General features: G+C 39.7%; 55 protein-coding genes, 1 other RNA gene and 2 pseudogenes (1 of these 58 cut by a window edge). 3 read left to right on the top strand and 55 right to left on the bottom strand.

Translation table 11 applies throughout. The features are described 5' to 3' along the window. A protein-coding gene (locus HMPREF3182_RS04415) for an HD-GYP domain-containing protein (RefSeq protein WP_007391914.1) crosses the window boundary here: on the top strand, nt 1–14 show its final stretch. 592 nt of this gene lie to the left of the window's left edge; the window shows 14 of its 606 coding nt (coding positions 593–606); its start codon lies beyond the left edge, outside the window; the stop codon is at nt 12–14. Between the two features lie 86 nt (nt 15–100). Here HMPREF3182_RS04415 and HMPREF3182_RS04410 read toward each other — a convergent pair whose 3' ends face one another. The 28 genes from HMPREF3182_RS04410 to HMPREF3182_RS04275 form a co-directional block, all read right to left on the bottom strand. Further along, complete coding sequence (locus tag HMPREF3182_RS04410; protein ID WP_235808649.1) at nt 101–760, bottom strand: ComF family protein; 660 nt, start codon at nt 758–760, stop codon at nt 101–103. Continuing rightward, nucleotides 754–2,898: an SF1B family DNA helicase RecD2 gene (gene recD2, locus HMPREF3182_RS04405; RefSeq protein WP_062485684.1), complete on the bottom strand. Its 2,145-nt coding sequence runs from the start codon at nt 2,896–2,898 to the stop codon at nt 754–756. Before recD2 ends, HMPREF3182_RS04410 begins: the two co-directional genes overlap by 7 nt. Before the next feature lie 14 nt (nt 2,899–2,912). Further along, complete coding sequence (locus HMPREF3182_RS04400; protein WP_007391896.1) at nt 2,913–3,167, bottom strand: chorismate mutase; 255 nt, start codon at nt 3,165–3,167, stop codon at nt 2,913–2,915. Between the two features lie 111 nt (nt 3,168–3,278). Further along, nucleotides 3,279–4,007, bottom strand: coding sequence for a YebC/PmpR family DNA-binding transcriptional regulator (locus HMPREF3182_RS04395; RefSeq protein WP_062485682.1), 729 nt, complete (start codon nt 4,005–4,007; stop codon nt 3,279–3,281). Between the two features lie 15 nt (nt 4,008–4,022). Further along, complete coding sequence (locus HMPREF3182_RS04390; RefSeq protein ID WP_062485680.1) at nt 4,023–4,595, bottom strand: RNA methyltransferase; 573 nt, start codon at nt 4,593–4,595, stop codon at nt 4,023–4,025. Beyond that, nucleotides 4,595–5,329 (bottom strand): tRNA (guanosine(37)-N1)-methyltransferase TrmD, encoded by a 735-nt coding sequence (trmD, locus tag HMPREF3182_RS04385; RefSeq protein WP_062485678.1) that lies wholly within the window; start codon nt 5,327–5,329, stop codon nt 4,595–4,597. Before trmD ends, HMPREF3182_RS04390 begins: the two co-directional genes overlap by 1 nt. Next, nucleotides 5,326–5,829 carry a ribosome maturation factor RimM gene (gene rimM / locus HMPREF3182_RS04380; protein ID WP_007391925.1) on the bottom strand — a complete coding sequence of 168 codons (504 nt, stop codon included), beginning with the start codon at nt 5,827–5,829 and terminating at the stop codon, nt 5,326–5,328. The genes trmD and rimM overlap by 4 nt, the downstream gene beginning before the upstream one ends. A 6-nt stretch (nt 5,830–5,835) precedes the next feature. Next, entirely contained in the window at nt 5,836–6,243 is a 408-nt protein-coding gene (locus HMPREF3182_RS04375; protein WP_062485676.1) for a YlqD family protein, read from the bottom strand. 8 nt (nt 6,244–6,251) lie between these two features. Next, nucleotides 6,252–6,479 carry a KH domain-containing protein gene (locus tag HMPREF3182_RS04370; protein ID WP_007391943.1) on the bottom strand — a complete coding sequence of 76 codons (228 nt, stop codon included), beginning with the start codon at nt 6,477–6,479 and terminating at the stop codon, nt 6,252–6,254. 13 nt (nt 6,480–6,492) lie between these two features. Further along, nucleotides 6,493–6,762 carry a 30S ribosomal protein S16 gene (rpsP, locus tag HMPREF3182_RS04365; protein WP_007391911.1) on the bottom strand — a complete coding sequence of 90 codons (270 nt, stop codon included), beginning with the start codon at nt 6,760–6,762 and terminating at the stop codon, nt 6,493–6,495. A gap of 33 nt (nt 6,763–6,795) precedes the next feature. Then, on the bottom strand, nt 6,796–8,151 hold the full coding sequence (gene ffh / locus HMPREF3182_RS04360; protein WP_007391928.1) for a signal recognition particle protein: 1,356 nt from the start codon (nt 8,149–8,151) through the stop codon (nt 6,796–6,798). A gap of 10 nt (nt 8,152–8,161) precedes the next feature. Beyond that, nucleotides 8,162–8,488 (bottom strand): YlxM family DNA-binding protein, encoded by a 327-nt coding sequence (ylxM, locus tag HMPREF3182_RS04355; RefSeq protein ID WP_007391903.1) that lies wholly within the window; start codon nt 8,486–8,488, stop codon nt 8,162–8,164. A 74-nt stretch (nt 8,489–8,562) separates the two neighbouring features. Continuing rightward, on the bottom strand, nt 8,563–9,198 hold the full coding sequence (locus HMPREF3182_RS04350; RefSeq protein WP_007391891.1) for a precorrin-8X methylmutase: 636 nt from the start codon (nt 9,196–9,198) through the stop codon (nt 8,563–8,565). A 3-nt stretch (nt 9,199–9,201) separates the two neighbouring features. Continuing rightward, nucleotides 9,202–10,581 carry a cobyrinic acid a,c-diamide synthase CobB gene (locus HMPREF3182_RS04345; RefSeq protein WP_062485674.1) on the bottom strand — a complete coding sequence of 460 codons (1,380 nt, stop codon included), beginning with the start codon at nt 10,579–10,581 and terminating at the stop codon, nt 9,202–9,204. After that, entirely contained in the window at nt 10,568–11,788 is a 1,221-nt protein-coding gene (locus HMPREF3182_RS04340) for a bifunctional cobalt-precorrin-7 (C(5))-methyltransferase/cobalt-precorrin-6B (C(15))-methyltransferase (RefSeq protein WP_062485672.1), read from the bottom strand. The genes HMPREF3182_RS04345 and HMPREF3182_RS04340 overlap by 14 nt, the downstream gene beginning before the upstream one ends. Beyond that, on the bottom strand, nt 11,785–12,549 hold the full coding sequence (gene cobK / locus HMPREF3182_RS04335; protein WP_062485670.1) for a precorrin-6A reductase: 765 nt from the start codon (nt 12,547–12,549) through the stop codon (nt 11,785–11,787). Before cobK ends, HMPREF3182_RS04340 begins: the two co-directional genes overlap by 4 nt. Nucleotides 12,550–12,559: 10 nt before the next feature. Further along, nucleotides 12,560–13,291, bottom strand: coding sequence for a precorrin-3B C(17)-methyltransferase (cobJ, locus tag HMPREF3182_RS04330; protein WP_062485668.1), 732 nt, complete (start codon nt 13,289–13,291; stop codon nt 12,560–12,562). Beyond that, a complete protein-coding gene (locus tag HMPREF3182_RS04325; RefSeq protein WP_062485666.1) occupies nt 13,279–14,346 on the bottom strand; it encodes a cobalt-precorrin 5A hydrolase in 1,068 nt (355 codons plus the stop codon). The genes cobJ and HMPREF3182_RS04325 overlap by 13 nt, the downstream gene beginning before the upstream one ends. Further along, entirely contained in the window at nt 14,339–15,139 is an 801-nt protein-coding gene (gene cobM, locus HMPREF3182_RS04320; RefSeq protein ID WP_062485664.1) for a precorrin-4 C(11)-methyltransferase, read from the bottom strand. Before cobM ends, HMPREF3182_RS04325 begins: the two co-directional genes overlap by 8 nt. Further along, a complete protein-coding gene (gene cbiD / locus HMPREF3182_RS04315) occupies nt 15,132–16,268 on the bottom strand; it encodes a cobalt-precorrin-5B (C(1))-methyltransferase CbiD (RefSeq protein WP_062485662.1) in 1,137 nt (378 codons plus the stop codon). The genes cobM and cbiD overlap by 8 nt, the downstream gene beginning before the upstream one ends. Before the next feature lie 9 nt (nt 16,269–16,277). Continuing rightward, nucleotides 16,278–17,060 (bottom strand): ABC transporter ATP-binding protein, encoded by a 783-nt coding sequence (locus HMPREF3182_RS04310; RefSeq protein ID WP_062485660.1) that lies wholly within the window; start codon nt 17,058–17,060, stop codon nt 16,278–16,280. Next, nucleotides 17,061–18,071, bottom strand: a complete 1,011-nt coding sequence (locus tag HMPREF3182_RS04305) for a FecCD family ABC transporter permease (protein WP_062485658.1) — start codon at nt 18,069–18,071, stop codon at nt 17,061–17,063. After that, nucleotides 18,055–19,032, bottom strand: a complete 978-nt coding sequence (locus HMPREF3182_RS04300) for an ABC transporter substrate-binding protein (protein ID WP_007391954.1) — start codon at nt 19,030–19,032, stop codon at nt 18,055–18,057. Before HMPREF3182_RS04300 ends, HMPREF3182_RS04305 begins: the two co-directional genes overlap by 17 nt. A gap of 16 nt (nt 19,033–19,048) precedes the next feature. Further along, on the bottom strand, nt 19,049–20,938 hold the full coding sequence (locus tag HMPREF3182_RS07810; RefSeq protein WP_062485656.1) for a TonB-dependent receptor plug domain-containing protein: 1,890 nt from the start codon (nt 20,936–20,938) through the stop codon (nt 19,049–19,051). Nucleotides 20,939–20,957: 19 nt separating this feature from the next. Further along, complete coding sequence (locus tag HMPREF3182_RS04290) at nt 20,958–21,617, bottom strand: energy transducer TonB (RefSeq protein WP_062485654.1); 660 nt, start codon at nt 21,615–21,617, stop codon at nt 20,958–20,960. Continuing rightward, nucleotides 21,614–22,009, bottom strand: a complete 396-nt coding sequence (locus HMPREF3182_RS04285) for an ExbD/TolR family protein (RefSeq protein ID WP_062485652.1) — start codon at nt 22,007–22,009, stop codon at nt 21,614–21,616. The genes HMPREF3182_RS04290 and HMPREF3182_RS04285 overlap by 4 nt, the downstream gene beginning before the upstream one ends. Nucleotides 22,010–22,013: 4 nt before the next feature. After that, entirely contained in the window at nt 22,014–22,622 is a 609-nt protein-coding gene (locus tag HMPREF3182_RS04280) for a MotA/TolQ/ExbB proton channel family protein (protein WP_062485650.1), read from the bottom strand. Between the two features lie 12 nt (nt 22,623–22,634). After that, nucleotides 22,635–23,390, bottom strand: coding sequence for a HesA/MoeB/ThiF family protein (locus HMPREF3182_RS04275; protein WP_062485648.1), 756 nt, complete (start codon nt 23,388–23,390; stop codon nt 22,635–22,637). A 314-nt stretch (nt 23,391–23,704) separates the two neighbouring features. On the opposite strand from HMPREF3182_RS04275, the gene HMPREF3182_RS04270 reads away from it, so the two are divergent. After that, a complete protein-coding gene (locus HMPREF3182_RS04270) occupies nt 23,705–29,194 on the top strand; it encodes a TonB-dependent receptor plug domain-containing protein (protein WP_062485645.1) in 5,490 nt (1,829 codons plus the stop codon). 44 nt (nt 29,195–29,238) lie between these two features. Here HMPREF3182_RS04270 and rnpB read toward each other — a convergent pair. The 5 genes from rnpB to hpf form a co-directional block, all read right to left on the bottom strand. Further along, nucleotides 29,239–29,585, bottom strand: an RNA gene (gene rnpB, locus HMPREF3182_RS04265) — RNase P RNA component class A. 22 nt (nt 29,586–29,607) lie between these two features. Beyond that, the gene (thiE, locus tag HMPREF3182_RS04260) at nt 29,608–30,270 is read right to left on the bottom strand and encodes a thiamine phosphate synthase (protein WP_328587211.1); all 663 of its coding nucleotides are present in this window, start codon (nt 30,268–30,270) and stop codon (nt 29,608–29,610) included. Between the two features lie 12 nt (nt 30,271–30,282). Then, nucleotides 30,283–31,401: a Nif3-like dinuclear metal center hexameric protein gene (locus HMPREF3182_RS04255; protein ID WP_007392155.1), complete on the bottom strand. Its 1,119-nt coding sequence runs from the start codon at nt 31,399–31,401 to the stop codon at nt 30,283–30,285. After that, nucleotides 31,386–32,072, bottom strand: a complete 687-nt coding sequence (locus tag HMPREF3182_RS04250; RefSeq protein ID WP_007392214.1) for a tRNA (adenine(22)-N(1))-methyltransferase — start codon at nt 32,070–32,072, stop codon at nt 31,386–31,388. Before HMPREF3182_RS04250 ends, HMPREF3182_RS04255 begins: the two co-directional genes overlap by 16 nt. Before the next feature lie 73 nt (nt 32,073–32,145). Beyond that, nucleotides 32,146–32,670: a ribosome hibernation-promoting factor, HPF/YfiA family gene (gene hpf / locus HMPREF3182_RS04245; RefSeq protein WP_007392166.1), complete on the bottom strand. Its 525-nt coding sequence runs from the start codon at nt 32,668–32,670 to the stop codon at nt 32,146–32,148. A gap of 800 nt (nt 32,671–33,470) precedes the next feature. Here hpf and HMPREF3182_RS04240 point away from each other — a divergent pair. Next, nucleotides 33,471–34,064: a hypothetical protein gene (locus tag HMPREF3182_RS04240; RefSeq protein ID WP_062485644.1), complete on the top strand. Its 594-nt coding sequence runs from the start codon at nt 33,471–33,473 to the stop codon at nt 34,062–34,064. A gap of 103 nt (nt 34,065–34,167) precedes the next feature. Here the strand turns inward: HMPREF3182_RS04240 and HMPREF3182_RS04235 are convergent, their stop codons facing one another. The 22 genes and pseudogenes from HMPREF3182_RS04235 to HMPREF3182_RS07465 all read right to left on the bottom strand — a co-directional run. After that, a complete protein-coding gene (locus HMPREF3182_RS04235; protein ID WP_062485642.1) occupies nt 34,168–35,355 on the bottom strand; it encodes an MFS transporter in 1,188 nt (395 codons plus the stop codon). Between the two features lie 111 nt (nt 35,356–35,466). Beyond that, a complete protein-coding gene (locus HMPREF3182_RS04230; protein WP_235808648.1) occupies nt 35,467–36,381 on the bottom strand; it encodes a LysR family transcriptional regulator in 915 nt (304 codons plus the stop codon). 112 nt (nt 36,382–36,493) lie between these two features. Beyond that, on the bottom strand, nt 36,494–36,811 hold the full coding sequence (locus tag HMPREF3182_RS04225) for a DUF1292 domain-containing protein (protein ID WP_036257295.1): 318 nt from the start codon (nt 36,809–36,811) through the stop codon (nt 36,494–36,496). Between the two features lie 142 nt (nt 36,812–36,953). Continuing rightward, on the bottom strand, nt 36,954–37,367 hold the full coding sequence (gene ruvX, locus HMPREF3182_RS04220; RefSeq protein WP_062485638.1) for a Holliday junction resolvase RuvX: 414 nt from the start codon (nt 37,365–37,367) through the stop codon (nt 36,954–36,956). A gap of 3 nt (nt 37,368–37,370) precedes the next feature. Beyond that, complete coding sequence (locus HMPREF3182_RS04215) at nt 37,371–37,631, bottom strand: IreB family regulatory phosphoprotein (protein WP_007392239.1); 261 nt, start codon at nt 37,629–37,631, stop codon at nt 37,371–37,373. Between the two features lie 24 nt (nt 37,632–37,655). Then, the gene (alaS, locus tag HMPREF3182_RS04210; RefSeq protein ID WP_235808655.1) at nt 37,656–40,256 is read right to left on the bottom strand and encodes an alanine--tRNA ligase; all 2,601 of its coding nucleotides are present in this window, start codon (nt 40,254–40,256) and stop codon (nt 37,656–37,658) included. 64 nt (nt 40,257–40,320) lie between these two features. After that, complete coding sequence (locus HMPREF3182_RS04205; RefSeq protein ID WP_007392238.1) at nt 40,321–41,145, bottom strand: C40 family peptidase; 825 nt, start codon at nt 41,143–41,145, stop codon at nt 40,321–40,323. 133 nt (nt 41,146–41,278) lie between these two features. After that, complete coding sequence (locus tag HMPREF3182_RS04200; RefSeq protein ID WP_007392156.1) at nt 41,279–42,235, bottom strand: glycosyltransferase family 2 protein; 957 nt, start codon at nt 42,233–42,235, stop codon at nt 41,279–41,281. 143 nt (nt 42,236–42,378) lie between these two features. Continuing rightward, on the bottom strand, nt 42,379–42,993 hold the full coding sequence (yihA, locus tag HMPREF3182_RS04195) for a ribosome biogenesis GTP-binding protein YihA/YsxC (RefSeq protein ID WP_007392157.1): 615 nt from the start codon (nt 42,991–42,993) through the stop codon (nt 42,379–42,381). Between the two features lie 8 nt (nt 42,994–43,001). After that, the gene (gene lon / locus HMPREF3182_RS04190) at nt 43,002–45,311 is read right to left on the bottom strand and encodes an endopeptidase La (protein WP_007392141.1); all 2,310 of its coding nucleotides are present in this window, start codon (nt 45,309–45,311) and stop codon (nt 43,002–43,004) included. A 71-nt stretch (nt 45,312–45,382) separates the two neighbouring features. Further along, nucleotides 45,383–46,615, bottom strand: coding sequence for an ATP-dependent Clp protease ATP-binding subunit ClpX (clpX, locus tag HMPREF3182_RS04185; RefSeq protein ID WP_007392223.1), 1,233 nt, complete (start codon nt 46,613–46,615; stop codon nt 45,383–45,385). Nucleotides 46,616–46,634: 19 nt separating this feature from the next. Then, on the bottom strand, nt 46,635–47,231 hold the full coding sequence (clpP, locus tag HMPREF3182_RS04180) for an ATP-dependent Clp endopeptidase proteolytic subunit ClpP (RefSeq protein ID WP_062485634.1): 597 nt from the start codon (nt 47,229–47,231) through the stop codon (nt 46,635–46,637). 18 nt (nt 47,232–47,249) lie between these two features. After that, nucleotides 47,250–48,584, bottom strand: coding sequence for a trigger factor (gene tig, locus HMPREF3182_RS04175; protein ID WP_062485633.1), 1,335 nt, complete (start codon nt 48,582–48,584; stop codon nt 47,250–47,252). 231 nt (nt 48,585–48,815) lie between these two features. Further along, nucleotides 48,816–50,645: a glutamine--fructose-6-phosphate transaminase (isomerizing) gene (gene glmS, locus HMPREF3182_RS04170; RefSeq protein WP_062485630.1), complete on the bottom strand. Its 1,830-nt coding sequence runs from the start codon at nt 50,643–50,645 to the stop codon at nt 48,816–48,818. Between the two features lie 280 nt (nt 50,646–50,925). Further along, entirely contained in the window at nt 50,926–52,281 is a 1,356-nt protein-coding gene (gene glmM, locus HMPREF3182_RS04165) for a phosphoglucosamine mutase (protein WP_007392140.1), read from the bottom strand. Beyond that, nucleotides 52,282–53,883: an NAD(P)/FAD-dependent oxidoreductase gene (locus tag HMPREF3182_RS04160; RefSeq protein ID WP_062485628.1), complete on the bottom strand. Its 1,602-nt coding sequence runs from the start codon at nt 53,881–53,883 to the stop codon at nt 52,282–52,284. A 13-nt stretch (nt 53,884–53,896) separates the two neighbouring features. Continuing rightward, entirely contained in the window at nt 53,897–54,811 is a 915-nt protein-coding gene (locus HMPREF3182_RS04155) for a CdaR family protein (RefSeq protein WP_062485627.1), read from the bottom strand. After that, complete coding sequence (gene cdaA / locus HMPREF3182_RS04150) at nt 54,811–55,629, bottom strand: diadenylate cyclase CdaA (RefSeq protein ID WP_036257327.1); 819 nt, start codon at nt 55,627–55,629, stop codon at nt 54,811–54,813. Before cdaA ends, HMPREF3182_RS04155 begins: the two co-directional genes overlap by 1 nt. A gap of 395 nt (nt 55,630–56,024) precedes the next feature. Then, nucleotides 56,025–56,323 (bottom strand): annotated as a pseudogene (locus HMPREF3182_RS07470) (replication initiator protein A); the annotation flags it as partial. Between the two features lie 315 nt (nt 56,324–56,638). Beyond that, nucleotides 56,639–56,854: a glyceraldehyde 3-phosphate dehydrogenase NAD-binding domain-containing protein gene (locus HMPREF3182_RS04145; RefSeq protein ID WP_007392185.1), complete on the bottom strand. Its 216-nt coding sequence runs from the start codon at nt 56,852–56,854 to the stop codon at nt 56,639–56,641. A 179-nt stretch (nt 56,855–57,033) separates the two neighbouring features. Then, nucleotides 57,034–57,441 carry a cupin domain-containing protein gene (locus HMPREF3182_RS04140; protein ID WP_007392181.1) on the bottom strand — a complete coding sequence of 136 codons (408 nt, stop codon included), beginning with the start codon at nt 57,439–57,441 and terminating at the stop codon, nt 57,034–57,036. 30 nt (nt 57,442–57,471) lie between these two features. Next, a pseudogene (locus HMPREF3182_RS07465) lies at nt 57,472–57,671 on the bottom strand (SNF2-related protein); the annotation flags it as partial.

Genomic DNA, 57,671 nt, shown 5'->3' with positions numbered 1-57,671 from the left:
TATTAGGAACTTAATTACTGTTATATATACTTATTTTCAATCCCCCACATATATTTAAAAAATATATGTGGGGGATTTTTTCCTACCCATAGTCTCTTTATCACGGGGCATTACTCGCAACGACTAAACCAGTCACTGTCGAAGCCCCATGTTTTTTTAATACACTAGCACAGGCCTCCATCGTCGCGCCAGTTGTATAAATATCATCCACTAAAATAATTTTTTTCCCGTATATAGCCTTTATGAAAGAACCCTTCATAGCAAATGCACTTTTTAAATTCTCCTGACGTGCCTTTCGCTTAAGGCCATATTGTTCTTGTGTTTTACGAATACGCTGTAACCCATCTAACCAACAAATTCCCTGTCGTTTTGCCCAAGGACGAAATAACCATTCACTTTGATTAAATCCTCTCTCCGCTTGTCGTTGCCATACTAAAGGAATTGGCATAACAAAAGAATATAAACACAATCTATCAATAAAGGGAAATGAATCTAATAATTCCTGCCATGCTTTTTGATTACCTAAATGCCGCCGATATTTTAACCGTCTTAACCCTCGCCCCACTGGACCACGATAAGAGGCTACACAATAAACACTATCAACATGTGGAATAGCACTTGTTCGTTGAATTCTTCTCCCCATCCCCCATTGCCGACGACATGCATTACACCATGTTTCTCCCCATAATAACGAAGCGCCACAACCTGGACAAAGGGACGGATATAACATCGTCATAATATAAGATCGCCAATTTACCATAATTCTTTCCCACGTAAACGTTCTGCTAACAAAGTATACCTCTGATTATTTCTCACGTTAGTAACTGCTCGTTGTATTGCTGCTTCCATGCCTACTAAAATGACTCTTTTTTTTGCTCGTGTTACAGCCGTATAAAATAAGTTGCGTTGCAACATAATATACTGGCTATTTACAAATGCTAAAATCACGGTTCCATATTCACTCCCTTGACTCTTATGAACAGTCGTAGCATAAGCCGGTGTTATTTGCGAAATATCTTTACTCGTATACGACACATCCCGTTCAGCAAACCGAACAAAAACACGCTCCGCTTGAACTGAAAAAACAGTGCCCATATCGCCATTAAAGATACCTTCATCATAATTATTTTGTCGCTGCATTACTTTATCACCTACACGAAACGTCCACTTTTCTGTACAATATTCACTCTTATTCGGCTGCGAAGGATTATATTTTTCTTGAATCAACGCATTTAAATTGTCAACACCACAAGGATTTTTATACATAGGCGATAATACTTGCACGCTAAACAAATCATCCTCTTTTTTCATGATTTCGCCATATAAAGCAGTAATCTGTGCTGCCCCTTCTTCTTCTGAATCAACTTCAATCCAAGTAAACTCAGAATCTTCGTTACAAATAGGAAATTGACCTTGATTAATTAAATGTGCATTTGTCACAATACGTCCACCATTTTTCTGCCGAAAAATCGTTTTTAATCGCACTACGGGAATTTGTTCTGACCGAATCAAATCATGTAATACACGCCCTACACCAACTGAGGGTAATTGATCGGCATCTCCCACAAAAATACATCGGCATCCTTCAGGTAGAGCTTGAAATAAATGATAACACATATTCATATCAAGCATAGATACTTCATCGACAATAACTAAATCTACCGAAAGCAAATTATCTTCATCATATTCAAAAGATTTACCATTGGCACCTAATAAGCGATGTACAGTTTCCGCCTTATGCGATGTTGCCTCATGTAAACGCTTCGCTGCACGACCAGTCGGTGCACATAAAGCAATGCGTTCCTGTCGTTGTTCTGCTAATTTAATAACCGCTTGAATAATTGTCGTTTTCCCTGTACCAGGCCCCCCCGTAATGACCAATATAGGAGAACGAACAGATGCTTTTACAGCTTGTTGCTGTTCTTTTGCCAAGGTAAAATCAGATTCTTTTTGCCACGTTTTCAAGAATAATTCAACACCACACATATTCTTATCCCGGATCTTACTCATTTCACGAATACGCCGTGCTACGGCTACCTCTTCGCAATATTTTTCTATTAGATATACATATACCTGATGTTGATATTCTTCTGTTTTTAAAAACTGACCTTCCACTAGTGACGTTAATGTATCCGCCACTACCGCTTCTTCTACATGTAACAACTTCACCGTTTCTTGTATCAATAATTCTTGCGGTACACATACATTTCCATTGTAAGTTTCTCCTTCCAACACATAATACAACGCTGCACAAATTCTTTTTTTATGATGTGTATCCATTCCATAAGCCAAGGCAATTTTATCAGCCACAATAAAACCAATACCTTGAATATCTTGTATCAAACGATAGGCATCTGTCTTTAATACCTCTAATACATGTGACTCATATGCATTAATCAAGTGGATAGCGTACTTACCTGAAATACCATGTTGTTCTAAGTCCAGTGCTAGTTGATAATCCCATTCTTTATCCGCTAAAGCTTTTCGTATACTTTCCAGTTTTTGTTTACCCATACCTTCGATTTGGAGTAACCGTTCCGGCTCATTCTGCAAAATATCCATAGCCTTATTGCCAAAAGTATCAACAATACGTTGTGCCAATACCGGACCCATACCTGGTATATACGATGAGGCAAGAAAACGCTTCGTTCCTTCAAGTGTATCAGATACTAAAATTTGCCACGCTTGAGCAGCTATTTGTCGCCCATATTTGCGATGTTGTACCCACTTACCATGAACGCGTATACGTTCACCTACCGTTACAGCACGCCCCGATCCCTTCACAGTAACTTTTTTGGGTCCACCGTCTTGTGACATAACAAAAATATAAAAATCTTTTTCTTTAGATATAAACAGTATCCGTTCTACAATTCCAACCCACTCATTTAGTTCACTCATATATCCTCCTGAAATTAATACTCCCACGCCCTACTTTCAGCAAGAATTTGCTCATATATATGTTGAATAGACTGAACCAACTGGCGATTCTGAACTACCATTGCTATCCCTTCCAATACCGCTTGCTCTCGCTTCAGATCCTGCACACCTAAATCCGCTTTTTGCTTATACTTTCCTACCTGTTCAACCACGGCAAACCGCTGTTCTAACAACGCTATAATTTGTTTATCCAACGCATCTATCTCATTTCGATATGTTAATAAATTCATATGCCTCCCCTTTTATACTTATATTATATGCTAAAACCTTTTCATTGCCTATTTTCTACAAACATAAAAATAGGTGAGGTACATACCTGCACCCTCACCTATTTCATTTTTTTATTCTTCTGGAAAATCCCCATTGTGATACACATCTTGTACATCATCTAAATCTTCTAATGCATCAATGAGTGTCTCCATTTTTTCTGCATCTTGCTCATTTAATGTAATCATAGTATCGGGAACCATCGTAATTTGTGCGTGTTCTGTTTCAATCTGATGTTCTACTAATGCCTGTTCTACCGCATCAAACACATCTGGAGCCGTAACAATTTCAAATTCATTATCTCCTGTTTTAACATCATCTGCACCTGCATCTAACGCCACTTCCATAACCGTATCTTCGTCCGCTTGTGTTTTCGATACGATAAATATGCCTTTGCTATGAAACATCCAGCCAACACATCCTGTTTCACCCATACCGCTACCATATTTTGAAAAAACGTGACGCACTTCAGCCGCGGCACGATTCCGATTATCTGTCAATACATTTACCGTAACAGCTACACCAGCTGGACCATAGCCTTCATACACGATATCTTCATATTTTTGTCCTTCTGTCGCACCTGCACCTTTTTGTATAGCCCGTTTAATATTATCTTTGGGAATATTATTTTCTTTTGCTTTTTGCAATGCTAATTTAAGGCGCATATTACCAACGGGATCGGATCCTCCCATCCGTACAGCAATAGTAATTTCACGACTTATTTTTGTCGTAATCTTTGCACGAATCGCATCATTCTTACCTTTTTTACGTTTAATATTAGCCCACTTTGAATGTCCGGACATATATACTTTCCTCCTTTATTCCCACCACGAAGAACCAGCTAAGCGGTCTAAAATAATAGCTGCAGCTGAACGAACAGATAAATGGTTATATGTTCCTGTTCCGTGAATAGGTTCTAATATAAAATCAAATTCTTCCATCACTTCTTTTGTCATACCATATCCCGTTCCCAGTAACACCAAGATGGGACGTCCATCCGTTTCCCGTCTCTTCCGTAATTCTTTATACGAAATAGACTGAGCATATGTACGTGCATCCGTAGTAACCACGTACGGTCGTACACCTTCTTCACACGTAATCATATCTACAGTTTCTTGTATCGTTGCTTTAATATCAACGATATCAAAAGCCTGTGTCCGATATCCATTATACTTTCTACCTACGGGACTTTCCCAAAAGTTCATAATCTTATGAATCATATCCACCTGTCCTTGAACATAATGAATAATAATATATTTTTTTACGCCATACGTCTTCGCTGATCGGGAAATATCATGCAAATCATAATTCGTTATAGCGGTTGTAATCACATCAAAATTTTTATCATACACCGGATAATGTACTAACCCAACATACAAAGGTGACAACATTACTCTATCTCCTCTTTCTCAGAACTGAGCCATAGACGTTCTTGTGGCGTCAATGAAGCGTGAATCAATAAATCTGGTCGCAACATAGCCGTTCGCTGTAACGAAGCTTGGCGCCGCCAACTAGCTATTTTTTTATGATCACCATTACATAAAACATCTGGAACAGCCCATTGTCTAAATATAGATGGTTTGGTATATTGTGGACATTCTAACAATGATGTATAAAATGAATCATCTGTAGCACTAGCATGCGTTCCTAAAACACCTGGAATCATACGTACTACCGCATCAGTAACTACCATCGCTGGAATTTCACCACCCGTGAGAACGTAATCACCAATTGAAATAACTTCATCAACTAATTCTGTTTCCACACGATAATCCACACCTTCATAATGACCACATACCAAAATCAACTGATCATATGTAGCTAATTCCCTAGCCTTTTGCTGTGTAAAAGGGCATCCCGTTGGTCCCATAAAAATAATGCGTCGTTTCTCCACACTACGCCGTACCACTTCAACTGCCGTAAATAAAGGTGCCGCTTTCATCAACATGCCCTGACCGCCACCATAAATGGTATCATCTACCATGCGATGTCGATCATAGGTAAATTGCCGTGGATTAGTCACATCTAAATCTATCACCCCAGATGCCACTGCACGTCCAATAATACTATGCTGATAAAAGGCTTGAATAAAATCAGGAAATAAAGAAATAATATCTATTTTCATGCTTCCACCCATTCTGGAGGATCTAATACCACTTTTTTATGTTCTATATCAATCTCTTTGACAACCGATGGAATAGCCGCAAATAATTGCTCTTGCCCGTCATCGTCTGTCACCACATACACATCATTGCTACCTGTTTTTAATACCTCTGTAAGTACTCCTAAATAAGCATTTTGTGTATCATATACACTTGCACCAATAATATCAAATATATAATACGTACCTTTAGGCAACGGCATAAGCTCTTCACGTGGGACTTGTAATGCTTGCTGTACTAACAATTCTGCACTATTTCTATCATCAACCCCGGCAAATTTCATTAGCACAACGCGTTTATGAAAACGAGCGGCCATTACCTTATAGCGCCGTCCGCCAATATATCCATACTTCATTTTTAAAAACCGCTCGGGAAAATCCGTATCTGGATATATACGAACATCACCCCGCACACCGTGCGGGGCAACAATTTGACCAATGGTAAATAAATCTAAAGAAGCCATCGTATACTATTGACGAATAGCAATGACTTTTCCATCTTCCAATAAAACTTCTACCCTTGTCATTGCATCTAAATCATCGCCCACTTTTACTTCTACCATTTGTTCTGTCGTACCTTGTACAATTTCTGAACCAATTGTCAGCTGTTGAGCTGCATCGCGATCATTTTCACCTTTAGCACGTGCTGTTAACAAACGTTGTTTTTGTTCTTCCACTTGAGAGCGTAAAGAAATAAGCCCTTGTGCATCAATTTTCGCTTGTTCTGCCATCATGCGTTTTGCTTGTTCTTCTAAATTTTGCATTTCACGATCGATATCAGCTAATGTCTGATCAACATTGTGCAAAATTTTTTCTTTTAAAGATTGTGTCACCTTTGCTTTGACCGTAACAGGCACACGTAATGTGATTCGATCCATTCTTCCTCCTATACGATATCTAAGGATACCCTTTTATTCGCCTTCACCGCTGCCGCTTTGACAACAAGGCGAAATGCTCTCGCAATTCTACCTTGCTTGCCAATAACTTTTCCCATATCACCGGGAGCGACATGAAGCTCATATACTTCGAGGCCTTGTTTTTGAATTTTAGTAACTGTAACTGCATCTGGTTGTGTAACCAATGCTTTAGCAATACCTGCAATTAACTCTTCCATAAGTCTGCCTCACTTATTTTTTAGATGCTTCAAATTGAGCCATAATACCTGCTTTTTTAAACAAAGAACGAATCGTATCCGTTGGTTGTGCACCTTTACCGAGCCATGCCAAAGCTGATTCAGCATCAATGGTTAAACGAGTTGCTGCATCTTTAGCAGGATCATACGTGCCAATAGTAGCTACAGGACGCCCATTATTACGAGCATTGCGTGAATCTGCTACAACCACACGATATACGGGTTTCTTTTTAGCACCTAAACGGGCTAAACGAATTTTAATCATATTTTACTCACCTCCTCTATAAAATAATTATATTCAAAAAGGAAACTTCGGCAAAAATCCAGGTCTTTTTTTACCACCTTGCATTTTTTTTGCTTGTTTCATCATTTTTTGCATTTCCACAAACTGCTTTAATAATCTATTTACATCTTGTACGCGTGTACCGCTACCTTTTGCAATACGTCGCTTTCGACTATCTTTTATCAATAGTTTAGGATTCGGACTCGTCCGTTCTTCTATCGTCATTGAAGTAATAATCGCTTCAAGATGTTTAAATTCGCTACCATCCATATTAACTTTTTCTAACTCTTTTTTATATTTGCCAATACCTGGGATGAGTCCCAATAAAGTGCTCATATTTCCCATTTTTTTCAACGTTTGCAAATGACCCAAAAAATCTTCAAATGTATAGGATCCACTGCGTAACGTTTTTTTCATCGTTGCCAATGATTCTTCATCAAATGCTGCTTGCGCCTTTTCAATAATAGTTTCTACATCACCTAAATCCAAAATTCGCGAAGCATATCGATTGGGATGGAATTCTTCTAGCCCATCTAATTTTTCAGAAACCCCAATGAATTTAATAGGCTTCCCTGTAACGGCTTTAATAGATAACGCCGCTCCACCACGAGCATCACCATCCAACTTTGTCATAATCATACCGTCAATCCCTAATGCTTCATCAAACGCTGATGCTGCCGTTACTGCATCTTGTCCGGTCATTGCATCAACAACCAATAAAATTTCATGCGGATGTACGGACTCCCGAATATGCTTTAATTCATCCATCAACATTTCATTTATATGCAGCCGCCCAGCTGTATCAATAATAACGGTATCACGTAAATGAGATGTAGCATACGAAATAGCACGAGAAGAAATACCCACCGGATCTTGACAATCCTCTTCTGTATAAACAGGCATATCTAATTCCTGCCCTAATACTTGTAACTGCGTAATAGCTGCGGGTCTATATACGTCAGCTGCCACTAATAAAGGCGTCTTTCCCTTACGTTGTAATTGCTTCGCCAATTTAGCGGCCGTCGTAGTTTTCCCCGCCCCTTGCAAACCAACGAGCATAATAATCGTCGGGGGCTTAGAAGCAACCATAATTCGACTCTGTGTGCCCCCTAATAATTCTGTTAATTCATCTCGTACAATTTTAATAACCGTTTGAGAAGCATTTAAACTGCCAAAAACTTCTTCCCCTACGGCTTTTTCTTTAATTCGATTAATAAAATCTTTCGTAACGGTAAAATTAACATCGGCTTCTAACAATGCTCTACGCATTGCCTTTAATACTTCTTGAACATCTTCTTCCTGTAATTTACCCTTGCCACGTAATTTTTTAAATGCTTCTTGAAACCGCTCCGATAAATTCTCAAAAGCCATATGCTCTCCTTTATAAGTCTACCGCTTCTAATAGCTGACAGACTTTCTTGATATCTGGTTTTTCTTGTCGTAACAAAGCAAGGCTCTCTTCCCTTACTCGCTTTATCTTATCTTGCTTATCTAGAAAACCTAAATGCAATTCATAATTCTCCAATATCTGCACAGATCGTTTCACTAAATCATATACCCCTTGACGAGATATTGCTAACGCTTCACTAATTTCACTTAAAGACCAATCTTGCTCATAATACAAACACATACATTTTTGTTGTTTTGCTGTTAATAACATACCATACAGATCTAATAATCTACCTCTGCGGATCACATCTTCTACCATATACTCACCGCCCTAGTTTTGATTGCTCATTAAGTGTAGCAAAAAAAGAAAATGGTGTCAAGTATTTTTACTTGTCACTTTGTTTTTCTTGTCAGCATATAAATTAAAGCATTACAAATAGCCGCTGCAATCGGACTGCCTCCCTTGCGCCCTCTCGCCACAATAAAAGGAACGCCGCATTGCATAATTCTTTCTTTAGCCGCCACTACATTCACAAAGCCAACGGGTACCCCGATGATCAGTGCTGGTTTTATACGACCGCACTTGATATGCTCTTCTAAGCGCAATAAAGCGGTCGGTGCATTGCCAATAGCAAAAATAAGCGGAGTCGTTATGTGACACGCTTTATCAATAGCTGCCATCGCCCGTGTCGTCCCCTTTTCTTTCGCCTTTTTCGCTACCTCTGCATCGGCCATAAAACAATATTTTTGACATCCCAACTGCTGTACCCCAGCCGAATTAATTCCCATCAGCCCCATATTTGTATCGGTAACAATCGTCGCTCCCTGTTGCAATGCTTGTAAAGCCGATGACACCGCATCTTCACTAAAACATAACGTACGTGCATATTCAAAATCTGCACTCGTATGAATAACCCGTTTAACAATAGGAGCTACTTTCTCTGGTAATATAATCTCCCCTAATTCAGCTTCAATAATTTCCATACTCCGTGCTTCAATATCTTGAGGCAATACATATTCAATATCCATACTTTACAACCTCCCCTGTTGATACCGCCAACAGTTATGAATAAACCGAGCTGCTCCTACTGGATTTCCCCATAAATGCAAATGTGCATAACTTGCAAACAGTGTTTTTGTTCCGTGTCCTAACAACCAATGGGTTGAACGTGCAGCTTTGATAGCTAAACAAGCCGCACCATTATTTGTCGTATCGGAATAATGAAATTCATGTGCTGGCCAACACATCCCTTTTTTTCCTAACGCGGTATCCTTTAAAAAATGAAGCGTTTGATAACCAAAACGTACTAACCGAGATTTCATTTCACCCGTTCCCTCGATTAAACCACTCCACGTATATGATTTTTCTTGCGACTGCCATGTCGATAACAAATATAAAAAGCCACCGCATTCAGCAAAACAAGGCATTCCCGACAAAAGTGCTACTCGAATACGACGTTTCATACTTATATTATCTGCTAATTGTTCCGCATATAATTCTGGATAACCCCCACCTAAATATATACCATCACAATCGGGCAAATGTAAATCACGCAGAGGACTAAAAGGTACTAATGTCGCCCCTAATTGTTGCAATAATGCTAAACTATCGGCATAGTAAAAACAAAAAGCCTCATCTTGTGCCACCCCAATACGTACAGCAGCACTAGTGGTATACGTAAAAGAAGGATAACGTAACGTTCTCGCTGTGCGTGCCAGACCAACTAAATCGTCTAAGGCCAATGTCTGCTCCGCTTGCCGGCGTAATCGCTGTATCTTTTCCTGCAATTGAAACATATCATAAGGTGTGACTAGACCTAAATGTCTACTTTCTATACGACATTCTTCTATATCAGGCAAATACCCTAAAGCCCGTATACCCGTACAAGATTCCCACTGTTCTTTAAAATACATATAAACCATAGGCTTACACCGATTTACGATAAAACCTACAATATGACTCTTATTCGGACCTTGCAAAAATCCCTGAATTACCGCTCCTAACGAAGCAGATGCATGCTTTCCATCTACCACTAAAATCGTCGGTAACTGCAACGTATCTGCCACTTCATACGAAGAAGCTTCACGCGATGTTCCTACTCCATCAAAAAAACCCATAGCCCCTTCACAGATAGCAATATCTGCTTGCTGAGCATGTGTCGCAAATAAATACATTGCTCGTTGTCTACCAATGATACCTCGTCCTAACAAAAATAGATCTAAATTATAAGACGGCACATGTAATACCGTCTTATGAAATAAGGGATCAATATAATCAGGTCCGCTCTTATATGCAACTACACTATGACCACGTGCTTTTAAAGCAGCTAATAACGCACACATAACCGTAGTTTTACCACAGCCACTATGTGTCCCCGTTACCATCAAGCGAGGCACATTACAAGTCACCATGACTGACCTCCTTATATATTGCCCGCATAATGTATACAGGATTGTGTCCAATCATCATATGAGCTTTTGCAATTAACCTAGAACGCGAAGCTTGTATTTGCGTAATATCTACACTATATTCATTTCTTTCTTCATAATACGACAACACATGCTGTACCGTTTCTAATGTAATCGCCGTAATAACTACCTGACACTGCTTATTTTTTTCATATATACTATCTAAAATATCTCGCATATACCCCTTTGTTCCACCAATAAAAATATAATCTGGTATAGCCTGTATAGATGAAAAAGCAAACGGAGCCATCCCTTCTACAACAGTCACATTAGTTAAACCAAATCGCATTATATTTTCACGAGTCAACGCCTGTGCTTCCGGATCACTTTCTATCGCATAAACATGTCCTGCCAACGCTTGCCTTGCTAATTCCACCGTACAAGCTCCTGTTCCCGAGCCAATATCAAATACGGTCGCTCCCATCGTAACTCCCAACTTAGCCAAAGCAACGGCCCGAACCTCCTGTTTCGTCATCGGCACATGACTTCGTAAAAAAAGAGAATCATCTAATCCATATCGAGGAAATGAGGGTATACATGTCGGCGTATAAGAAATTAGTAACACCGAAGGATCACCAAAGGGACAACTGCATAATTCCTCTGCCTGTCCTTCCATTAATCGTTCCGTTTTATAGGATAAATTTTCACCTGCATATACCTTCAATGCACCTAATCCATGTCTACATAACTCTTGACAAATAGAGGATACGGTCTGCGATCCACCAGTCAAGCAAAAAACCTTTGGATGTGCCATAACAGCAGATATAATATCCGCTTGACGCCCATGCCTACTTACAGTAAACACATCTTGCCAAGGAATTTGCAATAATGACGCAAAATAAACCAAACTGCTAATACCACAAATACGACGTACCGCATGCTTTGGAAACTTGGTCAACAAAGAAGCTAAACTGTAAAAGCCTACATCCCCCGATACCAAAATAACTACCACTTCGTCTACGAGTGTTTTTACATAATCATAAATATCACTCGCTCGTGTCGAGATATAAACTTTTTTCTCTGTCGTATCGACCATACGAACTAATCGTTCCGCTCCAATAACAATCGTGCTTTGTTTAATTATTGACACTGCTTCTTGTGTCAATAATTCAGGATTTCCCATACCCATACCAACAATAAAAATACTCATATTGGTCCTCCTATATTGGGAAAATAACGTTGAACTTTGTCTACGATCTCCCTATATAAAATGCCGTCTTCTTCCGTTCGTTTTAATACCATCAGCAAACTTCCTACTTCCTTTGCAGCTCTTACCTTTTCAGGAAAACCGCCAGTAATACCTGAATCTTTAGTGACAACATACATAGCTTTGCACTCCTGAAACATCAACTGATTTAACGCTTGAGAAAACGGTCCTTGCATGCAAATAATTCGACTAGGAGGAAACCCTAAAGTCAACGCCTTGTCCAATGATAGACGTGACGGTAAAATGCGTAAAAAAATCCGTTTCTGATAATCAGGCAAACGTGCAAAAAACTCCAGGTCTTTACTACCGGTAGTCAAAAATATATTTCCCTGCGTATGACTTAATACTTCTACCGCTTCTGTTGCAGAATCCACCGTAAGCCAATCCCCCGTTTTACTTTTAGGTCGAACCACACGGATATAATCATATCCTCCTCTTTTGCATGCTTGCTGTACATTAATCGTCACTTCACGGGCATATGGATGTGTTGCATCAATCACCAAAACTGGCTGATATTGTACTAAAAAAGCATCCATTTCAGCTACCGCTAAGCGACCAACAACCACCGTAAGATACGATAATGAAGGTAAAACGGCAGCACCATAACCCGTTGCTACTGTAAGTATCACGGGAATATGTTGCTCCGCTAACCAACAAGCGATCTTTCTACCTTCCGTTGTCCCCCCTACAACCCATACTGCCATCTTATACCTCCTACAAAGAATATCCACGAGGTGTTACCATCTTACCCTCGATAACTTTAGTTTGACTATTACCAATAAAAATAGTCGTAAACATATCTACTGCCAGTGTTTCCATCGCTTTTAATGTCGCTATCCATGCTTTTTCCCCTATGCGTCCTACTTGCTGCACTATTCCTATAGGTGTTGTCTGTTGCCTATAAGGAGCAATGAGGTGATAAGCCCGTTGAACATAATCCGGTCTACGTTTACTTGCCGGATTATACAATACAATAACAAAATCACCCATTGCCGCATACTTCAGCCTCTTTTCAATGATTTCCCATGATGTTAAGGCATCACTTAAAGAGATAAAACACGTGTCATGAACTAACGGTGCTCCTAACAACGCCGCTCCTGATAAAGCAACAGTCACCCCTGGCACACCTTGAATGGTGACATGAGGATAATCCACGCCTAATTCACGGATAATCCCCGCCATGCCATAAACCCCGGCATCACCACTTGAAATAAGAGCAACTTTATGTCCCAATTCAGCTAAACGAAGTGCCTCTCGACAACGCTCTTTTTCTTTTCTCATTCCCATCGTAACAAAAGTAGCTTGCGGAAAAAGCGAACGAATTAATGCTACATATGTCGTATACCCTACAATATACTCACACTGTGTTAATATATCCCAAGCCTCTCTTGTCATCATCCTGGAATCACCAGGTCCAATGCCCACTACATATACTATTTTCTGCATATACTCTCCTCTTTTGACCATAATACCATATAATCTTCTTGTACAATAGCAATGGTAACGCCTTCATGTTTTTGCTTTTCCACAATAAGTTTTCCCTCTATACCACATAATGCTGCTCTTTCACAAACATTATCTACGCCTACTGTTTGCGTGACAAAAGAAGACGATGACTTGCTCCCTTTAACTTTTTTTAACATCTCTGCACTATGATAATAAATTGGCCAATGCCAAGAACTAGCAAACTCGGACAAACCTACTTCGTCCTTCTTAATATCAATCGTATGAAGTGCTTTAACGGAACCTGTCGATAAATGAAATTTATCAACAACCGCAAAAAAAGCACTATCAATCTGTTGCTTCGATATACCAGCACGACACCCGATTCCTACATGTAATACCTGCGGATGAACCAACAAATTTTTCTTAAACGGTCGATAATTCATACGTGCCGTAACTACCATGCCAATGTCCTCTGCTTCCCACGACAATCCTTGTGGCAATGGTTTTTCTACAGGAAATTCACTATTTATGCCCACACACCCTTTTTCTAATAAAGTAGCAGAAAACCGTTTTATCATGGCTAATGGTTCTAATAAACAATGTTGTTGTACACTCCACTCATCAATAGCAAATTCATGATTGATATCCGTTGCCGTCGTAATAATCGCTTTTCCCTTAATTAAGCGTGCCACTTGTCTAGCTAAACTATTCGCCCCGCCTAAATGACCCGAAATAACAGGAATGACAAACGCTCCTTTTTCATCCATACATAACACTGCTGGATCAACATCTTTACCTTTTAAGTAAGGTGCAATACTACGCACAACAATTCCCATAGCACAGCAAAAAATGATCGCCTTCGCCTGATAAAAAATCGACTTAACAAAGGTACTCACGTCGCCCTTAATTTCTGCCACGCCCTCAATCTTATATGCCGCTAATGTATACAAGCGTATATCCTGATGCTTCCCTTGTAAAGCCTGTGCTAATTGAATACTCGTGTCTCGTCCCCGGGAAGAAACCGAAATTAAAAAAATAGCATCTCCTTTAGTCATAATCTTTTTCGCCCTTTTTTCCCTTTCTAAAATGATGACTAAAATTCGGATGATACAATAAACTACGCTCATATCCATCCAATAACACCCTACCAATAACAATCAATGCCGTATGATGAATTTCTTCTTTTTCTCCTGTATCCGCTAGGGTCTGCACGGTACACGACAACACTTTTTCCTCTGGCCAAGATGCCTTATACACAATCATCGCAGGCATATCAGCAGCCATTCCACTTTTCAATAACACGGATTGTAATTCCCGTAACATATGACTACTCAAAAAAATAACTAATGTAGCTCCATGTTCCACATAATCCTGTATCTGCTGTTTATCTGGCACAGGCGTACGACCTTGCATCCGTGTAATAATAACAGACTGACTTACACCCGGAAGTGTATATTCAAGCTGTGCCGCCGCAGCAGCTGCACAAAAAGAACTTACCCCTGGTACAATAGAAAAAGGAATACCAGCCTGTCTCAACGCATCCATTTGTTCACGAATAGCTCCATATACAGACGGGTCACCTGTATGCAAACGAATAACTCGACTTCCCTTTTTATACTCTCTACACATAACCACCAGTACTTCTTCTAATGTCATTATAGCACTATTATATATACGACAAACGGAAGGAACATATGATAATATTTCTGGATTTACCAAAGAGCCTGCATAAATGACACAATCCGCCTTTTCGAGCAAATTTTTTCCACGCACCGTAATTAAATCAACTGCACCTGGACCAGCTCCTACAAAATAAACTTGCCCTATCTTGTCACCCGTACTACTCATCTTGTTTCCGCCTTTCATGTACCGCTAATATCGCTTTTGCCTGTTTAGTCATACCCAGTACGCCCCATTCTTGTGAAAAAGCGATAACCCCTACGGGCATTTTTTCCTGTACTCTATATTGCACATAAAATTCTATTTTTTTACACATAAATGACATAACCCGTTTCAACAGTCCTTGCTTAGCTAAAATCTCCAACGCCCCATCTGTTGTCACACAATCATAGATGGCTTGTCCTACCTGTGACGTAGCACCACCTAACAATGCGGCTAACGCTAAAAAAGACATCCGTCCATCACCATATCGAGAATGTGTATTCATAATTCCTTGAGCTAATTTCACAACCTTCCCAATATGACCAATTAACAACACATCAGAAAATTCTTTATATACAGCATAATCCAACATTTCACCAACATAATTACTACACGTGATCCGCTTAGTCGTATCAAGACCCCATTGAGCTTGACTAAATGACACTCCATAATTACCAAAAAAAGCTAATAAATGTCGAATTCCTGCAGCGTATTGGCTGTCCATTTCCATATGTATCGTATGAATAAGTGCCTTTTCACTCATCGGCTCTACAATTCCCGTTGTACCTAAAATGGATAACCCCCCTTGCACACCCAAACGAGGATTAAATGTCTTTTTCGCTATTTCTTCGCCACCAGGAATTGATAATTGTACGGAAAACTGACCATTATAACCATACTGCTCCGCCACATCAGTTAATGCCCGTTCAATCATCTGACGCGGTATCGGATTAATGGCCCATTCTCCCACAGCACAAGCTAAGCCAGGTTTAGTTATCTTGCCTATACCTTCACCCCCCGTTAAGACATAAGTATCGCTCTTCTGTACAGTAGCATATACGTATATTCCATCTGTTGCATCGGGATCATCCCCACTATCTTTGCAGATTGCACAAGACACACGGTCATTCGTACGCAAAATATGTTCAACCGATAAGACCAAAACATCTCCAGACGGCACAAGCAATCGCACTAATTCAACCGCTTCCCCCGTAAGTAACATCGTTGCTGCCGCTCGCACTGCACCAGCTGCACAACTACCTGTCGTATATCCGCAACGTAACTGTTTTCCCTCTTTGACGGTAAATAAATTCATACTATTCTCCTAAAAAATATCTTTTCCAATCCAAGCAAATGAATGATCCCCAGTAGCCATACATTCTCCCCGTATACCAAAAATATCTCGCATCAACGCAGGTGTAATCACCTCCTGCGGCGTTCCATCCGCCACTATTACCCCCTCTTTTAAAGCCAGTACACGAGAAGCAAATTGCAACACCTGATTCATATCATGTAACACTAAGATAATCGTAAGACCTCGTTTTATACAAGCTTGACGTAATACATTCATCATATGTATTTGATGATACATATCTAAATACGTTGTTGGTTCATCTAATAACAAAATCGGTGCTTGTTGTGCTAATAAAACAGCCAACCATATACGTTGCTGTTCCCCCCCCGATAGAGTGCGAACCAACACATTATCCATATTTTCCATCTGAACTGCTTTCAATGAGTCCGTAACCCATGTTTCATCATACGAAGTAAGTCCCCGTAAAAAACGATGATATGGAAACCTACCTAATCGCACTAATTCACGACAAGTCATCATATCTGGAAGTTCATGAAATTGCGGTAAAATAGCTATATGCCGTGCCAATTCTTTACGTGTATATTGTCGTAGCACTTGTTCATACAAATAAATATTTCCCTTACTATATGGCAATAGACGTCCCACCGTTTGTAACAACGTACTTTTACCACAACCATTTGGTCCAATTACAGCTACTATTTCTCCTGGTGCAACCGTAAAAGAAAGATGCCGTAACACATGCCGTTTTTGACGATAAACATCAATATTATCTACTTCTATAATCGCTTTCACTTACATCTCCTTACGCAACAAAAAGAGAAAAAATGGGGTTCCCAATATAGCCGTAATTAATCCCACAGGAATTTCCACTGGTGCAAACATAACTCGTGCAACCGTATCACTAAATAATACTAACGACGACCCTAAAAGAATCGTTCCCGGCACCATCAGTCGATAATCGCCCCCCAATAAAAGTCTCGCCATATGCGGAACAATTAAACCAACGAACCCTAATAACCCGACCACACTCACAGCACTAGCAGCTAATAACGATGCTAATGCCGTTAATAAAAATCGTGTTCGTTCAACTGGTAACCCTAATCCACGTGCCATATCATCTCCCAACTGCAATAAATTCAAATAATACGAACTAACCATCGTAAGAATAATGCCAACCAGCGTATAAGGCCACAATAAACCGACCGAATCCCAACCGACATTACCAAGTCCACCGGCCATCCACATCAATGCGCCATGGACACGATCGCTATAAAAAATAAGAATCCCCGAAATAATTGATCCTAATAATGAAGCTACGGCCACGCCTGCTAAAATAACCCGCACTGGACGAATACCATTTTTCCATGCTAATCCATATACCCACACTGCCGCCAGCATAGCACCTATAAAGGCGACAGGCGTTATAAGGTAAGTCAACGCTGGACACAAGATTAAAACAACCACTCCCATTAACCCCGCGCCGGACGAAATGCCCATAATATGCGGATCTGCCAAAGGATTACGCAAAATACCTTGCAATAACAATCCAGCTAAAGCTAAATCTGTACCTACAAGCACACCAGCAATACCTCTCGGCAAGCGTACATCCCAAATAATAGTATCAGTCACACCTGTTGTGGGTGCCCATAAAATATGAATAACGCGCGTAATAGATACGTCTGCTGCCCCATACATAATAGAAAGGACAAAAGAAGTAACGAAAACTATGCCCAAGACAACTAAAATAATACTTGCCCATATGCGATTGTGTTGACGTAATATTGGTTTATTGATAGAACTCATCCTCTTTTACTCCATAAATAAGTGAAGCCATATACGCCATAGCTTTGCCATACGCTAAGCCTGGGCTAACTAAAAAATACTGTTCAGGTAAAACATACACCTTATTTCTCTGAACGGCTCGCAAATGATTCCAAGCTGCCTTTCCTTTTAATTCTTGCTGCAATCTCTTTTCAATTTTTTCGGGTGATCCCATAGGAGTAAATAAAATCACATCAGGATCTTCTTCCAAAAGAACTTCTAAACTATATGGGACTTTCTCTACATCACCCCTTTTTTTTTCATGTTGCACCGCTACATTTTCAGCATATAACAATTCTGCCATATTGCCAGCAATACTTTGCGATAATTCTACCGTAACTGCACTTGGAGTGACATGTAAGATAGCAATTTTTTTCTTTTTTTTCGGTATCTTCATGCGAATCTTTGCGACATCATCATCTAATTGCTTACATATCTGTGTTGCCTGTTGAGACTGTCCAAAAACCATCCCCAATACTTGTAACGCATTTTTTTCATCCTGGAACGTCTTTCCTTGAAGTGCAATAACAGGAATCCCTTTTTCTTCATACGGACGGATTAACTTTTTTTGTGTACGACTACCTAAAATAATCAAATCTGGTTGCAACGATATGACTTTTTCCATGCTAATTTGGTATACGGGTCCCAGTTCTACCGCCTGTTGATATGCCCGTGGAACCTTAACTTGAGTGGAACGAATCGTCGTCCGCCCCACTACTGGTGCTTGAAATACATCACAAAAAGTAAGGAGCGAAGCCGTTAATACTACGACACGTTTAGGCTTTTGATACAGTGTAATTGTCCGCCGCAAATCATCCGTAACAACAGCATACGGTTTTGCATTCGTTCTAGGCCTAGAAATAGATGCGGCATTTCTACATCCCCCTAATACCAGTGTCATAAGTACTACCACAATAAAACCAATATATACTATTTTCTTCATTGTACGTTTATCCCCTTTACCACGAACAATGCATACCCACTAACCATTGTCTGCCCGCAACGGGATATTGATGAAATAAATCATACCCTGCATTGTTTATGTTGCGAACTTCTACATACCATAACAGTGAATCATTCGCTGCATATTGAACATTTCCATTCCATTGTACAAAGGCCCCCGTATTATAATCCGTCGTATCTCGCCCTGCACCGCCATCAAAAGAAAGGTTGCCTCTCCATTTTCCTGCCGTATAAGTTATTTCCCCTACATACCCATGCGGCCGATTATACGTGCGTTTATGATCGATCCCCTTTTTCGTATATATGCGATAATCCGTATATCCATACCCCAACGAATACTGCCAATGTGAGTTTACTTGACGGAAAAAGGATAGAGTTCCACCCGTAACGGCTTCCGTATCCAATTGTTCCACCCGACCTAAACCATGGTTCCAGCGAATGGCTTGATGTATTTCATTACGAAATACTTGTGCCTGTAATGAAGCCTGAGGCGATAAACGGTACGTCATACCCAACGTTGCGGTATACCCATTTTCAGGACGCAAGGAAGGATCCCCTTTTACCCATTTTTCAACCCATTTTGTTTTTCCATGTTGCTGTATTTGTCGACGTACCTTTTTCGTATAAAACAAATCATTCATTTTAGGAACAGAAAAAACACGTCCCCACGAAGCATACCCACTAAATCTTTTTTGCGTATCATATAATACACTAACTCGTGCGGTAGGATAAAAACCAAAATAAGAATTATCATCTCCTCGCACCCCGGTCAGCAAAGTCCACTTTCCTTGTTTCCACTCATCTTCCAAAAAAAAAGCTCGTTGTGTACGACGTTTATGATGAATATTTGCCGTTTCATGTATTGCTTCTTCCCAGCGCCATTCACCACCTAAGGTAATCTTATGCTGTGCCGTAATACAAAAAACCTTTTCCCCCCTAACACCTTGTGTACGCGTAGAAAATTGCGTTTCTCCTGCCGCCTTATTCACTTGCTGATAATATTGTACATAACCTGGATTCATCGTATATGTATCATACTGATAAGCGAGTTGTACACGATATTGTTTCCGTTTGCGTTCTTTATGCATAAACGTATACGGTTGTTTCGTACGGATGACCGTCGTACCATGTCCATCAAACTGAGTATATTGAGCTTGCATATCTAATGAAGTTTGATCCGTTAGGCATCGTCGTATCCGCACAGCTATATTATCTTTCATATAATCACTATATACCCGTTCCGTTGCATATATTCCATGCGAACGAATCGGATAATACGACCGTTGTGTGCGACTCCCCGTCACATACCACGATAGTGCTTGATGCTCGCCACCAAAGGCAATCCGCCTTCCCCATTGATCGCCCGTACCACCAAATACATCTAACCGCTGTTCTCGGTGTGCCCCTTTTTTCGTAATAATATGAATTACACCACCCACAGCACCACTTCCATAACGTACGGATAACACCCCTTGCATAACTTCAATCCGTTCAATTTGAGCGATATCCGGCACTAAAGATAAATCAACGGTTCCTCTTCCATAAGCAGCCTGCCCTGTATTACCTATATTTTGTCCATCAACGAGCACGACAACTCGATCCGTACCTTGCAAACGAGCATACGTATCACCACCAGGTATCTGCTCCGATACGGTTACACCGGGAATAGCTGCAACCGCTTCTTTAACCGTTGTATAATGTCGCTGTTGTATTTGTTCTGCCGTAATAATGGTCTTACAAAATGGTTGTTCTTTCTCTTCGTAAAAATGACGATTCATCTCCATCCACGTTGTCTGTTCCGGTAATTCAAATTCACCTTGCCCCTGCGCCACTGTACAAACAGTAGTTAAAGCAACGATTACCCCCAGTGCATATATTTCTTTCATCACAAAACCTCATTTCCACTTATTTTTTTCTAAAGCCAACCGAAATAGTTACCCCACAAGACATCGCATTACCAGCTTCATTTTTAGCTGCTATAAATTGATATTTCCGTACCGCATCAATCGCACTCTCATCTAACTCATGACTTCCCGATGAGGATAACAATCGAATCGAATCACCTACTACATGCCCTCTATCCGTAACAATAAAATGAACGCAGACTACGCCCGTAATGCCTTTCTGTTTACTTTTTTCAGGATACCTAGCAGCAGGTGCATATACCAATTGTGGTGCTATAACAGCCCCTTCTATTCCATTTTTTTTCATCTCGTTACCTGTCGCCGTAACGCCTCCCTGTCCAAAAGAGCTGACAACGCTCTCCTCTGCCACCGTTTTCCCAAACTTTTTTTCTATCACCATAGTACCCGTCTTAACAACAGTTGCTGTTGATGTTGGACGCCCTTTATTTTCAGTTAATTCTGCACGATCTGAACGCATAGTTCCCTTCTCACCACCATCAACAAGAGTAGGAACATCCGCTACATAGGCAGTCATCTCAGAAACGATAGCGGACTTATCCGACTTAGGAAAATCCCCCGCTTGATATACCCATATACCCAAAAGCAACAAATGCACTACCATAGTTATGCCCAAGGAAATAAAAAAATCTTGTCGTTTCATCTTTGTCTTTGCTCCACGCCCAAACCAACACGCGAAATACCTTCTTGCCGCAATCTATCTAAGACCTGCATAACTTCACTATACGATACATCCTTATTCGCCCGTAATACAATCGAAACTTTCGGATGTTCAGACAACTTCTTTGACAAATCACGCAATGTAATAGGCTGATCCTCCACATATAACCGGTGATTTTGACGCAACGTAATAACATATACCTCATCCTTTGCAGATTGTCCCTGTGATATGACGGGCAATTGTACGGGAACAACATGTAACGCTGAAGTACCTACAACAGCAAGCATAAAAAACACCACTAAAAAAAACATAATATCAATCATCGGAATAATCATAACTTCCGGTTTTTCAACCATCTTCTTTCGTAATCGCATCGACCTATCCTTCCTTTTGATACCATTCCCAAGCAGAAAAACAAAGTTCTATATCCCCGATAATACGATCATGACGTTGTCGAAAATACGTATGCATAACCATCGCTACTAACGCAATAATAATGCCAAAGGACGTTGCCACCAACGCTTCGCTTACTCCCCCCGTAACAACTAATGCGTGTTCTCCACCCGTTGAAAGCAATTGAAAAGAATACATCATCCCATGAATCGTACCTAACAATCCCAATAAGGGGGCTGCCGTAACTATCAAACTTATGTAATATAAGCGCTCTTGCAAAAGAGTAAGCACGCGTCCCGTTTCCAACTCAATATATGCTTGACGTTGTGCTACTGTTTCCATTTGTGCCGCTACCATAATCATATGGGCCAATGCCCCTCGAGTTTCTCGTGCCATATCTACTGCCTCTTTATATTGCCGACGCATCATCACATGATAAAATCGTACCGCAAACATATGTCCCGAATCCAACCGTGCAAATACAAGATATCGTTCACACCCCAAAAAAATGACCACCAATGAACATACACACAATACATACATTACTGTACCACCAGCCATAAACCATGGCTGAATAACCTTTATCCATTCCATCCGCTACCCTCTCTATCCTTTATGACAAGCCTGACAATGTTCATTTTTATGAAATTTCATTTGCCGGAAAGTCATCGAAAGTCCATCATAAATTAACATTCTTCCCAATAGCAACTCTCCCATTCCCGTTACATACTTAATCACTTCCATTGCTTGCAACGTACCAAGCGTGCCTGCAATCGCCCCAATAATACCCACATCCTTGCTTGTCGGAACCGTACCTGGTGCCGGTTCATCCTCAAATACACAACGATAACAAGGCGACTTATGTGGAACATATGTCATCAATTGCCCTTGCATAGCCAATACCCCCGCATGTACAAACGTTTTTTCCTCTTCTACACAAACATCGTTAATCAAAAACTTCGTAGCAAAATTGTCCGTACCATCCACGACAATATCATATTCATCCGCCACTAGCAATTGTCGTAACACCTCTTTGGTCACTCGTTCTTGATAAGTGTGGAGATGCACCTGACTATTCAACGTCATCAATCGCTGACGTGCCGATTCTACTTTACTTATACCAAGACAATCTTCGCCATGCAAAATTTGCCGTTGCAAATTCGATGAATCGACCACATCATCATCGACAATCCCTAAAGTTCCAATACCTGCAGCCGTTAAATATAAGGCCACAGGAGAACCTAAACCACCTGCCCCAATAAGGAGAACCTTACTCTGCAATAACTTTTCTTGTCCCTGTTCTCCTAGCGTAGCAACTAATATATTACGCTCATATCGCATTTTTTGAAATGTTGATAACATATTTTTTCCTCCTTCGTGTATTCTTTATTATACTATGCTTTGTCATAGGGGAAAATGGATATAACCAAACTGTAATAAATAAGCTTATCTTTAATACCATAAAATATATTTTTCTACTTATGTCTATCTCTATTATGATACAGATAATTATATACAAAAAACACTTATATAAGGCGATATTTTCTCCTATCATCCCGCACAAAAAGGAAAAAAAAATGTCCATTTGGATTGTTTTTTTACCGTTTGGAGTAGATTTATAACATGTTTTCTGTTATCCTGATAAGGAAAATCAATCACAAAAGGAGAGATGGTCTATGAATTATATCACTCATCGTCATGCAGCCTTACTATCCTGTGCAATAGTCGCTTGGATGTCGATGCCCTTACCTAGTTACGGAGCAAACGTATCCACAAAAGATGTCTTCGTAAAAGCCACCGTAGCAGAAGAAGAGGCAAAAGTAGAATCACAACAAAAAACAATTATTACAAAACAAGAAATTACCAAAAAGCAAGCAAAATCAGCGGAAGATATCGTCTTCCAGGAAACCGGCGTAACCCGTACGGTCGACGGCATGGGTAATGTAGGCGTCTCCATTCGTGGTGCTGAACCTCGTCATACGCTCATCTTAGTAGACGGTCAAGAAGCCCTTGGTGGCCTTGGCAAATACAGCGGTGCCGGTGATGAATTACAACGTATCGGTACGGAAAATGTCGATCACATTGAAATTATCCAAGGTGCCGCTAGTGCCAAATATGGTTCCGGTGCCATGGGCGGTGTCATCAACGTTATCACTTCAAAACCCAATAAAAAAGCTGGTATAAAATTCAACGTTGAAGGTCGTCGTGACCGTGAATCCGCACAAAGAACCCCCCATAGTAATTTATACTTACGTGCCGATTCAGGCAAAATTGGAAATTTCCGTTTTGCCATATATGGTAATAAACGTGATTTAGCACCAATTTATTCAAATCGTATGCGGCGGGAAGTATTGGCCACCCAAGAAGAAGCGGCCGCCAATGCCTATGAAAAAAACTCCCTTCGTTTTTATGGTACAAATGCCAACATCGGCTTATCTACCCATTATGACATAGATGCTAATCATAAGTTAGATACACGGGTTGATCATTATCAAGAATCGCTCGAACGTTTCGTCAAAAGAACCACTTCCTACTTAGAACCACAAGTACATTATAAACGGGATCTAAAACGAAATACCGGTAATATTGCTTATTCCGGAAAAAATGATAAAAGTGATTGGAAAGCAGAATTCAACTATACCCGCACCAAAGAAGCCGATATTACTTTAACTAGTGATTACGGCAAAAGCACCTACGAAGGAAAAAACACCTTGGATGCTGTCGATGAAGTCAATCACGGTGAATGGAAGGGCGAATTTACCATGAATCGCCAAGTCAACGACAAGCATCTTCTGTCCTACGGCTTCGGCTATGCCCATGAAGACGGCGAAGGAAGTCGTGTGAAAATGGCGCCTGAAACCTACCTTCGTTCGATCAACCCATATGACTACGATAAAAGTTTGTATGTACATCATGGCGAAGCGTCTTCTAAAATACATAAGCATAATTTAAAAATCGATAAAAACGGTTCTCTCATCTGGGATAAAGAATCCGAATATTATGGATATCACGGGGAAGAACACCCCCCTTATGATGAAAAGTATAAACCCGAAATGACCGACAAAGAGGAGCGGAATATGGGAGTGGCGGACAATTGGGGGGATCCCATCGGCAATGCAGCGGAAACAAAAAAAATGCTCGCCAAAAATCCCGATCGCTATAAAGCCTATTCCTTTGTCGATAAAAGCAAACCCTGGGGCTATGATACGGAACGTAAGTTTTTACCCCAGTTTACCTATGAAGAATGGAAACAATACTTAGATCCCTCTTTTGCCGGTAAAGGCTCCTCTTCTCATCTGACACTCACCGGCGGTGACGGTACAAATACGGATAAAGAACGGCGTTCTTTATTTTCCCGTAATCCCGACGCCTACTATCGGTACAAAGCCTTTAATGAAACGTTAAACAATCTGGAAACAGCACGCCAAGCCTATAATAAATATATTATAGACACGGAATTCGGCGGCAACGAAAAAAAATACGAAACATATATCCTCAATTATGTCAAAAAACATAATGCGTTTCCTGAAAATTATAAACCCACTATGAAAGATTATGGGACAACCTACGGGAATGCTAAAGATCTCACCGATAATTACGGCACAAATGATCTGAAAGATTATTACGCCCTCTTGTACTACGGCACAACGTGGAACTTCCCTTCGGCATTCATGAAAGCCAACGGTAAAATTTTCCGGGAAGAATATAATCAAAATCAAAATAAACAACTCGTCGGCAAAGCGGCACTCAATAAAGCGCACGTCTTCCTGCAAGATACGTGGCAACTCAATGAAAATACCATGTTATACCCCATTATCCGTCTGGATCACACGAACCTTTTCGGCAATAATGTATCCTTTAATATGGGCGTGACGCATACTCTCGGCGGTAATGTGCATCGTCGCTTTAAAGCCAATGTCGGCACCTCCTACACGGCTCCCGGGTTGGGCGAATTATACTATTGTTGGGAAATGTTCGGGCCGCATGTGTTAAAAGCCAATCCCGACGGCAGCGGTACGGCTCGTCTCGGTTGGTATTGGCAGGGAAATCCCGACTTAAAACCGGAAAAAGGCTTTAATGTGGATGTTTCCATTGAAGGAGAAAATGCGAAAACCTACACGAAACTGACCCTGTTCCACAACAAGATTGATAATTATTTAACCCTCTATAATACGGGCAAATTAATCGATTTTAATCCCGAAGCGGATGAATCGACCATTCTCGGTATTTTCAAATATTTCCATGCACCCGATCGTATTTACAGTTTCAAAAACATCGGTCGTGCCGAAATTACCGGTGCCGAACTGGAAATCAAACATCAATTTAACACTTCCCTCAAAGGTCGTATCGGCTATACCTGGCTTCATGCCATTAACACCAGCGATCCTACCATGCCTCGTCAATTATTAGATAAACCCAAACATAAAATCAATATAGGCTTGGATTATGAAAATAAAAAAACCGGTTGGAGCGGCAGTATCTGGGGAGAATACTATATTAACATGCTCGACAGCAATTCCGTGGCGGGCAATAAAAATACGCTAACGACGGAACGCATAAAAAATCCCAAACAAACAGGTGATTCTCTTTTTGATAAAGCTAAATTACATTATGACATTCTGGACAAAAAAACCGTAGACATGTATCAACGGAAAACCTATGGCATGTGGAACATCATGATCCAAAAGAAAATAAATAAAGACTCCCTCGCCTACTTCGGTATTGACAACATCTTTAACCATCGTGACGATGACCGTGCCTTTTCTGCTCGCACCTTCCGTTTCGGTGCCAACTTCAAACTGGGCTTAAGTGCGAAGCAAAAATTGGAAGATTTTATCCCGAAAGAATTAAAAGGAAAGATTTCTCCCTTAATTCTCACCGGATTTTTAGATCGTCCTTTTGATGACAGTCAAACGACTACCATCCGCATCTTCGGCGACTATCGTGCCCGTATGGACAGCCACCTCGGGGAAAACCGTCCTGCCGTACGAGTTACCGAATCCAGTTCCATTGACGAAGGTGCCGTAAAAGCCCTGCAAAATAAAGAAGACCACGGTTTCTCTCAGCGGATACGCTTAGGTCTCAACGCAATATTAGATAACCATACCCACTTAACGCTTGTCGGCAGTGCTGCCGCCTTAAAAGAACCGGATACTGCCCAAACCGCCATTGATAACCGCAGTATCAACAAAGTACGGATTGAAAAAGCCGATATTACCAAACATACGGCTGCTTGGGATGTATCCCTCGGACGGCTGAACGAAAAAATGGGCATCACCGGGTATTGGTTTAATCAATCTTTCGACGGTGCCCGCCTACTATACACCGACAAAAATTCGCAATTCCGTGTCGGGTTCGGCGACTTTTCCCACAGTACGGGAGTCACGGACTCCGCCTATACGCATGCCGAATACGATGTATTTTACCGTACACCGACAGTTAACGAATTAATGGGTGTATACTATGAGGGCGGACAGCTTAAACTTACAGAGTCTAAAGAAACCTATGGGAACAAACTCAATTACTATCGGCAACTTGCCAACATACGAGATGCGGAAGCTTCTTCCTTAAACCAATTAAAAGCCGAAAAACAACAGGCCGAGGACTCAGCCAATGAGTGGTATAAAAAATACAGTGAACGTGCCGATAAAATAGGTTTAAACAACGCTGGCAAGGATCCGGAATGTATAGACTACGATGCAAAAATGAATAAAGAGTTAGCCAAAGCAGAAGAACTGAAGACAAAAATAGAGCAGACTGAAAAAGAATTATATCCGCATGATTTATCAACCCGACTCGAAGTAGTACAACGCTTACAATCCTTGGCAAAAAGAACGTACAGCAAAGAATTGCATACTAAAAAATATTTTATAGAAACCCCTGAAGTAACGGCATCGTATACCCATACGACCCATGATGAGGATGACGGCCAAGACTATGAAGATACGGAAACCTTTACCGTTCCGGGCTATGCTAAGCCGAATAACACAGATGCCAAAGATATTGCCATGAGAAAGAAGTATGAAGTATCTTTAGATGACACACGCATGCTCACAGACGGAAAAGCCTACTTACAAGAATGGTATCAAACAAACAAAAAACAGCTCCTTGCTTACTATAACAATAAGATAGAGGAATTCGCTAAAAGTAAGGCCAAGTCCAATAATCAGACTATCGCAAAAATAAATAAGTTGACCGAAAAAGATCTCGATGACATGCATTATGTCGATAAATTATACGAAGAAAATTTCACAAAAACAGCCTCCTATAATAGTCTTTTTGACGGTGAACATTCTTCTGTAATTGCCAATTACTTTAAAGGCATTCAGGCTGCCCTTACCGAAGGTGACGGAAATAGTCCGCTGCCCCGTGAAGCCTTTGAAAAAGAAGTAGGTCGCCCTATATTGACCAAGGGAAATCTACTGCGCCGCGATACGATTGATCCGATTAAGCGGGCTATATTCTTCCAATATCGTCGTAAAGCGACGAATCGTCTCGGCCTTACGGGGTGGTTCTTCCGCTCCGTAGGCAATCAGGAACAGCAATACAAGATTGCCGACTATGATCTCAAAGGCTATGACAAAATGGGCCATAAAATTGTCGATAATCGCAACGATACCCATGTATTCCGCAAAGCGGTCAATGTGTTTGCCATCGGTGCAAAGTATCAATTAAACTCCCTCTCCTCTATTTCCTTTGATTTCGGAATAAACCGCTCCGAGTTGGGACGTTATCTCAACGGCAACACCAAGAGTGAACAATATATCGATCCGAGTATTTCCGATCCCAACAGCTCCATCTATACGTCTCGGTTCCTCATGAATGGTCGAACCTTGGGCAAGAATCCCAAATTCTTCGATATTCGTTTTGACTTCGGTCGCCACGATTACCGTCTGCCGGGCTCCTGGAGCGCCTTCGGCGACTACAAGTATTTTGAACACGGCGCCTTCTTCGGCGGCAACGGTACGGAAGGCTTGCCGGATCGCTATTTGGACGGCGTCAAGAGCTTCACGCTCGGCGGTGCCTATGTGCCGAGAAAGAATATGCTCTTGGAAGCATACTATACCTTTGATGCCCAAAGTACGGGCAAGCGGGATACGTTATACGGGCCGGAACAATTCAAACTCGGCAATTACACCCGCCTGCAACTTACGTATAAATTTTAAATATCAGATATACAAAAAAAAACCTCTCATGTGAGAGGTTTTTTTGTATGAGTAATCAATAAGCCGAGTTTTGTTCTGCTACTGCAGCGACAATCATCTATCTAGTCATGCCATTACTGACATGATCCAGCGACACAACCCGGAAGATCAGCGGGCCGCTTCATCTCTTCCCTATTCGGTCTTGCTCCAGATGGGGTTTACCTAGCCGATATGTTACCATACCGCTGGTGCGCTCTTACCGCACCGTTCCACCCTTACCACATACGTGGCGGTACACATTTCTGTGGCACTATCCCTAAAGTCACCTTCGCCGGGCGTTATCCGGCATCCTGCCCTATGGAGCTCGGACTTTCCTCTGATGTATTCCACCAGCGATTGTCTTTCATACTCATTTGTTTATTGTATCTTACTTGCTAGCATTCGTCAATTTTTTCTTGCAATACCTGACGAAAAGCACCTATCTGTTCTACTATATCCGTAGCACCTACCAAGGCACTAATCATGGCAAAGGAACGAAATCCTTCCGTATATAATTGCCGTATATGTATAAGATCAATCCCACCAATTGTCACCACAGGAATAGGCAACGTCAACGCATAGGCTTTATCTACATCTGCAACAATATCATGCACATCCATTTTTGATGTTGTCTGATACATCGGTCCTAATCCTACATAATCAGCACCATCACGAACAGCCTTTTTCATTTCTGCTATCGTATGCGTTGATACACCTACCACAATATCTCTCTGTGCCAAACGTCGCACCCACGCAACCGGAGCATCATCTTGCCCAACGTGAATTACCGGTGCTTCACAAGCTATGGCTAAATCAATAGAATCATTCATAATAAATGTCGCCCCATATTCATTACACCACTGACAAATATCGCGAGCTTCTTCATATTTTTCTTGCCAACTTTTTTCCTTTTCTCGATATTGAATAATACGTACACCTGCACCTAATAACGCTTTTGCTACTTGTCGATTCGTACGCCCTCTAGAAAAAGTTTCACCTAAAATAGCATATATGGGCTCTGTTCGGATTTGATGAACATGGTCATCATGCTTCATCATAGCATTACCTCCTTATAGCCTTTGTATCATATCCATTGCCGTCGGATCAACAACACACTGAATATGCCAACCTTGCTTTTCGTTTTCAGCTTCTATATTCTGTTTCATCCTATCGATAACAGGAAATTCCGTACCAAAATGGCCAGCATCCACCACTAATATCCCCTGTTTGATTGCTTCTTGTGCGGCATGATATTTCATATCACCTGTGACGTATAAGGTTGCCCCAGCGGCTTTAGCCGTAGCAATAAATTCTGCACCACTACCGCCTAAAACAGCGATTGTCTGAATCTGTCGATCCATCGGTCCAGCATAGGACACATGCGTTAAATGTAATGCCTCTTTAACCCATTGTACCGCCGCCATAGAAGATAAAGGAGTTGCCAACTCACCTAAACGCCCCAATCCCAATGCAGTACGTTGCTGATATAATGGATAAATGTCATAAGCCGGTTCTTCATAAGGATGTACAGCAAGCATCGCTGTAATAACTTCGCCTAAACGCGAACCTTCAACAATAGTTTCTATCCGCTCTTCTTCGACTGTTTCCAAAACATCCCGTTTGCCAATAAAAGGATGAGTCCCTGCTAACGGTTTAAATCGCCCCTGCCCGGCTACACTAAATGAGCAATAACTATATGCACCAAGATGTCCCGCATCATGCTTGCCTAAGACTTCACGAATAGCATCACCATATCCCTTTGGCACGTATATGGCAATCTTATATAACGATTCCGACACACCTGGAATAAATGGACGCACATGCTGTAATTGCAAATGCTCGGCAAGGACATCGTTAACTCCACCCGTAGCACTATCTAAATTCGTATGTGCCGCATACACCGCAATATGATGAGAAAGTAATTTTTGATACATCCGACCATCATACGAATCGGTGCGAATAGCCTTTATTCCCTTCATAATAAGTGGATGGTGGCTAAAAATAAACGATATTCCTTCTGCAATCGCATAGTCAACCGTACCTTCCATCACATCTAACGTAACCAAAACCGAAGAAACGGGATCTCCCTGATTCCCTAGCAATAAGCCTGGGTTATCCCACTCCTCCTTTAAATAAAGAGGTGCTATCCCTTGTAAATATGTAACGATATCCCCTACGGTAGTTGCCATTTCATTGCCTCCAATTGTTCTACTTCCCATTGTAATTTACGAATTTGCTCTTCCATATTTTGTCGGCTTCGTTGAAAGCCATGCAAAATACGTTTTTTTTGCGAAATAAGTAAATATAATTTACGTTCTACCAATTTATCTTGCCGTTGCCAATTTATCGGACCTACTTCCATTTCCCCATACGATAATTTTTTCCCTTTTCCTGGACAGACTCGCATAACATCATATAAATGACCATCTTGCACTAGTATTTCATCTTCAATATGCCAATCATGTTCACTAATAAAACGCCGCACAGCTATCGCATCTCGCATAGGCTGTAATACCATAAAAGAAAATGTCTGCCATAAAGAAATCGATTTAGCTAATATATCCCGTATTAAATAACCGCCCATACCAGCTATCACGGCACCTTCTACTTCACCTTGCTGAATGCACGTAAGCCCATCCCCTAAACGGCAAGTAATGCGTTCCTCTAACTGAAATTCTCGAATATGTGCTTGAGCCGCTTGTAACGGTCCTAATCGGATATCCGCAGCAATAGCACGCGGCGTATATTGTTTTTGACACATATAAATGGGAATATACGCATGATCCGTGCCAATATCAGCAAACGTTTTTCCATGAGGAATCAATTTCGCCGTTACGAATAATCGTCCCGTTACTATCATACCTTGCACATCCTTTACCTATAATGGGGAGTATAGAAACAGGACTACCACTGGCAGTCCTGTTTCTATACCCTTAAAATTCTGGTTCAATAAGTCCATACTTTCCATGTTTTCGTTTATACACAACATTAATTTTATCCGTTTCAGCATTTAAGAATACAAAGAAATCATGTCCTACTAAGTTCATTTGTAAAATGGCTTCTTCCGTATCCATCGGGCGTGCCGCAAATTTTTTAACCCGTGCTATTTCAAATTTTTCTTCCGGTTCTACCTTACCTTCAATTAAGGAAGCATGAAAAACGCTTTCTTTCATCCGTCGTGCCAACCGAGTTTTATATTTATGGATTTGCCGAACCAATTTGTCATATGCCAAGTCAATCGAAGCATACATATCTTCATTAGCTTCAATACTACGTAACACAACGCCATCAATACGCAGTGTAATTTCTGCAATCTTGCGTTCTTTTTCGATAGACAACATCGTTTGAGATTGCACTTCATTGTCAAAGTATTTCAATAATTTTTTCTCATTTTTTAATACATACTCTTTCAAAGCTGGTGTAATCTCCAAATTTTTACCACGAACGATCATTGCCATAAGTCATCCCTTCCTTTCCTTGAAAATCAACAATCGATTTTCATTGCTTATTTATAGTATTCGATACGTCTATGCAAAATCCTTTTATCTCTTTTTATAATAATAAAAAATCTATCTATCAATTATCCCCTTTTAATTATTGACATAAATATATTATGCTATCACACCATTCAGTATTTTTATATTTTCGTATAAACGGCTATATTTTGTACACTATAGTTATCAAAAAAGTAATCCCCAAAACCTACATCACTTGTATATTATTATAATTATCTCCCCCTTGCACCACAATTCATGAAGATTACCCATATAACATATATTGCACTATCGTTTAGCCCTTATATTTTTTCAAAGCTTACACCTAGCGATCTATTCTAAAACAATACATATCTATTGGCACATGCATACTTGCAAACTTAACAAAAATAATATCGCCTGCTATCGTTGTTCAATTGCAAAAACGAATATAACATTGTTATACTCGTTTTTGCACTAGATTACATCTCTGTACGACCGTTAATACACCTTTCTTTTACATATCCCAATCCTCCAGACAAGTGCACGATAACAGCTAAGATAAGCCTGTCTTTTTAATTACTTGCTATATTGGCTCCGCTGTATCCATTACTTACCTAACATTCTTCTTCCCATATCATAACAAAGGATAACCAAGCTCGTAAAAAATCATGTCTCTTCTTCCCTTATCATGCTACAATAAATATATCATCAAATTATAAGAATAATTAATATTATCAACTGCTTTATTGATTAATAACTATAAGAAAGAAGGTGTCCTATCAATGGCACATTTTAAAATTCTACATGGTGATTTGCCCAATACCACCGCACTGCTATCTATATTCGGAGCATTTGAACTCTCGGCTCCGCGTGGTACTTTTACACTAAAAACAAATACGTACAACTTAAAAAACAATATTGCCTTACTGGAAAAAATTACCGAAGAAAACAAAAACAAAATCTTTGCTAAAGCCGGCTGGGGAACTTTAGGGGAGCTGGCGTTCGGTCCAGCCGGATTATTAGCAGGGCTTTTATTGGGTGGACATAAAAAATATATTACCATTGCCGTGCAATTAAAAACACAAGAAAAATTTATTGCTGAATGCGATACAAAAACGTATAAAAAATTTTATAACGAATATCTGAAGTCTTTTACTGAATCCGATACCTCCGGCGAAGTCGTTCCTATAAATGAGCGTACATCCGACATACGCCCAAAGAGCATAGGCGAGGCTACTAGCGGTGATCCTTCTACCGCTACATGCGATGTCGATCCGGCTGTACTACTGAGTTATTTAAAAATATTAAAAGACCATGACATCCTCACCGAAGAAGAATACAAAGATAAGGCAAAAAAAATAGTAGATCATCTCTAATAACAACTATGCCCAATACCAAAAGAACAGACAAACGTCATTCTTTTTCTTCAACGTTTGCCTGTTCTTTTCCTTATTCCATCCTATTTAATTAATTCATAAATTAATACAAGTTAGCTTGTTTACTTACTTTTCTCCCATACCCAAGGTAATAAATAACTAGACAAACTACCGCTACAACTGCTGCTACCATATATAATTGCGGTAATGTCAATATACCATGCAAAGATCCCAATACATACGGACCTACGCCAATGCCTAAATCCAATGTAACAAAATAAGTTGATAAGGCGACACTAACACGATGAGGTTCCGTAATTTTAATACATACAGCCTGACCATTAGACATAAATGTACCATAACCTAGTCCAATAAATACACCCGCTAACAGTAATTGCCAAGACATAGTCGTTTTCGCCAAAATTAACAATCCCACAGCAAGACATACATAACAGGGATATAAAACATAATTTTCCCCTTTACTATCAAAAATAACGCCGCTCAATGGACGAGTAATCGTAATGACTACGGCATATACGACAAAGAAAAAAGTACCTGCTGCAACTAAGTTAATTTCTCTTGCATAGGCTGCTAAAAAAGCAACCACGCTCGAATAAGCGAAACCCATTAAAAAGCCCACAAAAGAAATTAACAATACTTTTGGTTCGACATAATTTTCTAAAGAAACTTTCTTCATTCTTTCCCGTTCTTCATCAGTCAAGTCTATCTCTTCTACCCGTAAGAACAAGTTCCCAATCATACATAGAACCAATAACACACAACAGAAACCTACAATAAAACGGAAATTAGTAATCTGCATTAACAACATACCTAAAAAGGGGCCAATAGCTGCAGCTAAGCTCGTACTTAACCCATAATAATTAATACCTTGTCCTCGTTTCGATGCAGGAATACACTGTGCAACAATCGTATTAGTCGCCGTCGATACCATTCCATAAGCCAACCCGTTTAAAAAACGTACTAATAACATAATGCTTAATGACGGCATATAAAAATATAATAACATGGTGATAAAATAAAATATCGTGCCGCCATAAAGAGTTCGTTTTCTTCCATATAATTCTATCGCTTTCCCAATTTGTAAACGTGCTAATAAGGTACCAACGATAAAAATTCCCGATGCTAATCCAGCTTGTCCCAAACTAGCATGAAGTTGATCCTTTGCCACCACGGCAATAATAACCATCAATAAATAATAAATTAAAAAGACAATAAAGTTAATCCCCGTATCTAAGAGAAAATCTTTATTCCAAAGTGATTCTTCAGACATAACTTACTTACATCTCCTTTTATTTGATACCATTGATTGTATACCTAATATTCCGCTTTGTATAACAAAAAATATATGATATCATTCATAAGAAAATGTGATAATATATGTCTATTGTTTATCATGCGCATCATATACATGATACGTTTCTTGAATGTAAGAAACAAAAAGTTGAATGGCGTTATAATTAGGATTCGTCTTTTTGTACAACAAATAACAGGGCAATGTAATCGGCGGAATTAAATCATAATATCCCCGTTCTACGCCCATAGCATGTAAAAATCGTTTTGGTAAAAGCGAGCCCATTCGATTTTGCTGACAATAATTCATAATCGCATAGGGCGTTGAAAACCACGCTTGTGTTTTTGGACGCACACTACTATATACAGAAAAATAGTGATCAATATAATCATGCATCACATACTGTGGCGAATATTGTGCCAACGGATTAGATGCAATTGTATCTGCCGTAATCGGTTCTTCCAATCCATCTAAATGAGGTGCGTAATACACTAAATCTTCATTGCAAAAAAAAGCCTTTTCATATGCACTAATATCTAATGGAGGTAATTCAAATAAGGAAATAATATCCAATTTGTCTTCACTCAACCACTGTAACATTTCCCGTGCTTCCATATTATATACACGCAACGCGGCACTATGATGATGCTTTTGAAAATACGCCAAATGTCGATTCATTTGCACATCGCCAAGGGAAAGCATCGTCCCTACCGAAAGTGTCTCAATATCTCCACTTAATGCCCGTATATCACACAAACAAGTTTCTAATTCACTCACCAAAGGTGAAATTCGTTCATAAAATAGTTCTCCATCTTTTGTTAAATGACTGCCCCGATTAGAGCGTTCAATAAGCTGTATTCCTACTAATTCTTCTAAGCGCTTCATCTGAAAACTAAATGCCGATTGCGTAATATTAGCAGCACGGGCAGCAGACGTAAAATTCTGATATTTTCCATAGGTAATAAAATTCTTTAATTGTTGAATACTCGGCAATTCTGACATCATTTACTCCTCCATGTCTTCATGTACTAATCGCAAAAAAAGCCGACACCCCATCGTGCCGGCAGATATATATTCAGTAAATTAAACATATCATCATTGGACACAGACAATATATTTAGTCTACTGTTTCAAGTTCTTGTATAACTTGAAGGACACCATCAAACTCTTCGTCCGTTGGTGATACAAAAATAGTCTTACCATCTTCCTCTTCGACTCGAGCTATAATACCTTCTTCTTCTTCGGCTGCTAAAATATCTTTATCTACAGAAAAATCATCACTATCATCTGCAACGGGTACTAACATCGCAAACTCTTTACCTGCATATGTAAAATGTTCTTTTTCAAGACAATAAACTTCTGATCCATCTTCGCCAACCATGGTAACCAATTCTACTTCTATTACCTCGTTTGACTTATCTACAGTATGTTCCATCTATACTAGTATAACGAGTCATTCTCGTTATGCTCCTTTCTTATTAGTATATTTATTTTAATCGTTATTTTATCAATATGCAATAATAATTTTATAAAAAATTATTTTTTACATTTCATCTGCTAAAAGAGAACTTATGAATCTATTTTTGTGCATCTAAATAATTTTGTAAAATAAGAACAGCTGCCATCGTATCCAAAAATTGTTTCCGCTTTTCACGACGAACGCCACCTTCCATAAGTACCTGTTCAGCCATAATGGTAGTCAAGCGTTCATCCCAATACACAAACTCCATTTGGGGCATTTTTTTTTGCAAATAACGGACAAATACTTCAATAGCCTTAACATTGTCACCATCCGTTCCATTCATATGACGTGGTCGTCCGACAACGATACGTGTAACTTGTCGTTCTGTTGCTACGGCTTGTAATGCTAACCAATCTTCTTTTTCATTTTTTCGCTTAATCGTATACACACCTTGTGCCGTAATCTGCAATGCATCACTACAAGCTACCCCAATCGTTTTAGACCCAATATCCAATCCTATAATTCTCATGCATTATAGCCCTTTCTGTTGTATATAAGATTGAATTAATTCTTCTAATAGCTCATCACGATTTAATCGACGAATGTTACTTCGTGCATTATTATGGCTGGTAATATAGGCGGGATCGCCTGAAAGGAGATATCCTGCAATTTGATCCACTGGATTATATCCTTTTTCCACTAATGCATGATATACATCTTCCAGAATCATCGATGCCACGTTTTGTTCTTCATTTCGATTCCGTACAATCATCGTTTCATCTTTTACTGCCATACACTCACGTCCTTTCATACTGAATTATTTCAGTATATGATATATTGTTTCTTTACCTGCAGCCAGTGCCACTGCGATATTATCGGTATTTTTACCCCCAGCTTGCGCCATATCAGGACGCCCGCCACCATTACCACCGGCTTTCTGTGCTGCCACTTTAATAATATTACCTGCATGCAAACCACGTTTTGTATCATTCTTAGCAACCTTGCATACAAAATTAACTTTATCTCCGTGAACCATACCTAAAAGAATAACACCTTGATGCTGCTTGTCCATTAACGCATCAGCTAATTCACGCAAACTATCCATAGAATCACAATGCACCTCTGCCACTAATATAGATACATCGCCACACTGTTCCTGTTGTGCCAACAATGATTCCATATCCGATAAAGCCGCATCCTTTTTCAATTGCTGCAACTCATGTTCTTTGTCTTTTAATTCTGCTGTCAGCTGCTGTACACGTTGTACGACTCCATCTGATTGTGTTTTTAATATATGTGCCACTTCTTGCAAACATATAGCATCTTGCCGTGCCTTTTCTAAAGCGGCCTTGCCTGTAATAGCTTCAATCCGTCGTACACCTGTACCCGTTCCAGCTTCACTCACAATGCGAAAGGGACCAATAATCCCCGTAGAATGCACGTGAGAACCACCACATAATTCACAACTAAAATCACCAATGGAAACCACTCGAACGACATCTCCATACTTTTCACCAAATAAAGCCATCGCACCTTTTTCTTTTGCTTCGGCTTGACTCATTTCAGCTAATGTAACTGGTATATTTTTCAAAATTTCTTCATTAACCAAGGTTTCTACTTCATATAACTCATCTGTCGTAACCGGTGAAAAATGAGTAAAATCAAACCGTAAGCGTTCCGGTGTAACTAAGGAGCCCGCTTGATTAACATGATTACCCAAGACACGACGCAACGCTGCATGCAATAAATGCGTAGCCGTATGATTGCGTGCCAAGGCAAGATGCCGTTCCGTATCAACTGCTAAAGAAACAATTGTATCCGTCTTTAAATATCCTTCCATCACCGTTGCAATAAGATATAAAATACCATTCGGCAACACCTTCGTATCGGTTACAACCGCACGTCCTGACGCCGTAGAAATAACGCCTGTATCGCCCATCTGTCCGCCACCTTCTGCGTGAAATGGCGTGCGATCCAAAATAATCGTTACCGTTTCACCATCATGAGCGGCTTCAACTTCCTGTCCATCTTTTCCCAACATAAGAAGGTGTGCTTCCGTAGCCGTTTCATCAAAGATCAATTCGGCTGAATTCAACGCCGTCGTATCTGGCGTTAAGACTTTTGCAACCACATCCGCACGAGCGGCTCTCGCTCTGTCTTGCTGTTCTTTCATCGCTGTTGCAAACCCATCCATATCAATAGAAATGCCCTTTTCTCCAGCCATTTCTTCTGTTAATTCTACGGGGAAACCATAAGTATCATATAACTTGAAAACCGCACTTCCTGATAATGTTTTGGTCTTACTTGCTTCTGCAATTAACGAATCGAGTAATTCCATGCCTTGAACCAAGGTCATACTAAATTGTTTTTCTTCCGTTTCAATTACTTTTTTAATTAACGCTTCATGTTCACGTAATTCAGGATAGCCATCAGACATAATAGTCAATACCGTATCCACTAAACTACTCAAAAATAACTGTTCAATCCCTAATAAACGTCCAAAACGTACCGCTCTACGCAACACACGTCGTAATACATACCCTCGCCCTTCATTAGAAGGTAAAATACCATCACTAATCATCATGGTAATAGCACGAAGATGATCTGCAATAACCTTCATAGCAATTTTTTGTTGAGGATCATCATAATTACCCTGACAGATATCCCGTACCTTTTCAATGATTGGGAAAATTAAATCGGTTTCAAAATTAGATTCTTTCTTTTGAATAACTGATGCCAAGCGTTCTAACCCTGCACCCGTATCAATATTTTTCTTCGCTAATGGTTTATATTCACCTTCAGCCGTACGATTAAATTGAGAAAACACCAAATTCCAAATTTCTAAATACCGATCACAATCACAACCAACTGTACAAGTATCTTTTCCACATCCCCGTTCGGGTCCTAAATCATAAAAAATTTCACTATCAGGTCCACAGGGGCCTTCGCCAATTTCCCAAAAATTATCTTTACATTTAAAAATACGATCTTTGCTTAACCCAATCATATCATGCCAATAAGAATAAGCCTCTTCGTCATCAGGATAGACCGTTACATATAATTTATCCGTATCCAATTGCAATACTTCAGTCAAAAATTCCCATGCCCAAGCAATGGCTTCTTTTTTAAAATAATCCCCAAACGAAAAATTACCCAACATTTCAAAAAAAGTATGATGTCTTGCCGTTCGTCCTACATTATCAATATCGCCCGTCCGAATACATTTTTGACTCGTCGTTACGCGATAAGACGGAGGTATTAATTTTCCCGTAAAATAAGGTTTTAAAGGAGCCATACCAGCACCAATCAATAATAAACTGGGATCATTATCGGGAATTAGAGGAAAGCTATGTAATGGCAAATGTTCCTTTCCCTTAAAAAATTCTAAATAAGCTTTACGTATTTCATTCCCTGTCATGTACTTCATGCTAACACTCCTCTATAATCTTATATTCACTCACATACACTTATGTATTATTTTATTATAAGCGAATCCGCTTTGCACCAATATAACGAGTAGACCAATATTCACTTTCTAAATCATCTACGCGAATCCCGCCACTCGTTGTAGCACTGATAAATTGATGTTCGCCGACATAAATACCTATATGAGATATATCATCCGCGATATATGTAGAAAAGAAAACTAAATCACCAGGAAGTAATTTTTCTTTTTCGATTTTTTCTCCCACTTGATACTGTTCATTCGCCATGCGTGGTAATTGTACCCCATTATGTGAAAAGACATAACGCGTAAATCCCGAACAATCAAAACCATCAGGCGTATTGCCTCCAAATACATAAGGAACACCCAAGTATTTATATGCCGAAGCAACTACTTTTTTTCCAAACCTATTAAGCGGGCTAGAAATATGTTCCTCTCTTAACGATTTAGCTAATATAAGCCGCGGTTTCATAAGTTTTCGCTGATCTGCTAAATCCCTTATCGATACACTATGTTTCTTCGTTCGCGGTGTTTCCTCTCTCACAAAGGTAGCATTTTTAACCTGTTCTTCTGCCAATAATGAATGCCGCTTTCCCGTCAGCAAATAATACGTCCAATTGCCTACAGTACCACTAGCCTGAAGATGTTGTTTCTGCTGAAAGTCGGCTACGGCTTTCGATGTTTCCGCAGAATACATACCGTCATCCTTGATATTATACCCCATTTTACGCAATTGGCGTTGTAACATCACCACATCACGGCCTGTGCTTCCTATTTTTAATGTCGTTGCCGCCGCACTACTACCGGCCATCGTCACCATCATACAGATCCCAACTACTGCGATTTTTCCTATATGCCACATAAAAATTCCTCTCCGTCACCAAAGGACCTACGAAACACGCCTAACTACCATCGATACTAAGCGATCTCCTCTGTACCTGTTTTCAGGATTGACTCTTTTTATGATTTCTTCCCATATCGTATACTTATTCTACTTATTCTTCTTTTTCGCCTAATTCAGCTCGTACCCAATATAAGGGTCGATTTTTCACTTCTTGGAAAATACGACCAATATATTCTCCAATGATGCCTAAAAAAATAAGTTGCAAGCCCCCAATAAGGCAAACAACAACCATACTCGTTGCCCATCCTGGAATAGCTTCTCCCGCAATCTTACAATATAGCACATGCAAAATAATTAAAATGCTGATCATGCCACTGATAAGGCCCGTGTACAAGGCTAATCGTAAGGGTATTTTTGAATATGCCGTAATCCCGTCTAAAGCAAAATGAATCATCTTCCGAACAGAAAACTTCGATTTTCCTGCAAATCGCTTTGGTGCTACAAAGTTCACTTTTATTTGACGATACCCTATATCTCCAATCATACCACGGATAAAGCGATCATGTTCCCGGAAGAGAGAAAATGTTTCCAATACCCGCCGATCTATCAAGCGAAAATCCGAACCACCTGGCGTAATATGAACAGGTGATAAGGCATTAAGCAAAATATAATACCACTTTGATGTCAACCGTTTCAAAATCCCCACATCATCTGTAGATTCTCGTACAGTCTGCACAACATCATACCCTTCTCGCCATTTTTGTACTAAATCAGGAATCATTTCTGGCGGATGTTGCAAATCTCCATCCATCGTAATGATCGCATCTCCTCGTGCATGATCCATGCCACAAGTAATGGCTAATTGATGTCCAAAATTTCTTGCCAAAATCAATGCACGCACATGCAAATCCTGTTTAGTCAAGCGACTCAACAAAAGAGGTGTTGTATCTGATGAACCGTCATCAACGAAAATGATTTCAAAAGCCATATCTAAGGTAGCAACATTTTTTATCACTTCTGTGTAAAATTTTTCAATGTTTAATTGTTCATTATACACGGGAACCACTATGGATAACATTTTTTTTTCATTTTTCTTAAAAACATTCATTGTTCATTATACCATCCTACTATTTTTACTGTCAAAAACAGGACCTGCAACTGCCTATATACATATAAATTATAGCAAAATTTAACATTTTTTTCTAGTTTTGCTCATAGAAAAAGCATCTCGACAATAAGTCGAGATGCTTTTTACGCCAAGTGTTCTAAACATCGTTGCAATACCAATTGAGACCCTTGCCGCTTTAATGATGAATATAAAATAGGAGTTTCAGTTTGTGAAAATATTTCTTTATATAGGGACATATTTTTTTGTCGCTCTTTCGCCTTTAATTTATCTGCTTTCGTAGCAATCAATTGCACCTTAACAGAAGAAGTAATCAACCATTCATATGCTTGAATATCAATTTCAAGACCCGGATGCCGAGAATCTACTAATAGACATAATAAACGCAATGAAGGAGACGTTTGTACATATTCACGAATAAAATGGCTCCACATTTCACGCTGCTTAATCCCCGTCTTAGCATAACCATATCCAGGTAAATCAACTAAATAAAAAGGATGTCGCACTTCTTCTCCAACAGCACGCAATTCAGCCCGATAATAATTGATAGTTTGCGTTTTTCCTGGTGCACCACTTACCCGTGCTAACCCTTTATAATTACACAACGAGTTAATCAAACTAGACTTGCCGACATTAGAACGCCCTAAAAAAGCAATTTCCGGTAACTGCTCAGCTGGATATTGCTCTTTTTTCACTGCTGTCGCCGTATACCGAGCATTAATAATTTCCAATGACTCCATATGCACCTCTACACTAACGCTTCTGCCAACACTTCATCCATCGTTTTGACAAAAACAAAATCGACATCTTTCTTAACACTTTCTGGAATATCCCGCATGTCTCTTTTATTTTCCATAGGTAATAAAATTTTCTTTATACCCGCTTGATGTGCAGCGATAACTTTTTCTTTAATACCACCTACAGGAAGGACATTGCCACGCAAAGTAATTTCGCCTGTCATAGCCACATCATGACGAATCGTACGTCCCGACAAAGTCGATGCCAAGGCCGTTGCCATGGTAATTCCCGCTGAAGGACCATCTTTAGGAATTGCCCCTTCTGGCAGATGAATATGCAAATCCATCGTTTTATAAAAGTCTTCATCAATGCCCAATTCTTTTGCTCTACTACGAATATAAGTCACACCGGCACGTGCAGATTCTTTCATGACATCACCAAGTTGTCCGGTTAAGGTGAGCCCCCCCTTGCCTTTCACGGCAACGGCTTCCGTTTCCAAGATAACGCCACCAACTTGTGTCCAGGCCATGCCCGTAACACGTCCTACTTCATCTTTTTTACTGGCTTCTTCCGAACGGAATTTAACAGGTCCCAACATTTTTTCTAAATTTTTGACAGATACCGTCATTGCTGGTTTTTCTTGTAGTAAAAGAGACTTACCAACTTTACGACAAATTGCACCAATAGTTTTTTCTAAGTTCCGTACGCCCGCTTCGCGCGTATAGCCACTAATTAAATGATGCAAAACAGCATCAGAAAAAGTAGCCTGCTTTTTCGTCAATCCATTTTCATGAATTTGTTTCGGGACTAAATATTTTTTCGCTATATTTACCTTTTCTTCTTCAGTATAACTAGAAAACTCAATGATTTCCATGCGATCTCGCAAAGGATTGGGAATATCACTAATCACATTCGCCGTAGTAATCCAAAAAACCTTGGATAAATCAAATGGCAAATCAATAAAGTGATCGACAAAGGAATTATTTTGTTCCGGATCCAAGACTTCTAGCAATGCCGATGAAGGATCTCCACGGAAATCTGAGGTCATCTTATCAATTTCATCCAGTAAGAAAACAGGATTTTTAACGCCTACTTGTTTTAATCCTGCAATAATTCGACCTGGTAAAGCACCAATATATGTACGTCGATGCCCACGAATATCCGCTTCATCACGTACACCGCCTAAAGAGATTCGCACATATTTACGATTCATTGCACGGGCAATTGAGCGAGCAATGCTTGTTTTTCCCGTTCCAGGAGGCCCCACTAAACATAAAATAGGCCCTTTTAAAGTTTTCGTCAATTGCTTAACGGCTAAATATTCAATAATACGTTCTTTTACCTTTTCTAAACCGTAATGGTCTTCATCCAAGGCATTTCGAGCTTCTTGTAAATTTAATCGATCACGTGTTTCCTTTTTCCACGGCAATGCCAAAACCCAATCTAAGTAAGTACGCACAACAGCTGATTCAGCCATCATATTCGACATACCATCCAAACGCGAAACTTCCTTCAATAGAGGTTCTTCTATTTTCTTTGGTAGTTTTAGCTTGGCAATTTTTGATCGTAATTCTTCTATTTCAGAATCTCGATCAACCGTATCTCCCAGTTCTTGATGAATCACTTTTATTTTTTCACGTAAATAATATTCTTTTTGTTGTTGATCCATCTTTTCTCGCACTTCGCGGTTTAACGTAATTTCTAATTTCGCAATTTCAATTTCTGAATCAATAAATTTACGGACCAATTCCAACCGGTCCACCACATTCATAGTTTCTAAAATCTGTTGCCGTGCCACATAAGAAATTGGCAAGCGGCTGGCAATAAAATCGGCTAACCTGCCTGCTTCTGTAATATCTTTAGCCCGTTCTTCAAGGTCATCGGAATTACGTAAATTATCTGCCCACTTGACAAATTTTTCTATAACAGTACGACGCAACGCTTCTTCCCGTTGTGCATCATCATGTATTTCCTCTTGTTGTACGGCAATCATTTCAATATACTTTTCTTTTTTTCGCATACCTTGCAACTGTACCCGGGCAATACCATTGAGCATTACCCGTACGAGATCTCCCGGTAAACGCAATACTTGATCTACCTGTACAAGTGTTCCTATATCATATACATCTTCTAATGATGGCTCATCTTCATCTGGATCTATTTGTGTAGCAACAATTAAATAACGATTATCTTCCATTGCCGCATCAAGGGCTGCTAATGATTGTTCTCTGCCTAAGTCAACATGACTTAACCATTTAGGATAAACAACAATGCCACGTAAAGGAATAAACGGCAAAGTCATAATTGTATTTGTGTCCATGTACTCACCTTCTTCATTTTAAAATAAAACTCATTTCAAAAAGAGAAATGAGTTTTATTTTCACTGCTATATCAACTGCCTTGTTTTAATACCAGTTCTGGTTTCTGATTATCCGTTACACAAGACTTATTGACGATACATTTTTTGACATCCTTACGACTAGGTACTTCAAACATAATATCTAACATAATACGTTCTATAATTGAACGCAGTCCCCGTGCTCCCGTATTACGTTTTAAGGCTTCTTTCGCAATTTCTCGCAAGGCGTCTGTTGTGAATTTTAACTCAACATTATCCATTTCCAGCATTTTTTTATACTGTTTAACCAAGGCATTCTTAGGTTCTGTCAAAATATGTACCATGGCTTCTTCGTCTAAAGGATTTAACGTAACTAAAACTGGTAACCGACCTACCAATTCAGGAATTAGTCCAAACTTTTGTAAGTCCGTAGGTAATACCTCTTTCAAAGTTTCTTCCAACTTTTTTTTGCTCTTCGAGTGAATATCGGCACCAAAACCCATTTTTTTATCGGCCGTTCGTTTTTGAATCGTTTTTTCAATTCCATCAAAGGCCCCGCCACAAATAAATAAAATATTAGTAGTGTCAATTTGTAGCATTTCCTGACTCGGATGCTTTCGTCCACCTTGAGGTGGTACACTCGCAACAGTTCCTTCTATAATCTTTAATAATGCCTGCTGAACACCTTCACCAGAAACATCTCGCGTAATCGAAGGATTTTCAGATTTTCGTGAAATTTTATCAATTTCATCAATATAAATAATACCACACTGTGCTTTTTCAATATCAAAATCAGCCGCTTGAATTAATTTAAGTAAACAATTTTCAACATCTTCACCAACATAGCCAGCCTCAGTTAAGCTAGTTGCATCGGCAATAGCAAAGGGAACATCCAACAATCGAGCCAACGTTTGTGCCAATAAAGTTTTCCCGCTCCCCGTAGGTCCCAACATGACAATATTTGATTTTTGCAATTCTACATCATCTTTTTCTGTATTCGATCGCAATCGCTTATAGTGATTATACACCGCAACAGATAATGTCTTTTTCGCAGCTTCTTGACCAATAACATATTCATCCAATGTTGCTTTAATTTCTTTTGGCTTTGGTAATTCTTTCAAAGTAAAGCCGCTAGACTCTGCTCTCTTTTCTTCATCCATAATCTGTCGGGCCACCGATACGCACTCACTACATATATATATATTATCAGGGCCTCCAATTAACCGCTCTACTTCTTTTTTTTTGCGGCCACAAAAACTGCATCGCGGTTCTTCATTATGAGTCATCTGGTCCCCTCCCTTTTACCTACCGCTCTGGCTTCGGACGAGTTAAAATGTCATCAATTAACCCATATGCCTTAGCCGCTTCTGCCGTAAGAAAATTATCTCGCTCTGTATCCTTTTCAATTACCTCTAACGGTTGTCCCGTATGAGCAGATAAAATACCATTCAATTCTTTACGCATTCGCAATATTTCACGTGCATGAATTTCAATATCCGTTGCTTGTCCTTGTACACCGCCCAACGGTTGATGAATCATAACTTGAGAATGGGGCAAAGCAAATCGTTTTCCCCTTGTACCAGCAGCTAATAACACGGATGCCATACTTGCAGCCGAGCCAATGCATATCGTAGAAATATCGGGTTTAATATACTGCATCGTATCATAAATAGCTAACCCTGCCGTAACAACGCCACCTGGACTATTAATATACAAATAAATATCTTTATCAGGATCTTCTGCTTCTAAAAACAGTAATTGTGCAATCAACACATTAGCCATATGATCCTCAACTTGTCCACTCAAAAAGACAATTCTATCCTTTAACAAGCGTGAATATATATCGTAACTATGTTCTCCCTGTTCCGTTTGTTCTATTACCAAAGGGACATACATATTCATATTAGGCACCTCCAGACATTATGCTTCTGGTTTTTCTTCTTGTTTTTCTTCAACCTTTTCATTTGTATCAATAGCTTGCCCTAAAATAAAGCTAGCTGCTTTTTTGCGACGAACGGATTGAATAAGAAGTGGAACCCGATGTTCTTTAACAATAATTTTATATACTTCTTTAGGATCAGCACCAAAATTTTGTGACATCGTAAAAATTTCAGCATTCAAATCTTGTTCTGTTACATCAATATTTTCTGCTTTAGCGATACATTCTAAGACCAAATCCATTTTGACATTTTCTTTGGCTGGTTGAGCGTATTGTTCTTTCAATTTTTGAATATCCTGTTTTGTATATTTTAGATACGCATCCATATTCATGCCTTGTGTTTCTAATTTCATCGCCATTTCATCGATCATCTGATCCACTTTATTATCAACCATCACTTGCGGAATATCTACTTCGGCGTTTTGAATAACCGTCTTTAATACTTCATTATTAAATTTTTCTACAGCTTGCAATGATACTCGTGCAAAAATACGTTTACGTAAATCTTCACGTAATTCTGCAATGGTTTCAAATTTCCCTGCTTCTTTAGCAAATTCATCATTTACTTCAGGATATTCTCTCCGCTTTACATCTTGTACAGTAACCGCAAAAACAGCTTCTTTGCCAGCTAAACTTGCTTCATGATATGTTTCAGGGAAAGTTACCTTAACATCTTTCGATTCGCCCGCTTTCATTCCCACTAACTGTTCTTCAAAACCGGGAATAAAACTGTGTGAACCAATTTCGAGCGGATATGCTTTTCCTTCGCCACCTTCAAATGCAACTCCATCAATAGATCCTTTAAAATCAATGATGGCAAAATCTTCATTTTCAATAACCGTTCCTTCTGGTGCCACTAATAACTTAGCATGTTGTTTTTGTAAATTTTTTAATTCTTTATCAATATCTTCATCGGTAATATCAACAACGTCTTTACCAATCTTAATTCCCTTGTATTCTCCTAATGTAACTTCCGGTTTTTTAGTTACCGTAGCTTCAAAAACAAAATCGGCTCCCTTTTCAGATGAAATAATATGAATTTCTGGATCTGTTACGGGTTCAATAGCTTGTTCGCTTAATGCATCGGGATAGGCCTTATTCATAATGGCTTCTTCAATTTCCTGTTTAACAGCCTCTTTTCCAAGAAAGCTTTCCAACACCTTCCGTGGTGCCTTACCTTTACGGAATCCAGGAATATTCACTTTACCTGCTAACACATTGCAAGCGCGGACAGCAGCTTTAGCAGCTTCCTTTTCCGGTACTTCAATATGCAGTATTACTTGATGCCGGTCTACTTCATTAACTGTTACATTCATTATAAATATGTCCTCCTTATGGGTCATGCCCTACCTATTCTCTAAAATATTATATTACGTTCTCCATAATATCATATTTTTACTCTTTTTACAATAAATAAAACAGCCCTTTTAAGTATATTTTCTTTTATTATTCAAAACGATATTATCTTAACCCTCAAAAAAAAAGAAAGAACCAGTTTATACAAAAACACTACCAAAACCGGTCTTTCTTTATAGGCTATTTTCTCATTATTCAACAGTCACACTTTTAGCTAAATTACGAGGTTTATCTACATCATTTCCTTTTACAATCGCCGTATAATAAGCTAATAATTGCAAGGGTATCGCCGATATAATCGGCACTACAAACGAATCACTCGCAGGTATAGTAATGATAGAATCAACCGTTTTTTGTACTTCCGTATCACCCGTTTGTACGATCCCTATCACCCGTGCTTCCCTTGCCTTGACCTCTTTAATATTACTAATCATTTTCTCTTCTACATCTTTTTGTGTAGCTAACGCTATCACCGGCATTTCCGGTACAATAAGTGCTAATGTCCCATGCTTTAATTCACCACCAGCATACGCTTCTGCATGAATATAAGAAATTTCTTTTAATTTCAAAGCACCTTCCATAGCTAATCCATAATCCATGGATCTCCCAATAAAGAAAGTATCTTCTTTCTGCTTAAATGAATTTGCCAAAGACTTTATTTCTGTTTCTTGGTCAAATATATGCTGACATTGTTCGGGAACACGTTGCAAATCGCGAATAATTTCCACTTCCCGTTCATGATCCAATGTTCCTTTTTTCTGCCCCATATATATTGCTAATAGCAATAATGCAACAAGCTGTGTTGTATAGGCTTTTGTCGAAGCTACCGCAATTTCCGGTCCTGCCCATGTATAAATCACTTGATCAGCTTCGCGCGAAATAGATGAGCCAACAACATTAGTAATAGCTAATGTACGTGCACCTTTTCGTTTTGCTTCTTTTAATGCCGCTAAGGTATCAATCGTTTCACCGGATTGACTAATGCTAATGCTTAACGTTTTACTATCTGTCAACGGATCACGATAACGATATTCCGAAGCAATATCCACTTCTACGGGTATACGTGCTAATTTTTCTATAAAATACTTCGCTAATAAACCTGCATGATAAGCGGTACCACAAGCCGTAATCATAATTTTCTGAATAGACTGTACATCCTCTAAAGTCCACCGCAATTCATCAAATTGAATTTGCGTTTTTTCCGGAGTTATACGACAACTTAATGTATCGCGAATGGCCTTTGGCTGCTCAAAAATTTCTTTAAGCATGAAATGATCAAAACCGCCCTTTTCAGCCGCTTCAGCATCCCAATTAACAACAAATACTTTCTTTGAAATAGGTACGCCTTCAAAATCAGTAACCCATACACCATCTTTTTTGACAATGGCAATTTCTCCATCATTCATAATATATGTATTACGAGTATACTTCAAAATAGCGGGAATATCCGAAGCAATATAATTTTCGCCTTCTCCCAGGCCAATAACCAATGGATTATCTTTTTTACAGCATATAATCCTATCTGGATCTAACCGACTCATAAACACTAGCGAATAGGACCCTCGCAATCGTTTCAATACCTTCCGCACCGTATGTTCAAAATCACCATCATATTCATCAGCACATAAATGAGCAACCACTTCTGAATCTGTTTCTGATTTAAAAACATAGCCTTTTGCAAGTAATTCTTCTTTTAATTCCATATAATTTTCAATAATGCCATTATGAACAATCGCAAAATTGCCCTTTGCATCTACATGCGGATGAGAATTAACATCCGATGGTCCCCCATGTGTTGCCCAACGTGTATGACCAATACCTATCATACCCGCTACAGGATGCTGATTCACATCCTCAATTAAATTAACAAGTCGTCCCATTTTTTTTCGCACACTAATTTTTTGGTCATGATATACGGCAATCCCGGCTGAATCATATCCCCTATATTCTAATTTAGACAACCCCTCCAGTAAAAAATCAGCCGCATTGCGCGTACCAACATATCCAATAATGCCACACATATTGTAACCTCCTAAAACTCATCATACAAACTATATGAGTTTATTCTCACTCCCGTAACAGATTTGTCCCTCTTGTTGCCAAAAGGTTTTGCCATTTCCTAACGACCGGAGTTGCCGAGAGGTATCCGCTGACTTTTCGATACACCTCTTCCTCGTCTACCCAAAGGGTACCAGCGCTATCCATTTTACGAAGGATTTCCAAACGCCTGCAAAAAAGCAGAAATAGAGTAATATTACTCCATTTCCACATTTTAATATATTTACTTATAAGGGTCAATACCTACTTACTATGCCCCATTTCATGCTCAATAACCACCGCAATATCATCAACAATATGTTGTAATTGTTCTAGATCCGGACCTTCTGCCATAACGCGGATAAGTGGTTCTGTCCCCGATGGTCTTACTAAAATTCGCCCATCGTTGCCTAATTCTTCTTCGCCCGCTGATATAGCCGCCATAATCAAATTGTTCTTTTCCCAGCCCGACTTGGTTTGCACCATTACGTTCTTTAATATTTGCGGATACCTAACCATCATTGCACCCAATTCTGATAATGGCCGATGCCAATGTTTCATATTGCGTAATACCTGTACAGCTGTTAACAATCCATCGCCCGTCGTATTATGTTCAAGAAAAATGATATGCCCCGATTGTTCTCCCCCAATAGAGTAACCATCTTTTCGCATCCGTTCTAATACATATCGATCCCCCACAGCCGTAACAACACTTTGACAACCATGTTCCTGCAACGCTTTATGAAAACCGATATTACTCATAACAGTACCTACTACGGTTTGCTTATTCAACTTACCCTCTTCTTGTAACCGCAACGCACATAGCAGCATAATCTGATCACCATCTAAGGTATTCCCTTTTTCATCAATAATCAAACAACGGTCCGCATCACCATCATTAGCAATACCAATATCAGCACCTGTTTCAAGCACTTTTTTACGTAAACTTTCCATATCAGTTGAACCACAGTGCTCATTAATATTAATACCATCTGGCTCATGATGAATAGAAATTACTTCCGCCCCTAATCGTTCAAACAAGACGGGACCAATAAAAGAAGCAGACCCATTTGCCGCATCATGTACAACTTTTAAGCCTTTTAATGTAACATCACACGTTTTAAACAAAAAATCGGCATATTCTTTTTGTAAATCGCTCCATACGGTAATCGTTCCTATATCACTACCGATTGGTCTGCTTTTAATTCCCGTTCGTTCATCTTTAAGCATAAACTCTTCAATCAAATCTTCTGTTTTATCCGGCAATTTATAGCCATATGCATCAAAAAATTTAATACCATTATATTCAAACGGATTATGCGAAGCGGAAATCATAACCCCTGCATCCATATGATGAACCCGTGTTAAATAAGCAATAGCTGGTGTCGGAATCACCCCCGTCATATAGCAATTTCCACCAGCTGATGCAATACCAGCCGCTAAAATACTTTCAAGCATCGTACCTGAGCGACGTGTATCACGACCAATCAAAAATGTAGGATGTTCTTTCTCTCTTCCTAAAATATATGCTGCCGCTCTCCCCAAATGATATGCTAATTCCGGTGTCAATGAATCATTCACTACACCACGTACACCATCCGTACCAAACAATCTAGCCATTTACTTATCCCTCCACGGTTTAAATTTACTAATAATTTCTAAGGCGGTTTCCATGCCATCTAAAAAAGCACTCATAATACCTCCCGCATAGCCTGCACCCTCCCCTATGGGATATAAGCCAGGCGTTGAAATAGACATACGATCTCGCCCTCTCTCTAATCGAACGGGTGCACTCGTTCTCGTTTCCACCCCTGTCATCACCGCATGCGGAGCAGCAAAACCGTTTATTTTGCGGTCAAAATACGGCAAAGCCTGCATAAGCGTGCGGGATACAAATGGAGGCAATACCTGATGTAAATCCGTCCAAGTTATCCCCGGTCTATATGTATGAACCCCTTGTGCTACCCCCTTATCTAAATGTAAAAAGTCACCCACCGTTTGTGCCGGTGCTCGATAAGTGTTACCACCTTGTACATATGCAAGCCTTTCATATTTACGCTGATAAGCCACACCGCGTAATGGATCATCCCCTGCAATATCTTGTGGTGTAATATTTACTACCAAAGCACTATTCGCAACTCCACTATCACGGCGATATAAACTCATACCATTCGTCACGACTTGCTTTTCCTCAGACGCAGCTGCCACAACTATCCCGCCGGGACACATACAAAAAGAGTAACAATCTCTCCCCTCGGGACTATGATATACCAGTGCATATGAAGCCGGTTCTAATCCAATATCTGTTGCTGCTGCACCATATTGACTATGATCAATCACGGCTTGTTCATGTTCTATCCGTACCCCCATAGCAAACGGTTTAAAATTCATTGCCACGCCTTGACGTTGCAACATATAATACGTATCTCTAGCACTATGCCCAATGCCTAATACAACCACATCCGTATCATATGCAGTCGTGCCATTAACCACTACACCCGTGAGATTTCCTTCACAATTACATACTATATCGGTCACACAACTTTCAAAACAAACATCTCCACCCGCTTGAATAATCAAATTTCTTAAATTTTTAACAACTACCCGTAACTTATCTGTACCAATATGCGGATTATAAGCATATAAAATCTCCTTTGGTGCTCCTGCTTCCACTAAAATATTTAAAATCTCACGAATAAGCGGATGATTAACACGCGTAGTCAATTTACCATCCGAAAACGTACCGGCTCCTCCTTCGCCAAATTGTACATTCGACGCTGAGCGAAACTTACCCGTTTGCCAAAATTCCTCAATATGTCTTGCCCGTACATCGACCTCACACCCTCTCTCTAATACAAGTGGTGCATACCCTTCACGAGCTAAAACTAACGCCGCTGCCAAACCAGCCGGTCCCATACCTACCACAATAGGTCTATGAGCAAAGGTACTAGTGCCATGTATAATAGCTCGTTGTGAGGGTTCTTCATAGACATGAATATCATTATGATTGCCCACATTTTGCCAAATTTTTTCTTCATTACGAACCTTAACATCCACCGTAAATACAAAATAGAGATGCGGTTTACGCCGGGCGTCAACAGAACGGCGTACTATACGTAACGCTAAAATATCGTTTTTTTTGCACCGCAACCGTTTTGCCACCAACACGCTTAGCTCTTTTTGTAAGGGTACCTCTGCACGAATATTACTAATTCTAAGCACACTCGACTCTCCTTTATGACTCATTTTTCCGAAGTGTAATATGAACAGTATTAGGAATAACCGTAAGACCATTCGCGAAAGGAATATCTACTTGCCACCGCTTATTATCCCCTCGTCCCGTTACATGAATGGGCGGTAAATCCAATTGTGCAAAAGGAACAATCGTGTTTTCTGCACCGCGAATCGTAACCGTCTTCGGAGTTACCTCAAAATCACTTTGTTGTATACCCGCAGGCAAATTTCCCTGCATATGCACCACTACGGGAACCTCTTTACTAACCCCATCATGACCAATCGTAATAGCCACACTGCTTTGCCAAGGTGTAATCGTTACGCCATCCACTCTCGTATCATTAGCACGAACTAATTTCACTGGTGCCATCGCTGTAAAACTTTCTGCTCCCTCTGGCAACGTTACTTCTACAATCGCTTTATCTACTTGACGAAGAAGCCGAGCCGCACCACTAATCGTAACTTTTTCCGGCAACACCGCAATTTGTTTCACATACGATGTATTCGTCAATTGCCCTCGCAACCGAGGTTTAACTGCAATTTCTTTTACTGCATACAAATCAACTCGGATAGACGCACGTACCGTTCCCTGCTTTTTTAACTCCGTACCAGCCGGAATTTCAACATGAATCGGTACTTCTGATACACCTTCTTTAACTTCGCCTAAATCTACATAAGCTTTAATCATTGATGGATCCACATTAATAATCGTATTACGCGGACCTGCTAAACGAACATATACCGACCGCGGAACATCAGAGGCGATATAACGCGAATTCAAATTTTCTACCACAACAGGAACTGTATAACTACCTTCACTCATCGGATTTTGTTCCCCGATAATAGCAAACCACAATACAATTGCTACAAATAAACAAATTAATTTTACTTGCCATTTCTTTTCTATTCGTATCATTACTTTAAGGGCCTCCATTTTAAAATATTTACCAAGCCCTGCGGTGCGGGACGCAAAAAATTAAGCAACACTTTATGTAAACTCTTTGCCTCTAAATGACGATAAATATGTCCTCCATACGTATACGAAATAGCACCCGTTTCCTCACTCACAACTACCACAACAGCATCCGTAATCTCACTAATACCAATCGCAGCACGATGTCTCGTACCTAACTCTGTAGATAAAGAACGATCCGACGTCAAAGGGAGTAAACACCCAGCAGCCATAATTTCATTTTCCCGAATAATAACTGCGCCATCATGTAACGGCGTATTGGGAATAAAAATATTTCCCAGCAATTCCCTCGACACAATACCTTGAATAAAAATACCCGTATCAATATAATCATTTAAACCAACTTCCCGTTCAAAGACAAGCAATGCCCCTGTCCGCGTCTTAGATAAGGATTCCGTTACCGCTACTACCTCATCCACTAAATGTTCCAACTCTTCTGCATTAATCACTTGTCCTGAACGAAATAAATGCCCACGACCAATTTGCTCTAATGCCCGACGCAATTCAGGTTGAAAAACAACAGGCAATGCTACCAAAATAACCGTCATTCCTTGTTGCAACAACCAATTAATAACATGTAAATCTAAAACCTTGCTGACCACCGTAACAATACCTAAAACCAAAAGTCCTTTGATTAAAGCAACGGCACGAGTATTATAAATCAAATAATATAATTTATATAAAACAAACGCAACCAATAAAATATCAATAATATCCAATAATCTAAAGCTACTAATCAATCCCTGTAATGGAAAATACATGGACATGGTTTTCTAAACCCCCTACGACGTATACATAATATAATTTATTATAACACACATACTTTAAGTATATAACCTATTGTCTAAAGTCTTATTAATATGCCTTACACATATATTTTCATATGCACTAATGATACATACCAACCTTCTTAGCTTTGCCAGAATAACTATATACTGCCAAGGCAATGCTACCGCACTTTTTAACACCACCGCTAACATATACAACAATCTAATATTAGCCACGAAACAGTATAAACTCACTTCTATTATAGGTATTATAACAAGAATGACAATTTTTTTAAATCCTCACCACGAGTCTTTCTCCTTTCTGTTATATTCCTATCCTTTTATATCATTGCCACCACCTACATAATCAAAAAATCTATGCGTAAATATTAAAAACCGCCTACATCTATAAGCGGTTTTATGTTGTATTTCGTAAACATTAAATAATAAAACGATACCTTGGGATCTTGATAAATTCTGTTATTTGCTTTCATATATGACGACAACCTACCAATATATTCACTAATTCTGCTTCCTAACTCATCTGTTAAGTCCTTGTATTCTTCATCAGTCAAAAATATGTTTTTATATATTCCATAAGGCTTTTGCCCTTTCTAAAATTATTCTTTCTTAACTCAATATTACTAATATTATTATAATTACTCTCCGATTTTCGGAAGTCTGGACTTCGGCTTATCGGGAATCAGAGTTTGTATTATTAGTTATATTTAAAATTTATATATACTCACTTCCTAGAAAAAAAAACAGCCTTTTAAGCTACTCCTATAGAAAGTACAACATGAGTTTATCTTATTTTTGTATTTCCTCATACCAGTTGCAAAACTACTCTTACGTCCATATAATTTTTCTGAGTCTTTTCCGGGTATAATAAAACCGCGAAGACCAGTCTTAATTTCAAAAATCCTAACCAAGTTGTATCGGAATACTTCTCAACGTGTAACATATGTGTTGACAACTAAGATAAAAAAATACGATGGTACCGTCAGGAACCTTGCACTGAAATCAAAAAGGCCGCATCAAAGGAACCGTCGTGATCCCACGTACCGTGTACGGTATCGAATTTTAATAAATCCGCCATAATCGGTCCTACCGAGCGATTATGGACGGCGGCAATTTCCACTTCCGCATGTGCCAACGAAGTCCGAAAGGTACATCTGCCGATACGACCGAAGCCGCTGATGCCGATTTTTACTGCCATTATACATCCTCCTCACAGCACACATAATTATACGCCTATGTATTTCATAATTCCACTATAAAATATACACGTACAAGCCTCTCTGGTAAACGATTCTATAAAAATCTCCTCCAAAAATACGGCCGTTTGCAAGTAAAAAAGCCCTCTATTTAATAAACAGAGGGCCGGAAAAAGCGTGCTTATTTATTTTCAATTAAAGTTACAAAGACTATACTGTCGGCGGCGGCAACTGCCTGAATGTAATTTTGCCCGTTGAATTTCAACATTTTTCCCGGAACGACTTCATAATTTTCTTTGCCGTTAATGCACACTTTCATTTGTCCTTTGACTACGGTAAAGAGAACCGTGGCACCCGGATGATGATGGCGGGGAATCACGTCGCCTCGTTGCAAGACTTTTTTTACCACCTTGAACGACGATTCATTAAATACTAACCCCGTTTTTTCTCCTATAACGGCATGCACGGCAGTCGTTGCCTGCGCCGTTGCATCGACCGGCGTCGCGGCAGCGGCCCATGTACTACCGCCGACCGATGCTGAAACAGTCGCCGAAACGGCTAAAACGGAAAGAACTTTTTTAAGATTCATACTGCGTTTCCTCCTATATAATAATCATTATCATAATAATGTTATCATGTGCCGCCCTTTCCCGTCAATACACGACAACAATCGGGACGCCTTTTTTGCCCTCCTCCTTTCCGGTCCCGCCCGGTGCGTCGCCGAAATATAAAAAGAGGAACCAAACAGTTCATCTATTACGCCCATATCAAAGTGAAACGGCACACCGCTTTTCGTAACCAACCAATCCACATTCTCCC

This window comes from Megasphaera hutchinsoni, assembly GCF_001553405.1.
GTDB lineage: Bacteria > Bacillota > Negativicutes > Veillonellales > Megasphaeraceae > Megasphaera > Megasphaera hutchinsoni.
The sequence above is the reverse complement of the archived record's forward strand: the minus strand, read 5'-3'. Positions and strand labels throughout refer to the sequence as shown.

Bases quoted from the DNA above. Each gene is read 5' to 3' on its own strand.
- HMPREF3182_RS04410 (WP_235808649.1), bottom strand. From the start codon at position 760: ATGGTAAATTGGCGATCTTATATTATGACGATGTTATATCCGTCCCTT.
- recD2 (WP_062485684.1), bottom strand. From the start codon at position 2,898: ATGAGTGAACTAAATGAGTGGGTTGGAATTGTAGAACGGATACTGTTT.
- HMPREF3182_RS04400 (WP_007391896.1), bottom strand. From the start codon at position 3,167: ATGAATTTATTAACATATCGAAATGAGATAGATGCGTTGGATAAACAA.
- HMPREF3182_RS04395 (WP_062485682.1), bottom strand. From the start codon at position 4,007: ATGTCCGGACATTCAAAGTGGGCTAATATTAAACGTAAAAAAGGTAAG.
- HMPREF3182_RS04390 (WP_062485680.1), bottom strand. From the start codon at position 4,595: ATGTTGTCACCTTTGTATGTTGGGTTAGTACATTATCCGGTGTATGAT.
- trmD (WP_062485678.1), bottom strand. From the start codon at position 5,329: ATGAAAATAGATATTATTTCTTTATTTCCTGATTTTATTCAAGCCTTT.
- rimM (WP_007391925.1), bottom strand. From the start codon at position 5,829: ATGGCTTCTTTAGATTTATTTACCATTGGTCAAATTGTTGCCCCGCAC.
- HMPREF3182_RS04375 (WP_062485676.1), bottom strand. From the start codon at position 6,243: ATGGATCGAATCACATTACGTGTGCCTGTTACGGTCAAAGCAAAGGTG.
- HMPREF3182_RS04370 (WP_007391943.1), bottom strand. From the start codon at position 6,479: ATGGAAGAGTTAATTGCAGGTATTGCTAAAGCATTGGTTACACAACCA.
- rpsP (WP_007391911.1), bottom strand. From the start codon at position 6,762: ATGATTAAAATTCGTTTAGCCCGTTTAGGTGCTAAAAAGAAACCCGTA.
- ffh (WP_007391928.1), bottom strand. From the start codon at position 8,151: ATGGCTTTTGAGAATTTATCGGAGCGGTTTCAAGAAGCATTTAAAAAA.
- ylxM (WP_007391903.1), bottom strand. From the start codon at position 8,488: ATGGTAGAAGATGTGATCCGCAGAGGTAGATTATTAGATCTGTATGGT.
- HMPREF3182_RS04350 (WP_007391891.1), bottom strand. From the start codon at position 9,198: ATGGATATTGAATATGTATTGCCTCAAGATATTGAAGCACGGAGTATG.
- HMPREF3182_RS04345 (WP_062485674.1), bottom strand. From the start codon at position 10,581: ATGGTGACTTGTAATGTGCCTCGCTTGATGGTAACGGGGACACATAGT.
- HMPREF3182_RS04340 (WP_062485672.1), bottom strand. From the start codon at position 11,788: ATGAGTATTTTTATTGTTGGTATGGGTATGGGAAATCCTGAATTATTG.
- cobK (WP_062485670.1), bottom strand. From the start codon at position 12,549: ATGGCAGTATGGGTTGTAGGGGGGACAACGGAAGGTAGAAAGATCGCT.
- cobJ (WP_062485668.1), bottom strand. From the start codon at position 13,291: ATGCAGAAAATAGTATATGTAGTGGGCATTGGACCTGGTGATTCCAGG.
- HMPREF3182_RS04325 (WP_062485666.1), bottom strand. From the start codon at position 14,346: ATGACTAAAGGAGATGCTATTTTTTTAATTTCGGTTTCTTCCCGGGGA.
- cobM (WP_062485664.1), bottom strand. From the start codon at position 15,139: ATGAGTAGTACGGGTGACAAGATAGGGCAAGTTTATTTTGTAGGAGCT.
- cbiD (WP_062485662.1), bottom strand. From the start codon at position 16,268: ATGAATTTATTTACCGTCAAAGAGGGAAAACAGTTACGTTGCGGATAT.
- HMPREF3182_RS04305 (WP_062485658.1), bottom strand. From the start codon at position 18,071: ATGAGTTCTATCAATAAACCAATATTACGTCAACACAATCGCATATGG.
- HMPREF3182_RS04300 (WP_007391954.1), bottom strand. From the start codon at position 19,032: ATGAAGAAAATAGTATATATTGGTTTTATTGTGGTAGTACTTATGACA.
- HMPREF3182_RS07810 (WP_062485656.1), bottom strand. From the start codon at position 20,938: ATGAAAGAAATATATGCACTGGGGGTAATCGTTGCTTTAACTACTGTT.
- HMPREF3182_RS04290 (WP_062485654.1), bottom strand. From the start codon at position 21,617: ATGAAACGACAAGATTTTTTTATTTCCTTGGGCATAACTATGGTAGTG.
- HMPREF3182_RS04285 (WP_062485652.1), bottom strand. From the start codon at position 22,009: ATGCGATTACGAAAGAAGATGGTTGAAAAACCGGAAGTTATGATTATT.
- HMPREF3182_RS04280 (WP_062485650.1), bottom strand. From the start codon at position 22,622: ATGGAATGGATAAAGGTTATTCAGCCATGGTTTATGGCTGGTGGTACA.
- HMPREF3182_RS04275 (WP_062485648.1), bottom strand. From the start codon at position 23,390: ATGTTATCAACATTTCAAAAAATGCGATATGAGCGTAATATATTAGTT.
- HMPREF3182_RS04270 (WP_062485645.1), top strand. From the start codon at position 23,705: ATGAATTATATCACTCATCGTCATGCAGCCTTACTATCCTGTGCAATA.
- thiE (WP_328587211.1), bottom strand. From the start codon at position 30,270: ATGATGAAGCATGATGACCATGTTCATCAAATCCGAACAGAGCCCATA.
- HMPREF3182_RS04255 (WP_007392155.1), bottom strand. From the start codon at position 31,401: ATGGCAACTACCGTAGGGGATATCGTTACATATTTACAAGGGATAGCA.
- HMPREF3182_RS04250 (WP_007392214.1), bottom strand. From the start codon at position 32,072: ATGATAGTAACGGGACGATTATTCGTAACGGCGAAATTGATTCCTCAT.
- hpf (WP_007392166.1), bottom strand. From the start codon at position 32,670: ATGGCAATGATCGTTCGTGGTAAAAATTTGGAGATTACACCAGCTTTG.
- HMPREF3182_RS04240 (WP_062485644.1), top strand. From the start codon at position 33,471: ATGGCACATTTTAAAATTCTACATGGTGATTTGCCCAATACCACCGCA.
- HMPREF3182_RS04235 (WP_062485642.1), bottom strand. From the start codon at position 35,355: ATGTCTGAAGAATCACTTTGGAATAAAGATTTTCTCTTAGATACGGGG.
- HMPREF3182_RS04230 (WP_235808648.1), bottom strand. From the start codon at position 36,381: ATGATGTCAGAATTGCCGAGTATTCAACAATTAAAGAATTTTATTACC.
- HMPREF3182_RS04225 (WP_036257295.1), bottom strand. From the start codon at position 36,811: ATGGAACATACTGTAGATAAGTCAAACGAGGTAATAGAAGTAGAATTG.
- ruvX (WP_062485638.1), bottom strand. From the start codon at position 37,367: ATGAGAATTATAGGATTGGATATTGGGTCTAAAACGATTGGGGTAGCT.
- HMPREF3182_RS04215 (WP_007392239.1), bottom strand. From the start codon at position 37,631: ATGGCAGTAAAAGATGAAACGATGATTGTACGGAATCGAAATGAAGAA.
- alaS (WP_235808655.1), bottom strand. From the start codon at position 40,256: ATGACAGGGAATGAAATACGTAAAGCTTATTTAGAATTTTTTAAGGGA.
- HMPREF3182_RS04205 (WP_007392238.1), bottom strand. From the start codon at position 41,145: ATGTGGCATATAGGAAAAATCGCAGTAGTTGGGATCTGTATGATGGTG.
- HMPREF3182_RS04200 (WP_007392156.1), bottom strand. From the start codon at position 42,235: ATGAATGTTTTTAAGAAAAATGAAAAAAAAATGTTATCCATAGTGGTT.
- yihA (WP_007392157.1), bottom strand. From the start codon at position 42,993: ATGGAGTCATTGGAAATTATTAATGCTCGGTATACGGCGACAGCAGTG.
- lon (WP_007392141.1), bottom strand. From the start codon at position 45,311: ATGGACACAAATACAATTATGACTTTGCCGTTTATTCCTTTACGTGGC.
- clpX (WP_007392223.1), bottom strand. From the start codon at position 46,615: ATGACTCATAATGAAGAACCGCGATGCAGTTTTTGTGGCCGCAAAAAA.
- clpP (WP_062485634.1), bottom strand. From the start codon at position 47,231: ATGAATATGTATGTCCCTTTGGTAATAGAACAAACGGAACAGGGAGAA.
- tig (WP_062485633.1), bottom strand. From the start codon at position 48,584: ATGAATGTAACAGTTAATGAAGTAGACCGGCATCAAGTAATACTGCAT.
- glmS (WP_062485630.1), bottom strand. From the start codon at position 50,645: ATGTGTGGCATTATTGGATATGTTGGTACGCGCAATGCGGCTGATTTT.
- glmM (WP_007392140.1), bottom strand. From the start codon at position 52,281: ATGGCTAGATTGTTTGGTACGGATGGTGTACGTGGTGTAGTGAATGAT.
- HMPREF3182_RS04155 (WP_062485627.1), bottom strand. From the start codon at position 54,811: ATGATACGAATAGAAAAGAAATGGCAAGTAAAATTAATTTGTTTATTT.
- cdaA (WP_036257327.1), bottom strand. From the start codon at position 55,629: ATGTATTTTCCATTACAGGGATTGATTAGTAGCTTTAGATTATTGGAT.
- HMPREF3182_RS04145 (WP_007392185.1), bottom strand. From the start codon at position 56,854: ATGGCAGTAAAAATCGGCATCAGCGGCTTCGGTCGTATCGGCAGATGT.
- HMPREF3182_RS04140 (WP_007392181.1), bottom strand. From the start codon at position 57,441: ATGAATCTTAAAAAAGTTCTTTCCGTTTTAGCCGTTTCGGCGACTGTT.